Raw genomic sequence first — 55,948 nt, 5'->3', positions numbered from 1 at the left:
GTTGGGCAGTGAACTTCACACCGGCCAGACCCTGCGTGATCAACGCGCGAATATTGCCGTGATCACTGCCCTCAGGCGTGGCCACCACCGAGCGGTAATGCTCACCGAACGCCAACAGCGCTTCTTCGTCACTCAAGCCTTCCAGCAGCGCCAGACCCAGGGTCTTGCACGAGCCTTCGTTCTGCCCGGCGGCGTTTTCCACGCCACCGTTGTTGAACGCCTGAGGCTGGTAGTCATAGCCCGCGGCGATGAAGGCCAGGGTGTCGGCGAAAGCGTGTTCGCCGCTCTTGAGGCTGGCGCGCAGGGTGTTCAGGTCACTCATGGGGTTTTCCTTTGGCGAACGCCGCTTGTTGTTCGGCGCTGGCTTCTTGCTGAAACTGGGCTTTCCACTCGGCGTACGGCATGCCGTAAACCACTTCACGGGCGTCGTCGAGGCTGACCTCGATCTGGCGTTCGTCGGCTTCGGCCTTGTACCACTTGGACAGGCAGTTGCGGCAGAACCCGGCGAGGTTCATCAGATCGATGTTCTGCACGTCCTTGCGGCTGTCCAGGTGCGCGACCAGTCGGCGGAAGGCGGCGGCTTCGAGTTCGAGGCGTTGTTGCTCGGTCATGATGGGCTCTGTGCAGTCAATTCGTGGCGCGGATGATAAAAGTCTGGCGGCCAATGCGCCAGACACACTCAGCGGCTGGCAGCGAGGGTAATCGACACCGATTCGGCAAAACGCAGCGCGTGCGGCTTGTCGACTTCGACTTCGGCGTACAGCACCGATGCGTTGGTCATCACCAGATCGAGCAATTCCTGGGTCAGGCGCTCGAGTAGCGCGAAGCGGTTGCCTTCGACGTGGGCGATGATCGCCTTAGTGATTGTGCGGTAATTCAGCGCGTGATCGATGTCATTGTCACGCACCGCTTCTTGCGCGGCGTACAGGATGGTCAGGTTGATCAATACATCTTGCTTGTTGAGGATTTCGTCCTCGTTGATCCCGATAAAGGTGCGCAAGCGCAGATCCTTGACCCGGATACGCGCCATTCCCGGCTGAAGTTGTGGCATCTACTTGCTCCGTCCAATCAATTGCAGGAACTCCTGACGGGTGTTGCTCGAGTCGCGGAAGGCGCCGAGCATGACCGAGGTGTTCATGGTCGAATTCTGTTTTTCGACACCGCGCATCATCATGCACATGTGTCTGGCCTCAATGACCACCGCAACACCGGCGGCATCCGTGACCTGTTGCACCGCATCGGCAATTTGCCGGGTGAGGTTTTCCTGAATTTGCAGGCGCCTGGCGAACATGTCCACCAGTCGCGCGATCTTCGACAGCCCCAGCACCTTGCCTGTCGGAATATAAGCCACATGGGCCTTGCCGATGAAGGGCAGCAAGTGATGTTCGCATAATGAGTACAGCTCGATGTCGGCGACGATGATCATCTCGTCGCTGTCAGAGGCAAACAACGCGCCATTGACGATCTCGTCAACGCTCTGTTCGTAACCATGACACAGGTACTGCATGGCCTTGGCCGCTCGCACCGGCGTATCGAGCAATCCTTCACGGTCGGGATCTTCACCGAGGCCAATGAGGATTTCACGGTAGTTCTCGGGCAGGGAGCGGGTCATCGAGCATCCTCGCGGGGCAGCGTTATTTGACGTGCCTTCCGCCATTGACGGTCAAGGTCGTACCGGTGACATAAGGGTTGTCGAGCAGATAGCGCAGACTCTGGTAGATCACTTCGCTGCCGGGTTCGATGCCCAGCGCGGATTTGGCCAGGGCCTTGGCGCGGTATGCCGCGTCGTCGTCGGGATTGAACAATAGCAGGGCCGGCGCAATGCCGTTGACCTTGATCGCCGGCGCATAGCGGGCGGCGAACGACAGGGTCAGGCTGTCGAGCCCGGCTTTGCTGGCGCAATAGCCGATGTGCTTGCTGCTGCCTTTGCGGGTGACATCGTCGCTGATGTGGATGATGTCGGCGGGTGTCGATTGCTTGAGCAGGTCGGCGCAGTGCAGGTTGATCAGGTAGGGCGCGAGCATGTGAATATTGACCATGCGGTTGAACGCTTCGGCTTCGCTGCCCGGGGTTTCCGCCAACCAGTCGGAGGCGTTATGCACGATCGCCCGCAGGCTGTCGGTGTGGGTGTTCAGTTCGGCGATGAACGCGAGGATGCCGGCTTCGCTGGAAAAATCCGCGAATATGCCGATGGCGCCCAGATCACGCAGCGTTTGCACACCGGCACGCTCGCTGCGGTAGGTGAAAATGACGTTGTGGCCGTCTTCGAGCAAACGCTGCGCGCAGTGCAGGCCAATGCGTTGGCCGGCGCCGGTGATCAGGATCGGGGCGGAGGTTGTAGTCATGAACGGCTCGTGTCGCGGTGGGTGTAAAAACTATAACAGCGACACCCACCGGACACCTATTGTCAGCCATCCCACAGAGAGATCACCGGTTCTGCGTAGAGGGTGCGGCAGGCAGCGGACGCGCCGGCGTGCTGTTCAACCAGTTCGCCAGCAACCGCGTCGACAACGGGATAAAGAAATAAACCATCAGCGGCGTCAGGCACGCCGTGCTGATCAGTACTTTCGGCAAAAGACTCATGTCAGCGAGCAACGGACCCACGACAAAATTGAACAACAGCGACACCGGAAAGAACGCGAGCCAGATCGCAACGGCCTGTTTCCAGCGCGGCGGACGCTGGCCGACTACGCTTGTGCCGAACCAGCCTTCGATGCCACTGACACGATGCTCTTTGGGGTGTGCAAACAAGTCGCTGCCACGATCCAGCCAAGCGGTGCGCGAGGCTGAATGCTCCCACGCATGCAGAGTCTGTTCATCGACAAAGCGGAAGATAATTTGGAATTCGTTATCACCGGGTGGCGGTGCGAGCACGCCGGAGCCTAGATAACCGGGGAAGTCGGTGGCCAGTTGTTCGCCTTCGCGCAGCCAGGCGATCAGATCCTGATAGCGGCCATCGGCGACGCGACGCGCAACCATCAGCGTGACGGGTGAAGTAGACATTGTGTATCTCCGTATCTCGATTGCGTCACTCCGGGTAGGAGTTTCGCCTGACGCAAGGCCGGGGTGGAGGCCTGCGTTTTTCAACAAGCAAGGATTATTCCTGATTTTCGTGTTTAAACCAGAGACTTTCGTCGCATATCTCTACTTGAACGCAATCGAGGCATCAGGGTTAGAATGGGATCCAATTAACCAGTCCGGAAGTTGAGGCCAAATGCCTGTCATGACCGACGCGCACCCTGTTTCGCAGGCATCTGTTGCGCTCGTGCGCGAGGACCTGTTCCCTATCCGTGAAGTCGCGCGGCTGACAGGCGTTAATCCGGTCACATTGCGCGCTTGGGAGCGCCGTTATGGATTGATCCAGCCGGTGCGCACCGACAGTGGGCATCGGCTGTATTCGATGACCGAAATCGAGCGTGTTCGCAGCATCGTCGACTGGATCGATCGTGGCGTGGCGGTCAGCAAGATCGGCAAGATTCTCGCCAAAACCGAACCGCTGAAAGTTTTGGCGCACATCATTCCCGATGATCTGGTGCAGGCCGACTATCTGCAATGGCAGGTGCAACTCCAGCAGGCGATCAGCTCTTTCGATGACCAGCAACTGGACCGTGTTTACGGTCAGATCTTTTCTTCCTATGCCTTGCCCGTGGTGTTTCAGGACATCCTGATGCCGCTGTGGCTGCAATTGTTGCAGCGCCAGGACGCCTTTGGGCAGACCAGCGAATGGCTGTTCTTCGACGGGTTTCTGCGGGCGCGGGTGTTGCATCGGATCGTCACCCTGCGTGGCTCGCAACCGCGACGGGTGATCGTCAGTGCATTGGCCGGGCAATGCCGTGAGCTCGAACTGCTGGTGGCAGCGCTGTTTCTGAGTGGCAATGACTCGGGGGTTCGGGTGTTGACTACCGGCCAGCCGTTCGACGAGCTGACGCTGGTTTGCGAGAAAACCAAACCTGACGCACTGGTGCTGTTTTCCAACCATGCCCCAAGTGCCGAGTTGCCCCGGCGTCTGAATCGACTTGCCTTGAGCCTTGATTGTCAGTTGATGCTCGCCGGCGATGCGTCTGATCTGGCGCAAGAGAGCCTGGCCGGTTCATCAGTGGCTTGCCTGGGTAATGAAGGGGCGAACATGCGTCAGCGCATGACGCAATTTCTGGCGGGGAAGCTCGATACCTGAAATCAGGTGTGCAGGGCCGGGTGCGTCAAGCGATGTTGCTGCAGGATGAACTGGCGCAGGCGCTCGGTCTCATCGCTGTCGGTCTGACTGAGTTCGTAGGCGAAGAAACCGCTTTCGGTTTCGCGCTCGAAACTGCCGCGCAATGCGATCCGCTCATAACCAGACGGGCTGAACCACAGCGCGAAGTGCTTGGGCGGTTTGGTCCTGTTGCGCACTTCTAGCAGAACGCCTTTGTGGGAAACCTCGTGCACCCACAGCGTGCCCGCTTGGCCTTTGGCATTTTCCAGCGCCACCGGCTCTTCAAGTGTCAGGCGCCATGGGCGAACCATCGGGCCATCTTCGTAGATGCTTGGCACTCCGAGGCGCAGATGCAGCGCATGAAACTCGTCTTCCACCAGATGCAGCGGAAACGTCATTTGCTGATTTTCGAAGTTGGCCTGAATGGTCACTTGCTCGTGAGCGGCCAGACGCGTGAGCAAATCACGGATCTGAGAACCGCCGTTAACCAGCAGACTCGACGTCGCATCCCGCACATTGAGCTGCGGGTTGTGCTGCATGGTCTGGATAAAATCCAGCTCATCCTGGGTCAAGAGTGCGTCGCGTTGCATGGCTAACTCGAAAGGAATAGTTACAAAGTCATTGGTGATTGTAGTTAATGACAACTGGTTCGATGTTTTGTTTTAACCGTTTGTCGCTTTCAAGGCGCAGAGTTCGGCTTCCAGAGCGGCGACCCGGGCTTCCAGCTGCGCAACACGTTGTTGAGCCTTGACCTGAACGGTCACATCTTTTTGCACGCCGACAAAATACGTCTGCCCGTCATCGGCGTTTTTTACCGTTGAAAGCGACAACTCATTCCAGAATGGTGTGCCGTCCTTGCGGTAGTTGCGCAAAATTTCCCGACACGAGCCATTGTTACGCAATACATCGCGAATGAGCTCCAGGTTCTGCTGATCACGGTCACCAGCCTGCAGAAAGCGGCAGTCCTGATAGAGGATTTCTTCGCTGGTGTAACCGGTCAGGCGTTCGAAGGCCGGGTTGACGTAAATCAGGATGTTGTCCTGTTCGCCTTCTTTTTCCGCGACCACAATCCCATCGTTAGATGCGTTGATCACCATTTGCAGCAGACTGGCGTTGATCATCCTTGAATCCTTTCAGAGCTGTCGGTGACGCGCATTCTAAAAGATCGGTGGAGACTGTCCATAGGCTGTCAACGCTCATTGAGAGCCAATCGCAACTTCGCGGCTCAGGCTGTTACTATCGCCGCTCTTTTTTTCAGCTTCAGGATCAGATTGATGAAAGTCGCCATCCTCTCCGGTTCGGTCTACGGCACCGCCGAAGAAGTCGCCCGCCACGCCCAGAACCTGCTGAAAGCCGCTGGCTTTGAAACCTTCTACAACTCACGCGCCAGCCTGGCCGAGGTTCAGGCTTTCGCGCCTGAAGCGTTTCTTGCCGTGACCTCGACCACCGGCATGGGCGAGTTGCCGGACAACTTGCAACCGTTGTATTCGATGATTCGCGATCAATTGCCAGCAGCCTGGCGCGGGTTGCCCGGCGCGGTGATTGCCTTGGGCGACGCCAGTTACGGCGATACCTTCTGCGGTGGCGGTGAGCAAATGCGCGAGCTGTTTTTCAGCGAGCTTGGTTTGCGTGAAGTGCAAGACATGTTGCGCCTGGATGCCAGCGAAAGCGTCACCCCGGAAACCGACGCCGAGCCTTGGTTGGCGGATCTGATCGGTGCGCTCAAGGGCTGATCGCCGCACCCTTATTGGCGTCGTTGCTTTGACGTGGATCCAAGGAGTTTGCATGGCTGACCCGCTCAGTCATCAAGCTGGCTGGCAATGCAACTACGCGATCGCCTGCGCCTGACTAGACTGCTGACACGTGCAAAACAATAAGAACGCAGAGGTGCATACAGTGAGCGTAGCCCCCGTCCAGTCGTCCCTTAGTGTCAAAGAGCAGGTCAGCGCCGCCGAGTGGCAGACCCGAGTCGATCTCGCCGCTTGTTATCGTCTGGTCGCATCGCATGGCTGGGACGATCTGATCTTCACGCACATTTCCGCCAAGGTGCCGGGCACCGAAGATTTTTTGATCAATCCGTTCGGCCTGATGTTCCACGAAATCACCGCGTCGAGCCTGGTGAAAGTCGATCAGGCCGGCAACAAGCTCATGGACAGTCCCTACGAAATTAACCCGGCCGGCTACACCATCCACAGCGCCGTGCACGAAGTGCGGCACGATGTGGTTTGCGTGCTGCATACGCACACCGCTTCGGGCGTGGCGGTTTCGGCGCAAAAGCAAGGCGTGTTGCCGATCAGCCAGCAGTCGCTGTTCGTACTGTCGAGTCTGGCTTATCACGGCTATGAAGGGGTGGCGCTGAACCACGAAGAGAAGGCGCGTTTGCAGGCCGACCTTGGTGAAAGCAATTTCCTCATGCTGCACAACCACGGTCTGCTGACCTGTGGCGGCACCATCGCCGATACCTTCCTGATGATGTTCACCTTCCAGCGCGCCTGCGACATCCAGGTGATGGCCCAGACCGGCGGCGCTGAACTGATCGCCATCGAACCGCAGATTCTGGCAGGCGCCAAGGCGATGATCGCCGGTGTGACCAAAAGTGCTCAAGGCATGGGTGGCGCGCTGGCCTGGCCGGCGCTGCTGCGCAAACTCGATAAACAAGACCCCGGATATAAACTCTAATGCCTCTTGCCGAGATTCCTCTGTGTGTCTGGCGTAAACGCAGCCAGACGTTTGTCTTTCGGGGCCAGTCGATCCGTTACTGGACGGCAGGGCAGGGTGAGCCGCTGCTGCTGATCCATGGCTTCCCGACCGCCAGTTGGGATTGGCATTACCTGTGGCAACCACTGGCCCAACGTTATCGGGTGATCGCTTGCGACATGCTGGGTTTCGGCGATTCGGCCAAACCGATCAATCACAATTACAGCCTGCTGGAGCAGGCCGATCTGCAACAGGCGTTGCTCGCGCATTTGCAGGTCGAACAGCCGCTACACATCCTCGCCCATGACTATGGCGACAGCGTCGCGCAGGAGCTGCTTGCCCGGCACTACGAAGACAAGATCGAGGTCGCGAGTTGCGTGTTCCTCAACGGCGGTCTGTTCCCGGAAACCCACCGTCCGGTACTGATGCAAAAACTGTTGCTCAGCCCCTTGGGCTGGATGATCGGCCGTGCCTTCACCCGCGATGCGCTAGTGAAAAGTTTCCGCCAGATCTTCGGCCCCCAAACCCGGCCGACCGAGAGCGAGCTGGACGATTTCTGGAGCCTGGTCGACAGCAATCGCGGCCCGCGCATCATGCACAAGCTGATCGGCTACATCCCCGAGCGCCGGGTGCAGCGTGACCGTTGGGTGGCGGCGATGCAGCGCGGTGAAGTGCCGTTGCGGGTGATCGACGGCGAAGTCGATCCGATCTCCGGTGCGCACATGGTCGAGCGCTATCGGGAGTTGATTGCGGATGCGGACACCGTGTTGTTATCAAACATCGGCCACTATCCGCAGATCGAGGCGCCAGTACAGGTGCTCAAGCATTACCTGGCGTTTCGTGACCGTTTTGCGCTGCCACCGCGCAAGGTCGCGTGTTCCTGAAGAATCAAAAGATCTTTTGATCTTTTGATTCTGCTGCACATCATCCCCCAGCCTTATCGCGCACCATTCAGCCCCTGCCGTGTTCGTTGTGACCGAAAGCCCCGTGCCTGACACTCGGGCTCACTGTCCCTTGGCCTGCTGGAGTTGCCCCGATGAATGAGTCTGTGCGTTTCGAAGATAAAGTCGTGATCGTCACCGGAGCCGGTGGCGGCCTCGGACGCGCCCATGCTTTGTTGTTCGCCAAACAGGGCGCCAAAGTGCTGGTCAACGACCTCGGCGGCTCGACTCAGGGCGAAGGCGCCAATGCGTCTGCGGCTGATCGTGTGGTCGCGGAAATCCGTGAAGCCGGTGGCATCGCTGAAGCCAACCACGACTCGGTCACCGACGGCGATAAAATTGTGCAAAACGCGCTGGATGTTTTCGGCCGCGTCGACGTCGTGGTCAACAACGCCGGGATTCTGCGCGACAAGAGCTTTCACAAAATGGACGACGCCGATTGGGACCTGGTCTATCGCGTCCATGTCGAAGGCGCCTACAAAGTCACCCGCGCCGCATGGCCGCACCTGCGCGAGCAAAATTATGGCCGGGTGATCTTCACCGCCTCGACCTCGGGCATCTACGGCAACTTCGGCCAGTCCAACTACGGCATGGCCAAGCTTGGTCTATACGGGCTCACCCGCACCTTGGCCATCGAGGGTCGCAAGAACAACATCTTCGTCAACGCCATCGCGCCGACTGGCGGTACGCGCATGACCGAGGGGCTGATTCCGCCGCAAGTCTTCGAGCAACTGAAACCGGAACTGGTCAGCCCGTTAGTGGTGTATTTGGCCAGCGAGCAATGTCAGGAGACTTCCGGGTTGTTTGAAGTCGGCGGTGGTTGGATGGGCAAGGTGCGCTGGGAACGCAGCCTGGGCGCCGGGTTCGATCCGCGAGTGGGCTTCTCGCCCGACGATGTGGCGGCGCATTGGCAGCAGATTTGTGATTTCGAAGGCGCGGCGCATCCGAAGGACAATATCGAGGCGCTGAAGGAAATGATGGCGAATTTGCAGAAGTATTCGCTCTGATCGCGATTGTCATTCGACAGGACATGCTCAAGTCCTTTCCCCTCCCGCAAGACCTCCTCTGCCTGAAAATCATTCGCCCATAAAAAAGGCCGCTGCAAACGCAGCGGCCAAGGTAAGACGTTGGATCAAGGAGCTACAAATCAACGTCAGTGAACACCGGGGCGATAAACCGAATCATCGATTCATCTGAAGTTTGTCAGCCTTGGCCTGAATTGCTCAGTAACCAAAGCTTGGTGCTTTTCGGCGTATCCCGTGAAAGCCCGCTCAGAATACGGTTTCAAACATGTAGGAAAAATAGCGATTCCAGACATGCACTGTTACGGGGCATGCAACAGTCTGTAGAGGCTGATGTGCACCATGCGCGGCACTGATGATCCTCTATCCAGCCGATCCATGGGCGATGCAAAGCCGCGCACTGCAAGGGCATTCATCCTTTCGAGCGACAACGCGAATACCTCCTTGGTGCGCTTATCGACCCGGTCACGCGGCAGTAGGGTGGGGCCTTCTGTCACTCACCGGGGAAGACGCATGACAACAAAAACAATGCGCGCCATCTTCACACCGCAGGCACTAGCAGCCGCGGTGGCTCTGGGTTGCTGCGCCCAGGCGCACGCGGTCGCTTTCAACATCGGGGAAATCGAGGGCACGTTTGACTCGTCGCTCTCGGTCGGTGCGAGTTGGGGCATGCGCGATGCCGACAAGTCGCTGGTCGGTACGGTCAACGGTGGTACCGGGCAATCCTCGACCGGTGATGACGGGCGTTTGAACTTCAAGAAAGGTGAGACCTTCTCGAAAATCGTCAAAGGCATTCACGACCTCGAACTCAAGTACGGCGATACCGGTGTGTTCGTGCGTGGCAAATATTGGTACGACTTTGAACTCAAGGACGAAGACCGCGAGTTCAAGCAGATCAGCGACAACGGTCGCAAGGAAGGCGCCAAGTCATCCGGCGCGCAGATTCTCGATGCGTTCGTCTATCACAACTATTCCATCGCCGATTTACCGGGCACCGTGCGCGCCGGTAAACAAGTCGTCAGTTGGGGCGAAAGTACCTTCATCGGCAACTCGATCAACAGCATCAACCCGATCGACGTGTCGGCATTCCGTCGCCCCGGTGCGGAGATCAAGGAAGGCTTGATTCCCGTGAACATGTTGTTCGGGTCCCAGGGCCTGACCGACCAGTTGACCATCGAAGGCTTCTATCAACTGGAGTGGGACCAGACCGTTGTCGACAACTGCGGCACGTTCTTCGGCGTCGACGTGGTGGCGGACGGCTGCACCAGCGGTTACACCGTCGGCAACCCGGCCATTGCGCCGTTTGTGCCATTGACCACCGCGTTTGGTCAGGGCATTCAGGTCACCCGCGAAGGCGTGGTGATTCCCCGTGGCGGCGACCGCGATGCGCGCGATTCCGGGCAGTGGGGCACGGCATTGCGCTGGCTCGGCGACGATACCGAATACGGCCTCTACTTCATGAACTACCACAGCCGCACGCCGACGGTGGGTACCACTACGGCGGGGCTTTCGACCTTGGCCGCATTGCCGGGCATGGTCGGCATCGCCAATGGTCTGGCCCCCGGCAGCGGTTCGGGCCTGGCGCAAAGCGTGATGCTCGGGCGCGGTCAGTATTATCTCGAATACCCGGAAGACATTCGCCTGTACGGCGCAAGTTTCTCCACCACACTGCCCACCGGCACCGCGTGGACCGGCGAGATCAGCTACCGGCCAAACGCGCCGGTGCAACTGAGCACCAACGACCTGACGCTGTCGTTGCTCAACCCGATTGCCGGCGGCGCTGCTTCGCCAATTGCCACCTCGCCCGGTGCGGATAACACGGGCTACCGGCGCAAGGAAGTGACGCAGATCCAGAGCACCCTGACGCACTTCTTCGACCAGGTGCTGGGCGCCCAACGCCTGACGCTGGTCGGTGAAGCAGCGGTGGTGCGGGTCGGCGGTCTGGAGTCGCGCAACAAGCTGCGTTATGGCCGCGATTCGGTATACGGCCAGTACGGTTTCGGTGGCGACACGGAAGGCTTTGTCACCTCGACTTCGTGGGGCTATCGCGGCCGCGCCATCCTCGATTACGCCAACGTGATTGGCGGGATCAACCTCAAACCCAACCTGTCGTGGTCGCACGACGTCGCCGGTTATGGCCCTAACGGCCTGTTCAACGAAGGCGCCAAAGCGATCAGCGTCGGCGTCGATGCCGACTATCGCAACACCTACACCGCGAGCCTCAGCTACACCGACTTTTTCGGTGGCGACTACAACGTCCTCGAAGACCGTGACTTCGTCGCTCTGAGCTTCGGCGTGAACTTCTGATCTGCCCGAGAAGGATGAAAGCAATGCGCAAAATGATTCTGCAATGCGGTGTGTTGACCTTGAGTCTGCTGGCGGCCAACGTGATGGCGGCGGTGTCGCCGGATGAGGCGGCCAAACTTGGCACCAGCCTGACCCCGCTCGGCGCCGAGAAGGCCGGCAACGCTGACGGCTCGATCCCGGCATGGACTGGCGGCATTCCGAAAAACGCCGGTGCGGTGGACAGCAAAGGCTTTCTCGCCGACCCGTTCGCCAATGAAAAACCGCTGTTTACCATCACCGCCGCCAACGTCGATCAGTACAAAAGCAAACTGTCTGAAGGCCAGGTAGCGATGTTCAAGCGCTACCCGGAAACCTACAAGATCCCGGTCTATCCGACCCATCGTACCGTCGCAGCGCCGCCTGAAATTTACGAGTCGGCCAAACGCAGTGCACTCAACGTAACCACCATCAACGACGGTAACGGCCTGGCCAACTTTACCGGCAATCGCTACTACGCCTTCCCGATTCCGAAGAATGGCGTGGAAGTGTTGTGGAACCACATCACCCGTTATCACGGCGGCAACGTAAAGCGGATCATCACCCAAGTCACGCCGCAGACCAACGGCAGCTACACGCCGATTCGCTTCGAAGAAGAGATCGCCGTGCCGCAACTGATGAAAGATATCGATCCGGAAAAAGCGGCCAACGTGCTGACCTTCTTCAAGCAGTCGGTGACGGCGCCGGCGCGGCTGGCCGGCAACGTGCTGCTGGTGCACGAAACCCTTGATCAGGTGAAGGAACCGCGATTGGCGTGGATCTACAACGCCGGTCAGCGTCGAGTACGTCGCGCGCCGCAAGTGGCCTACGACGGCCCGGGCACCGCAGCCGATGGTCTGCGCACTTCGGACAACTTCGACATGTTCTCTGGCGCACCGGATCGTTACGACTGGAAACTGGTCGGCAAAAAGGAAATGTACATTCCGTACAACAGCTACAAACTCGACTCGCCGAAGCTCAAATACGACGACATCGTTAAGGCCGGGCACATCAATCAGGACCTGACGCGTTATGAATTGCACCGCGTCTGGGAGGTGATCGGCACGGTCAAGGCGAACGAGCGGCACATCTACGCCAAGCGTCACATGTACATCGACGAGGACAGCTGGCAAGTGGCGCTCGCCGATCACTACGACGGTCGCGGACAACTGTGGCGAGTCGCCGAAGGTCACGCTGAGTACTACTACGATCATCAGGCTCCGGCCTACACCCTCGAAGCGCTCTACGACATTATTGCTGGCCGTTACATTGCCCTGGGGATGAAGAACGAAGAGAAGCATGGCTACGAATTCGGCTTCGAAGCCAAGGCTGCCGACTACACGCCATCGGCCCTGCGTGCAGAGGGCGTGCGGTAACGGTTCTGATACATCGGCCATAAAAAAGGCGACCGTGCGGTCGCCTTTTTTATGGCCGCTAATCAGCGCGCTGAATACTTGTCACCAAGCTGCCGGGAGAGGGCTAGGGTGAGCTCACAACTATAAAAAGGCTCATCCGATGACCGCCATGACTGCTTGTCTGGATCGCCCCGGTTTTCTCCCCAGACTGTCCTCCCATCACCAGCCGCGCGCGCGATTGAGCGAGCCATTGCTGGAGTCGGTGGCACGGGTCAGGCTCATTTGCGCGCCTGCCGGCAGCGGCAAGAGTGCGCTGCTAGCCGAGTGCCTGCTTCAGGCGCCGCAACGCTGCGAAGTGTGCTGGCTGCCGCTGGCTGGCGCGGCAATGAGTGGCGACGAATTTTGTCTGCGATTGGCACAGGCGTTGGGACTGGCTGACCCAACGGAGTCCGGCCTGGTCGCTGCGCTGAGTCGCTGGTCGTTGCCGACCTGGCTGTTTATCGATGACTACTGTCGGCTGCCGGATCCAGCGCTGGATGCGTTGCTCGACCGCTTACTGACGGTCAGTAGCCCGGTGTTCACCTGGTGGATCGGCACCCGCCGACGGCCGCAATGCAACTGGCCGCGGCTGTTGCTCGACGACGAACTGTACGAGTGCGAATCCCCGACGCTGGCCCTGACCCCGGGCGAAATCGCCCAAGCGCTGCGACATCTGCCGCCCGAGCAGGCCCACACTGTCGCTGCACGCATCGTCCAGCGTACCGGCGGTTGGTGCGCCGGGGTGCGCATGGCGCTGCTGCAAAAATGTGACTGGTCGCAAAGCAATCAACCGCAACAACGGGTGGATACGCTGCTGGATTATCTGCAACACGAACTCTTCAATAGCCTCACGCCGGAGCAGGCCGAAAACTGGCGCGTGCTCGCGCATCTGCCGCGATTCAACGCTGAGCTGTGTGAGCATTTATTCGGCGCCGGGGAGGGCGCCCAGTGTTTGCGCACCCTGCAAACACTGGGCTGCTTTATCGAGCCGTGGCACGACTCGGCCGATTGGTTGCAGGTCTTTCCACCGTTGTCGCGGGTGATGCGTGACGAACAATGGCCCGCAGGTCGTTCCTGGCATCGGCGGGCGTGTCAGTGGTTTTCCTGGCGGCAGGATTGGCGTTCGGCCTTCGAACAGGCGTTGCTCGCCGAAGAATATGAAATCGCCGTCAGTCTGTTGCAGTACTTCAGCTTCGAGCATTTGTTTGAAGAGCAAACCGTGGTGCTGTTATTGCGACTGCATGAGCATCAGGGTGAAGAGTTGACCCTGAGCACCCCACAACTGGTCGGTCTGATTACAGCGGCGTTACTCTTCGCCGGTCGTTTTGAACAGGCTGCGCAATGTATCGAGCATCTGGGGCGGTTCATGCCGCAGCCTTCGCCAGCGCATGAGCGGCAATTGATTGCGCGTTGGCAAACCTTGAAGGGCTGGTTACTGCATTTGGAAGGGCGGATGGAGGGCGCTCACGAATACTTTTCGCAAGCGTTGGAGGTACTCGATTTCGATAACTGGATCGCCCGGGTGATGTGTTTGTCAGGGTTGACCCAGCAAGCCTTGTTGCGTGGCGAGCTGGACGTCGCCCACGCCCGCAATCGCCAGGCACTGTGTCTGGCACGGGCGCAAGGCTCGCTGGTTTTCGAAGCACTGCTGGAGCTTGATCACGGGCAATTGCTCGAGCAGCGCGGCGCGGCACCCCGGGCTGAAAGTCTTTTGGCGGGCGTGCATGATTTACTCGTCCGGCAACCGAACCGCCTGACTCCGCTGTTGGGACGGATTGCGCTGCGTCGTGGGCGTCTTGCGCTGAGTCAGGGCCTGGATGCCTCGGCAGCGGCGTTTTTTCAGTCCGGGTTGGACGGTTGCGGACGCAACCATGACAAGCGTGTCCTCTACGGCTATCTGGGGCTGGCGCAACTGGCTGCCAATCAGACGGATTATGAGAAAGCGTTTGTGTGGCTGCGCGATGCGGAGCGAATGATGCAGCAACGGCAGGTTCCGGACACGGTTTATCGCGGCGTGGTGCTGCAAGTCAGCAGTCTTTTCTGGCTGCAACAGGGTCGTCATGAACTGGCGTGCGAGGCGATGACACGTCTGTTGCGGCACTATCAAGGCGCGGACGCCTTGCAGGCGCCGCCGGCGACACTCGAGTTGATACCCCGCGTTGAGTACTTGTTGATCCTTGCCCAGGTGGGTTCAGGATCGGCTCGCAATCCGATGGGCCGGCTACAGCGTCTGCTCGAAACAGCGCAACGCTGCAGGATGTTCATTCTGGAAACCGACTTGCATCTGGCCATGGCGGAAGTGGCCTTTTCGCAGGGTGATCAGACTTCGGCGCGCGCCTGCTTGCAGCAGGGTCTGGAGTTGGCCCGTCACTATGGGCTGCATCAGGCGTTGCGTGAGCTGCAACTGCGCCACCCCGGACTGTCGCAAGTATTGGCAAGCGCGGTCTCGGAGCCGGCCACTGTTGAAGTGGCGGGCGGTAGTGGTTTGCTCAGTCAACGTGAACTGGAGGTTTTGCGCTTGATTGCCAAGGGCCATTCCAATCAACAGATTGCAGATGAGTTGTATATTTCTTTGCACACGGTAAAGACTCACGCCAGGCGGATACATGGAAAATTGGGCGTCGAGAGAAGAACTCAAGCGGTAGCAAGTGCCAAGTTGCTGGGGCTTGAGCTGTAGCAAGGGTTATCAAAGAGGCTCTGCAAGAGGAAGCGGCGGGCGACAGCAAAACGGTGTTGCTGTAAGCCTTCACAAAGTCGCTGACCGACGGATCGGGCAAAGCGCCTAGGCGTCAAACCCCATCCGCCAACTCACGGCCCGCGTCGCAGCCAACAATCGCTGCGCCGCCGGGCCGTTTTCGTCAGCGTGGAACAACGAGGTCGGGCCGACGATAGTCAGCACCGCGGCAACCTGTCCGACAGCATTGAACACCGGTGCCGACAAGGCATCCACGCCCGGCATCAGCAACCCGTGCACATGATGCAAACCGCGTTCGCGGATCTGTTGGCACAATGTCGAGTAGGCGTCTGCGTCCTTCAGTGGATGCTCGGCGATGGAGATTTCCCGCTCGCGCAGTTCGTCGGTTTCCCGATGGGGCAGGTAGGCACTGAATACCAGTCCCGTCGATGAACTGAGCAACGGCAACACCGACCCCAATTGTGTGACCACCGTCACCGCACGCACCGCCGGTTCGATGTGCACCACGGTTGCGCCCTGATTGCCCCACACCGCGAGGAAACAGGTTTCGTTGAGTTCGTCGCGCAGTTCCGACAGGGGCAGGGCGGCGACTTTCAACACGTCCATACTGTTGAGTGCGGCCAGGCCCACGCGCAAGGCCTCGCGGCCGAGACCGTAGTGGTTGGTCGCTGAGTTTTGCTCGGCGAACCCGCTGGCAATCAACGCCTGCAAGTAGCGGTGAACCTTGCTCGCCGGCATCTGCACATGTTCGGCCAGGCGCGACAGCGAAGTGGACGGCGACAACTCGGCCAAAGCCTTGAGGATGTCGGTGCCGACTTCGGCGGAGCGGACTTTCTGTTTGCCGTTACTGTCGCTGGTTTTTTCCATGGTGCGGCCGGGTTCCAATACGAATGGGCGTCTTTATAGCTTGACGCTGGATAGCGAGCAAATTACGTTATGCGTAATTGAATTACGATAATAACAACCCCGGCGTGCCGAAACCTCTGAGCCAGAGCGATGGGCCACTGCCGACTCCCTGTTCAGGAGGCTCCATGAACCTCGATTCAACCGCGTCGACGCTGGCTTATCAGTCCGGTTTCGGCAACGAATTCAGCACTGAAGCGTTGCCCGGCGCGCTGCCCGTCGGCCAGAATTCCCCGCAAAAAGCCCCCTACGGCCTCTATACCGAATTGTTCTCCGGCACTGCGTTCACCATGGTCCGCAGTGAAGCGCGGCGCACCTGGATGTACCGGATTCAGCCGTCCGCCAATCACCCGGCGTTCGTCAAGCTGGAACGGCAACTGGCCGGCGGGCCTTTGGGTGAAGTGACCCCCAATCGCCTGCGCTGGAACCCACTGGAGATCCCCGCCGAACCGACCGATTTCATCGATGGACTGGTGAGCATGGCGGCCAATTCCGGCGCCGAGAAACCTTCGGGCATCAGCATCTACAACTACGCTGCCAACCGCTCGATGGAGCGGGTGTTTTTCAACGCCGACGGTGAACTGCTGTTGGTACCGCAACTGGGGCGTCTGCGGATTGCCACTGAGTTGGGCGTGCTGGAAGTCGCCCCGCTGGAAATTGCCGTGCTGCCACGTGGCCTGAAATTCCGTGTCGAGCTGCTCGACCCGCAAGCGCGCGGTTACATCGCCGAGAACCATGGCGCACCGCTGCGCCTGCCGGATCTGGGGCCGATCGGCAGCAACGGTCTGGCCAATCCGCGCGACTTCCTGACCCCGGTCGCCGCCTACGAAAACCTGCAGCAACCGACCACGCTGGTGCAGAAATTCCTTGGCCAGTTGTGGGCAACCGAGCTCAATCATTCGCCGCTGAACGTAGTCGCCTGGCACGGTAATAACGTGCCGTACAAATACGATTTGCGTCGTTTCAATACGATTGGCACGGTGAGCTTCGATCACCCCGATCCGTCGATTTTCACCGTGTTGACTTCACCGACCAGCGTGCACGGTCTGGCCAATCTCGATTTCGTGATCTTCCCGCCGCGCTGGATGGTGGCCGAAAATACCTTCCGGCCGCCGTGGTTCCACCGCAATCTGATGAACGAATTCATGGGCCTGATCCAGGGTGAATACGACGCCAAGGCCGAAGGCTTCGTGCCCGGCGGCGCCTCGCTGCACAGCTGCATGAGCGCCCACGGCCCGGATGGCGAGACCTGCACCAAAGCTATCAATGCCGAGCTGAAGCCGGCAAAGATCGACAACACCATGGCCTTCATGTTCGAGACCAGCCAAGTGCTGCGCCCAAGCCGCTTCGCCCTCGACTGCCCGCAACTGCAATCCAATTACGACGCTTGCTGGGCCACACTGCCCGCCACGTTCGACCCGACCCGGAGATAACCCATGACTCAGAATTCCATCACCCGCAGCTGGGTTGCTTCGGCCAACGGCCACGCTGATTTCCCGTTGCAGAACCTGCCACTGGGTGTGTTCAGCAGCAACGGTTGCGAACCGCGTAGCGGTGTGGCCATTGGTGAGCACATCTTCGATCTGCAAGTTGCCCTTGAAGCCGGTCTGTTCGACGGCGCGGCTCGCAGCGCAGTGGAAGCCACCCGTGGCGGCCAGTTGAATGCCTTCTTCGACCTCGGTCGCGAGGCGCGGGTTGCTCTACGTGAACGCTTGCTGGAACTGTTCAGCGAAACCAGCACCGAGCGCGGCAACATCGAAGCTCAAGGCGCGAAACTGCTGCCATTGGCCGTCGATTGCCAGATGCATCTGCCGGCGCGCATCAGCGACTACACCGACTTCTACGTCGGCATCGAGCACGCGCAAAATGTCGGCAAGCTGTTTCGCCCGGACAACCCGCTGCTGCCGAACTACAAGCACGTGCCGATCGGCTATCACGGTCGTGCGTCCACGGTGCGCCCGTCCGGCACCGACGTCCGTCGTCCTAAAGGCCAGACCCTGCCGGCCGGTGCTACCGAGCCGACGTTTGGCCCCTGCGCGCGTCTGGACTATGAGCTGGAACTGGGCATCTGGATCGGTCAGGGCAACGAGATGGGCGACTCGATTGCCATCGGTGACGCCGCCGAACACATTGCCGGTTTCTGCCTGCTCAACGACTGGTCGGCTCGCGACATCCAGGCCTGGGAATATCAGCCGTTGGGGCCGTTCCTGTCCAAGAGCTTCATCACCAGCGTCTCGCCGTGGGTCGTTACCGCCGAAGCGCTGGAGCCGTTCCGCGCCGCACAACCGGCACGTCCAGAAGGCGATCCGCAACCGCTGCCCTATCTGTTCGACAAACGCGATCAGGCCGGCGGCGCGTTCGACATCGAACTGGAAGTGCTGCTGCTCACCGAAAACATGCGCGAGCAGAATCTGCCGGCTCATCGCCTGACCCTGAGCAACACCCGCTATATGTACTGGACCGTCGCGCAAATGGTCGCGCATCACAGCGTCAACGGTTGCCAGTTGCAGGCCGGTGACCTGTTCGGTTCGGGCACGCTGTCCGGTCCTGAAAACGGTCAGTTCGGCAGCCTGCTGGAAATCACCGAGGGCGGCAAAAAACCGATCGAGCTGGCCTCCGGCGAAGTGCGTAAATTCCTTGAAGACGGCGACGAAATCATCCTGCGTGCGCGTTGCGCCCGCGATGGTTTTGCTTCGATCGGCTTCGGCGAATGCCGTGGCAAAGTGCTGGCGGCGCGCTGACAGGAGGGGCTTATGGATCTCTATACCTATTACCGCTCAACCTCGTCGTATCGGGTGCGGATCGCGCTGGCGCTCAAAGGGCTCGACTATCAGGCGCTGCCGGTCAACCTGATCGCGGCGCCCGGTGGCGAGCATCGGCAGCCGGCGTATCTGGCAATCAATCCACAGGGCCGGGTGCCGGCCTTGCGCACCGATGACGGCGAATTGCTGATCCAGTCACCGGCGATCATCGAGTACCTGGAAGAACGTTATCCACAAGTGCCGCTGCTGCCCGAAGACCTCGCTGCCCGCGCCCATGTACGCGGCGTAGCGGCGGTGATCGGTTGCGATGTGCATCCGCTGCACAACGTCAGCGTGCTCAATCGGCTGCGGCAGTCGGGGCATGACGAGTCGCAAGTCACGCAGTGGATCAGTCACTGGATCAGCCAAGGGCTGGCCACGGTGGAACAGTTGATTGGCGATAGCGGATTCTGTTTCGGTGAGTGGCCGTGCGTGGCGGACGTGTATCTGATTCCGCAGTTGTATGCGGCTGAGCGCTTCAATGTTTCGCTTGAGGCGTATCCACGGATTCGTCGGGTTTCGGCATTGGCGGCCGAACATCCCGCGTTCATCCAGGCTCACCCGTCCAACCAACCGGATACACCGTAATCCTTCACGCAAAAACCTGTGGGAGCGGGCTTGCCCGCGATAGAGATTTCGCAGACACATTCATGTTGGATGTGCTGACGCCATCGCGGGCAAGCCCGCTCCCACAGGGATCAGTGGACGACTGAGTTAGGTGGCAGATGCCCGAGTCGTTCGGTCAGGCGCAGCCGCTGGATCGGGTCGTCGCTGAGCAGCAAGGCATGTTCCAGATCAAACCGCTCGGCGTTCGGGCAATCCAGCCGCTGATACAGGCTGGCCCGGGCCAGATAATCGGCGGCGCCGGCATCGCCCAGTTCGAGCACGCGTTCGGCGTCAATCAGCGCCGCGATGAAGTCATCCTGAGTCAGGTACAGCTGGCGCAAATTGCGCGACAGGCGCTGTAGCATTTGCACCGGCGTGGCGGTCAGCAGATGCTCGGCGTTGAGTTTCATGTTCGGCCCGTATTGGCGTTGCAACAGTTCGCGACAGTCATTGGGATACAAGCGACGACCGCCGCACGGATCGAGCAAGTGATCGGCTCCGGGCACGCGCAACAGAAAGTGCCCGGGGAAGTTGACCCCGACCAGCGGAATCTCCAGACCGCGCGCCAGTTCCAGCGCAATCAGGGCAAGCGCCAGCGGCTGGCCGCGACGGTTTTTCAACACTTTGTGTATTAAAGCGGCCTGCGGACGGAGCGGGGTGAAGTCATCCATGGCAAAGCCCAGATCATTCATGCGCCGCAATAACGGTTGCGCCAACTCGCCGACTGGCAGCATCGGCAAACCGTAGCTGACACGCTGTTGCAGATCCTTGAACTCAACAAGCAGCGCCTCGGGATCGACGTCTTTTTCATGCTCGGCGGCCATCCAAAGCGCGGCTTCGAACAGCGCGGGCGGTGAACGGTGCAGGCACTCGAAAAAGCGTTGGCGGGGGCTCATCGAAATCTCCGTGGAATGCCTCGTTTTAGCCCCGTCCGTGGCATTCGTCCAGTGGCTCGGCGAACAGCTCAGGAGTTATGCCGTAAAGCCGTCGTCTGCACGTCTGCTTATTCCGGTGCGCTCCAGCAATTTTCAGGCGCAAGCCTATACTGGCGTTCTACAAGAAGTGATTCGGGAGCCCAACGATGTTTGCGCTCATGCAAAGCACTCGCCTGGAATCGCTGCACCTTAGCGTTGACTCGGTTTCCGGGTTGAAGGCGGTCATTGCCATACATAACAGCCGTCTGGGGCCAGCCCTGGGCGGGTGTCGATATCTTGCCTATCCCAACGACGAATCCGCTGTCGAGGACGCTATTCGCCTCGCTCAGGGCATGAGCTACAAAGCCGCGCTGGCGGGCTTGCCGCAGGGCGGTGGCGTTGCGGTGATCTTGCGCCCGATACACGTTGAAAATCGTGCAGCGCTGTTCGAAGCCTTCGGTCGGTGCATCGACCAGCTCGACGGTCGCTACATCACCGCCATCGACAGCGGCACCTCGGTGGCGGACATGGATTGCATCGCCCAGCAAACCCAGCACGTCACCAGCACCACGTCGGCCGGCGATCCGGCACCGCACGCGGCGATGGGTGTTTTCGCCGGAATTCGCGCCACGGCGATGGCGCGCCTGGGCAGTGACAACCTCGAGGGCCTGCGCGTGGCGATTCAGGGTTTGGGCAATGTCGGTTATGCATTGGCCGAGCAACTGCACGCCGCCGGCGCCGAGTTGTTGGTCAGCGACATCGACCACGGCAAGGTGCAATTGGCGATGGAACAACTCAACGCTCACCCGATCGCCAACGACGCATTGCTCAGCACGCCGTGTGACATCCTCGCGCCCTGTGGTCTGGGCGGCGTACTCAATAGCCACTCGGTGGCGCAACTGCGCTGCTCGGCGGTGGCCGGTTCGGCGAACAATCAGCTGACCCATCTGGATGTGGCCGATCAACTGGAACGGCGCGGTATTCTTTATGCGCCGGATTATGTGATCAACGCGGGTGGGCTGATTTACGTCTCGCTGAAACATCGCGGTGAAGAATTGACCACCATCACCGCTCACCTGTCGCAAATCAGCTCGCGGCTGACGGAAGTTTTTGGGCATGCGCAGGCTGAAAAGCGTTCGCCGGCACGGGTGGCGGATGAGTTGGCAGAGAAAGTTTTGTATCGCTGAGTTTCAGGCATGAAAAAGGCCCTGAGCCATTCGACTCAGGGCCTATTCAATTCGGGCATCGATTACTTCGCAACTTTCGCCGCTTTTGCCGGTTTGCCCGGCGCTTCGGCAGACTCTTCCACCTCAGCTTTCTCGACCGGCTCGACCGGTGCATTGATCAGCTCCGACAGTGCATCAGGCTGGCTCTTGAATGCCCGGGCGAATACATCACGGTTCTTCGCCATGTAGATCCCGGCCTCTTCCACTTGCTGTTCAGTCAGGGACGGAACGGCTTTTTGCAACACATCGGCCAGATATTCGGCCAGTTCGAGCATTTTGTCATGACGGTCAGCTTCGGCTTTATCCATGAACAAGCGCTCCAGATCTCGGCTGCTGCGGTATACCACTTCGACGGCCATTCACCACCTCACATGCCTTCACATTTAGTTGTCTTTGCGACTACTGTATCTATATACAGCGAAAAGGATAAGCGAATCCCTGCGCTTTGGGTAGTGGCATTTCAATGTAGACCGAATTCAGGGTTTGTCAGCGGAACTGTGCGACAGCCTTCGCGAGCAAGCTCGCTCCCACAAGAGCAGGGCATGTGCGACCAAACGCCACAGCGCGGGTTTTGCGCCGGCTCGCCATGATGCGTGGCCCTGTTTCTGCATGAAATCAGGCGCGTGCAGAAAACCGTCACGTCCAACACGCATCATCCGCTCGAATCGGGCTAAGGAACTTCATCGTGAAAATCAACTGGGCCGAGAAACTGCGGCAAAACGTGCATCAACTGGCCGAGTCCCTGGGCAACCTGTTCGTCGAGACTTTCCACTACCTGGCGCTGTTCGCCATCGGTGCGGTGACCGCGTATGCAGCGGTGATGGAGTTTCTCGGGATGCTCGAAGTCGGGCACATCAAGATCGATGACATTCTGCTGCTGTTCATCTATCTGGAACTGGGGGCGATGGTCGGGATTTATTTCAAGACCAACCACATGCCGGTGCGTTTCCTGATCTATGTGGCCATCACTGCGCTGACGCGACTGCTGATCTCCAACGTCTCGCATCACAATCCGCCGGACATGGGCATCCTCTATCTGTGCGGCGGTATCTTGCTGCTGGCGTTTTCGATTCTGGTGGTGCGTTACGCCTCGTCGCAATTTCCTTCGGTGAAGATCGAATACCCGCAACGCAAGGTCGGTACGGGTTCGAGTGAGCATCCCGAGGTTGAGAAGGGCGAGCTTTAAAGACCGGCCGCTGGCCGTGGCTGGCCTTTGACTTGAGGCGGAGGCGGGGTCAGCCCGTCGCCGCTGGTCATGGCTTCGAGAATTGCCATGGCGCTGTGGCCCTGCTCGATGGCGATACCGAATTGAATGCTCTGCACCAACAGCTTGAGGCGTTTTGGGTCATTGCGCTGTTCGGCGCTGATCATCCGTTTGGCCACGATTCGGCCGCTGTTGGACAGCGTCAGCATGATGCTGCCGTCCAGGCCTTGAATGCTCAGGTTGATCTGATAGTCCGGCGCGAAGGCATCGGTAATGATCTGAAAAGGATTGTCCATGATGCGTCACCGCCTGATTGAACGTGCAGTTGTTGACCGACCGTGATCGGGTTGGTTCGCCCAACCGGACCATCGGCCATTCCGTGGCCAGTTCGCCAAATCGCTTCTGTGTATGAGCGGCCCAAGGCTGCTCCTGCAGAGGTAGCAAGGTGCATGCCGGGAAAAATTTCGAACAATGAATCCGGCAAAAACAAGGCGAGCACTGGGCTCGCCTTGTTCATTTTTGGTCGGTTTGCGGGCGGGTGATCGCAGACAGTGCAGTCAGGCTGATCAGCATTCCACCCAGTTCACCGCCAAGCCGCCGCGTGACGTTTCTTTGTATTTATCGTGCATATCGGCGCCGGTATCACGCATGGTGCGGATCACCCGATCGAGTGAGATGAAGTGGTTGCCGTCGCCGCGCAGGGCCATTTGCGTGGCGTTGATGGCCTTCACCGCCGCGATTGCATTGCGTTCGATGCAAGGCACTTGCACGAGGCCGCCAACCGGGTCGCAGGTCAGGCCAAGGTTGTGTTCCAGACCGATTTCGGCGGCGTTTTCCAGTTGTTCCGGGGTGGCGCCGAGTATTTCGGCCAAGCCGGCGGCGGCCATGGCGCAGGCCGAACCGACCTCGCCCTGACAGCCGACTTCGGCGCCAGAGATCGAGGCATTTTTCTTACACAGAATGCCGACGGCGGCCGCAGACAAGAAGAAAGCGACGACGTCATCGTCAGACGCGTCCGGGTTGAATTTCATGTAGTAGTGCAAAACGGCCGGAATGATCCCCGCTGCGCCGTTGGTCGGTGCGGTGACCATGCGCCCGCCGGCCGCGTTTTCTTCGTTGACGGCGAGGGCGAACAGGTTGACCCACTCCATCGCCGACAGCGTCGAACTGATCACATTCGGTTTACCGATTTCCAACAGGCTGCGATGCAATTTCGCGGCACGGCGCGGCACATTCAGACCGCCGGGCAGAATGCCTTCGTGACGCAGGCCTTGCTCGACGCACTCGCGCATCACCGACCAGATATGCAGCAGGCCCTGACGAATTTCAGCATCGCTGCGCCAGGCACGCTCATTGGCCATCATCAGTTCGGAAACCCGCAGATTGTGCTGCTTGCACAGCGACAACAACTCGGCGGCGCTGGAAAAATCGTAAGGCAACACCACGTCACCAGCCGGCGGCACACCGGACTCGGCTTCCGCCGCTTCGATGATGAAGCCGCCGCCGACCGAGTAGTACGTCTGCGTAAACAGCTCGGCAGATTCGCCAAAGGCTGTCAGCGACATGGCGTTGGGGTGGTAGGGAAGGCTCTCGTCCAGCAGCAGGAGATCGCTTTGCCAGTTAAAGGCAATAGAGCGTTCGCCGGCAAGGAGCAGTTGGCCGTTTTCGCGCAGTTGCTCGATGCGCGGATCAATGGTCGACGGATCGATGCTGTCCGGCCATTCGCCCATCAGGCCCATGATCGTGGCGCGGTCGGTGGCGTGACCCACTCCGGTGGCCGACAGCGAGCCGTACAAACGGATTTCAACGCGGCACACATCATTGAGCAGACGTTGATCGGTCAGCGCTTGAGCAAAGGACGCCGCGGCACGCATCGGGCCGACGGTGTGAGAACTGGACGGGCCGATGCCCACTTTGAATAGATCGAAAACACTGATAGCCATGCTAAACCCTTACAAGCAATGGAGGAGGAATCGCTGCCATTTTTTGTCGGACAAGCGCAATGTCGGCGATACTGCCTCGCTCGGTCGGACGTGACCAACGAAACTTCCTAAGACAGCCTTTAGCAGGACTAAACGATGAGTCGTCAATTGCATGCCCAGACCTACGTCTGGCTGCAGGTATTTTCCTGTGCCGCGCGGCACCTTTCCTTTACCCGGTGTGCTGAAGAGCTGCACATCACACCGGGCGCGGTCAGTCAGCAAATCCGCCAATTGGAAGAGCGCCTCGGCTTTCGTCTGTTTCACCGGCGTGCGCGTGGCGTGGAATTGAGTGCGGAAGGCCAGCGGCTGGCCATCACGGTGAATGAGGCGTACGGCAGCATCGACGCCGAACTGCGGCGACTGGATGCCGGGATGATCAGCGGGATCTTGCGGGTACGTTCAATTCCATCGTTCCTCAGCAAATGGCTGACGCCGCGTTTACCGCGCTTGCAGCAGCGCTACCCGGACATTCAGTTGCGACTGGTGGCCGAGGACAGCAGCGTGCCGTTGCATGAGGGCGATTTTGATCTGGCCATCGACCTGAACGACGGCAGTTACCCGGGATTGTTATCCACAGCCTTGCTCGATGAGCAGATTTTCCCGGTGTGCGCGCCAAGCCTGTTGCGCGGGCGTCCGCCGCTGCACGGGCCAGTGGATCTGGTGCATTTCCCCTTGCTGCACGACATTACCGCTTGGCGCGGCAGCTACGAATATGCGGAATGGGAGTTTTATTTGAATGCGATCGGCTTCGAAGGCGCTGACGTGCGGCGTGGGCATACTTTCAATCGCAATCATCTGACTATTGAGGCGGCGATCGCCGGAATGGGCGTCGCGATTGCAAGGCGCACGTTGCTCAATGATGAGCTGGAGCGGGGCGCGTTGATCGTGCCGTTCGGGCTGTCGGTGCCCAATCACAAACGCTATGTATTGCTGTATGCGCCGGGCGCGTTGAGCCATCCGGGCGTGCGTGCGGTGCATGACTGGCTGGTGGAGGAGGCCGGGATTTTTCGTGGCTTGCACCCGTTGAACGACGGGCAATTGTGAGCAGATTTTGCGGGAAGTCAGGGCGACCCAACTCCTGACCTTACCAGCGACTTGCCCGGTTGTCCGGCTTTTTTTGCGAATGAATATTTTTCTTTTTTCAGGGGTTGAAATGTTCGGCAGTCGGGCCGATTGTTGTAACCAAGAGGTCAAGAAATTATGTTCAAGGCCTCTCGCGAGCTAGCTGAAATAAGGGATGAACTATGCAAATCCAAGTCAACAGCGATAACCATATTCAAAGTAGTCAACGACTGGAGGAGTGGGTACGCACCACCATTGAGAGCACGCTCGAACGTTATGAAGAAGACCTGACCCGTGTCGAAGTCCATCTGAGCGACGAGAACGGTGACAAACCAGGTCCCCATGACTTGCGCTGCCAACTGGAAGCGCGGCCAAAAGGCCATCAACCAATTTCCGTGACCCATAAGGCCGATTCGCTTGAACAGGCGATCGATGGCGCTGCCGAAAAACTCGAGCACGCGCTGGAACACCTCTTCGGCAAACTACGAGGTAAACCGCGCGCCGCTGTGGTGCCATTCAGCAAGGTGAATGACGCTCTGCTGGAAGAAGAATTTCTAGAGAACGAACAGGCAGCGATCAACAGTTGATGCGCTGATTATTTAATCACCCAATGAGAACGGGCCTGCTGATGCAGGCCCGTTTTTGTTTGTGCTGTTGCTGGAGGTTGTGTACGGCTCAGGCTCCGTACCCTCACCCCAGCCCTCTCCCGGAGGGAGAGGGAGCCGACCGTGGTGTCTGGCGTTTTCCATCGACCTGAAATACCGAGTCGATTATGGATTCGGTGAAACACTTTCAAGACGGCGTATTTGCGCTCGATTATGGATTCGGTGAAGCAGGATCAGGTCGGCGTATATCTGCAGCATCCCCCAATCAGTCCCCTCTACCTCCGGGAGAGGGCTAGGGTGAGGGGCTCTTCAAAAATTCAGAACGCCACAGAAGTCTGGACGTAAACCGTACGCGGCTCACCCACATATTTCCCCTTGTTGTTGTCATCGAACGACCGCGTGAAGTACTGCGTGTTGAAGATGTTCTTCACGCCCACCGCCACATTCAAATCCGATAACTGCGGCCCGAAGTCGTAACCCGCGCGGCTGCTAAACAACATGTAGCCGGGGATCTTGCCGGTGCTGCCGTCAGCGCTTTCTTTTGAGGTGTTGGCGTTGTCGGCGAACTGGTTGCTCTGGAAGCTGCTGTCCAGATTCAACTTCCACGCGCCTTCGGTGTAACCGACGCCAAGCGTGCCTTTGTGTTTCGAAGAGAACGGCACACGATTGCCCTTGTTCGACCCGTCTTCGCGAATGGTCGCATCAACATAGGCGTAGGAGGCATAGACATCGAAGCCAGCCAGCGCCGGGCTCAAGTCATCGAGCGCGTAATTGACGCTGGTCTCGATACCCTGATGACGGGTTTCGCCGCGGGCGATCACCGAGTCGTTGGTCTGGTTGCTTTCGTACTGGTTGTCGAAGTTGATCAGGAACGCCCCGATTTCCGCGCGCAGTGCGCCGTTGTCATAGCGGGTGCCGAGTTCCCAGGTGCGGGCCTTTTCCGGTTTGACTTCACCACTGGTCACGCGGTTGGGCATCTGGCTGTATTGCACGCTGCCAAACGAGCCTTCGGTGTTGGCATACAGATTCCAGCTGTCAGTCAGGTGATAAAGCACGTTCAGCGCCGGCAACGCGGTGTTGTAGTCGCCCTTGTATTTGACGTTGGTCAGGTTGTTGGTCTGCTGCGATTCGATCATCTCGTAGCGCACGCCCGGGGTGATCGTCCATTTGCCGATGTCGATGCGGTCGTCGACGAAGAACGCATTGGCTTCGGTGCCGCCACGGGTGTCGCGATCGTTGCGGCTGTTGGTGGTTGGATACTCGTTACTGGCGATCGGCGTGCGATAGCGCAACTCGTGGCCAGCCTCGTTGATGTAGCGGTAGCCGACGCCGACTTCATGGCTGGTCGGGCCTAGGTCGAAGCCTTGGGCGAAGCGGGTTTCGAAGCCGCGTACCCAATACTCGCGTGGCGACAAAGACAGGAAGGTGCCCTGATCCAGATAACCGCTGCGCAGGGTCTTGGTGAAGAACGTGTTGGCGGTGAATTCGCGGCGATCTTCCTGATAGCGATAACCGAAATTGAACATTGTGCGACGGCCCCAGAACTGGTCTTTCGGGCGCGTCGATTGGTACGGATCGGCATCGTAATCGGCGACGTTCAAGCCGCCGGGCATGTCAGCCTTGCCTTCGTAATACTGAGCCATGGCGTTGAAGCTGTTGGCGTCGTCGAGCTGGTATTTGCCCTTGAGGATCAGGTCGTCGATCTCGGTGTCGCTGTGTTCGCGCCAGTCGCCGCCGCGAGTGCCGGAGTACAGCAGCGCGCCGCCCAGACCGTTGGCGTTGGTGCCGCCGGCCAGCAGATTGGCGCTGGTCTTGAAACCGTCGTGGCTCGACGAAGGACTAGTCTCGGTCTGAAAGCCCCCCTTGACCGTTGGCTCGTCAGGAATTGCGCGGGTGACGAAGTTGACGACGCCGCCGACGTTCTGCGGGCCGTAACGTACTGCACCGCCGCCGCGCACCACGTCCACGGCGTCCATGTTGCCCATGCTGATCGGCGCGAACGACAACTGCGGCTGACCGTAAGGCGCGAACGGCACCGGGATGCCGTCCATCAATACGGTCGAGCGCGCGGCCAGACGCGGGTTCAAACCACGGATGCCGAAATTCAGCGGCATGTCATGGCTGCCGGTGCCGTTGTTTTCCGGGGCGTTGACGCCGGGAATGCGGTTGAGCACATCGCGCGCCTGAGTCGCACCTTGGCGTTCGAACTCTTCGCGGCGGATCACGTCGCGGGCGCCGGGATGTTCGAAGACATTGATCTGCGCCGCGTCGCCGAGCCAGTCGCCGACGACTTTCGAGGTGTCCAGCTCCAGCGCTGCATCACTGACCGGTTGCAGGCTGAAAGCGTTGTTGCCCTCGGCGCGGGCTTGCAAACCGGTACCTTCGAGCAACGCATCCAGACCTTGCTCGGTGGTGTAGCTGCCTTCCAGGCCACGGCTTTGCACGCCACTGGTGACTTGTGAACCGAAAGAAATCAGCACCCCGGCTTCACGGCCAAACTGATTAAGGGCGTTTTCCAGCGACGACGGTGCGATGTGATACGCCTTGGCATCGCTAGCCATTGCAGCGGGCAGGGCGCTGAAGCTCAGGCTGGCGCCGAGGATGAGATTGCGCAGGCAGCGGGCCAGTGGCGTGAGGCGTGTGGGGTGCATGGTGGATGATCCTGAGAAGGTTGAATCAAGGGGGCTTTCCTTCTCTGTCACGCCAGATCTGAAAAACGGCTCATTTATTTTCATGATCAAAAGATCGTTGTTAAACCCGTGCCTCAACGCTGACCCAATAACGGGTAAAACGCTTCACCTTCACCGGCAAGCTGATTTCCAGCAGATCGAGAATCCGCTCGCTGTCGTCCAGTGGATACGTCCCGGAAATCAGCAGATCGGCGACCTTTTTGTCGCAATTGAGTTGCCCGCGACGGTAGCGGCCAAGTTCTTCGAGGAAGTCGCCGAGGCGCAAATGCGCGGCCACCAACATGCCCTCGGCCCAAGCGCCGCTGTTGGCGTCCAGCGGTTTGGCGTCGCCGGTGGCAGTCGCGGTGAAACTCATTTGCCGAGCGACGGGCAGCAACATCGGCGCGCGTCCGTTGGCCGTCAGTTCGACTCGACCTTCAAACAGCGCAACCTGTGTGCGATCGGCAAATTGCCGCACATTGAGGCGTGCGCCCTGAGTTTTCAGAACGCCCTGCGCGGTGTGTATTTCGAACGATTGCGCGGCTGTCAGGAGAATTTCGCCTTCGAGCAAACGGATCAAACGTTGATCAACGCGTACGTCAGCCGAACTCGCTGTGTTGAGTTGCAACTGATCGCCCGCGCCCAGCCAGACCTTGCGGCGCTGGCCAATCGGGCTGCGGTAATCGGCGAGCAGAGACGGCAGCGGATTGTGCTCGCGCAGGCCCCAGGTAACGGCAGAACCGGCGCCGAGAATCAGCAGCAGTTTCAGCGCCTGACGTCGACTGCCGGACTTCGGCCCGTTCAATGCCGCATGCGCCAGCGGGGAAGACACACCGCGCAAACGCTGGTTGACCCGTTGAATATGTTCCCACGCACGGCGGTGCTCGCTGTGTGCATCCAGCCACTGTTGCAACGCCTGTTGCTGGCGCGCGGTAAACGCGCCTTGCTGCATTTCCATCAGCCAGTGCACAGCCTGTTCAGCCACTTGCGAGGAAAAATCCGGCGGGCGATTCATAGGGCGAAATAGCAGCGCATCGCCGCTTTGTTCAGATGACGTTTGACTGTGGCCACGGAAATATCCAGTTCAGCGGCGATCTGCGGGTAGGTGAGGCCGTCGACTTGCGCCAGCAAAAAGGCGCGTTTGACCTGACGCGGCAAACCGTCGAGCAACTGATCCAGCTCGATCAAAGTTTGCAGGATGATCGCTTTGTCTTCTTCCGACGGCGCCAGCACTTCTGGCATCTGCGCCAACGTTTCGAGGTAGGCACGCTCCAGGTTCTGGCGGCGGTAGTGATTGAACAAAACACGCTTGGCGAGCGTGGTGAGAAAGGCGCGAGGCTCGATGATCACCGGCGGCTCGCGCGCGGTGAGCACTTTGATAAAGGTGTCCTGCGCCAGATCCGCCGCGCTGTCCGGGCAGCCGAGCTTGCGCCGCAGCCAGCCGGTGAGCCAGGTGTGGTGGGCCTGATAAAGCGATTCGACGGGATGGGCGGACGGCAACGGTAGTGCTCCGGGCGCTTTCGTTATGCGGCAGAAAGCATGCGTTAGAGAACAAGAATAGTTCGCATTGTAGGGGTGAGAAGGCTGCCCGGCAATCAGATGCTTTTGCATATGAGAATATTTATCATTAATATTGCTCGCCTGTTGGTTCGGCTTGTCGGCCGGACGTTTTTCGTTTCAGGGTCGAAACATGAAAGCCAAACTCGCCGCACTTCCCATGTCCTATCGTCTGGCCGTTACCTCGCGGGTGCTGGCGGCGGTGTTTGGCGGCTATCTGGTTGCCGCGCTGGCCAGTGTCACCCTGACGATGTGGCTGCCATTGAGCCGCGCCGAAGCGGTAGTGACGGGCATGACCGTTTCGTTTCTGGTCTATCTGGTTGCGGTGCTCTGGTGTTTTGCCTGCCGCACGGCGTGGTCGGCATGGGTCGGTTTGCTGGTGCCGAGTGTGATTCTGGCGACCATTTCCGGCGCGGCGCGCGGATTGGGCTTCGCATGAAAGAGGGTTTACGCCAAGCCATGGCCTGGCTGCACACCTGGACCGGGCTGGTGTTCGGCTGGCTGCTGTTTGCGATTTTCCTCACCGGAACCCTGGCTTACTTCAAGGACGAAACCAGTCACTGGATGCAGCCGGAAATCCCTGCACGGCCAATCAACGCCGAGGCGAGCCTGACGCTGGCCCAGGATTACCTGCAACAACACGCGGCTGGCGCCACGCGTTGGCTGATCGACTTGCCCGATGCCCGCGACCCCGGCCTGACCGTGCGTTGGCAACAGGCGCCGGCCAAACCCGGTGAGCGTGGCCGGTTCGAATCGAAAACCCTCGACGCGCAAACCGGTGCCCAAGTGAAGGGCCGCGAAAGCATGGGCGGCGAGTTCTTCTACCGCTTCCATTTCCAGCTGCAGATGCCTTATCCATGGGGCCGCTGGCTGGCGACAATTGCCGCCATGGTGATGTTCGTCGCACTGATCACCGGGATCATCACCCACAAGAAAATCTTCAAAGACTTCTTCACATTCCGCCCGCGCAAAGGCCAGCGTTCCTGGCTCGATGGGCATAACGCTGTGGGTGTGCTGGTGCTGCCGTTTCACTTGATGATCACCTATAGCAGCCTGGTGATTTTCATGTCGATGGTCATGCCGGCGAGCATCATGGCGTCTTATGGCAGCGACGCGCGCAAGTTTTACGATGAGGTTTTTCCAGCCTCGAAAGCCCCGGAACGGGCCAACGTTCCTGCTGCACTGGCACCGATGGCGCCACTGCTGGTCAAGGCCCGCGAGCAATGGTCGGGTGGCACCACCGCACGACTGTCGGTGAACAATCCGGGCGATGGGAATGCCACGGTGGTATTGGCCCGTGCGGGCGACCGTGTGGTTCACGATTTCGGCAGCGCAGTGACCTTCAGTGGCGTCACTGGGCAGATGCTCGGCAGCACACCCAATCAGCCTGTGGCGATGGCCGTGGGTGGTGCGTTCTACGGTTTGCACATGGGCAATTTCGCCGGACCGCTGCTGCGCTGGCTGTATTTCATCTGCGGTCTGGCCGGTACGGCGATGATCGGCACCGGGCTGGTGATCTGGCTTGGCAAGCGTCAGCTCAAACACGCCAAGAGCGGCGTCATGCCGTTCGAATTGCGGCTGGTGGAAGTGCTGAACATCGCCAGCATGGCCGGGTTGGTGACGGCGGTGGCGGCGTTCTTCCTGGCCAATCGGCTGTTGCCGGTGAGTCTGGCCGGGCGTGCCGATTGGGAAGTGAATGCATTCTTTATCGCCTGGGGTTTGAGCGTCGTGCATGCGCTGTTTCGCCCGGGACGCAAAGCCTGGGTTGAACAGCTAGCGTTGGGCGCCTTGCTGTTTATCGCGGTGCCGTTGATCAATGCACTGACCACGCCGTGGAACCTCGGCGTAACGCTTGCGCAGGGCGATTGGGTGCTCGCCGGTTTTGACCTGACGTGCCTTGGGACAGGTGTTTTTCTGGCGTGGGCCGTGTGGAAAATGCAGCGCGCCGGCAGCACCATCAGCGTAAAAAACACTCGCCGCGAAATGCCTCGCCCCGTCACGCTCAGGCAAGGGACAAACTGATGCTGCTGGCGCTATTGCTGTGCTACGCCGGGTTCACGGCGTTGTGTCTGTCGATGCCTCGGCACCACGCTGAGTTGCTCGGCCATAAACCGGCGACGCGACGGAGTCAGGGCCTGAAGCTGGCGGGGTGGCTGCTGCTGGGTTTGTCGCTTTGGGCGGCCGTCACCGCCAACGGCTGGAGTTTGGGTTTGGTCGACTGGTTCGCGGTGCTGATGCTCAGCGCCCTGGCGTTGGTGCTGTTGCTGCCGTATCGCCCGCGACTGGCATTGGCGCTGGCCGGTTTGAGCCTGTTGGCCAGCCCGGTCGCAGCCTGGGCGCAGTGCTGAGGTGCTGATCGGTCATCCCCCGGAATCGCGCGACGACGAGCCGCACGGCGCGCGTGCGCATTTTCTTCAGGTGTTCCTGTCCCAGCGTTCGCAGATGGAAGCGCTGGTGAACCGCCGCGTCGGCTGCCGGGCGACGGCGGCGGATCTGGTGCAAGATCTGTTTTTGCGTTTCTGGCGGCGGCCGCTGGTACAGGTCGAGGAACTCAGCACTTACCTGTTGCGCTGCGCCGGCAACATCGCCATCGACCATCTGCGCAGCGAAGGCACTCGGGTGCGCGTCAACGAAGGCTGGCAACCCGACGAGCCGGACAGCCACGGCAGCGAACCGCAAGCCGCACTCGAAGCCGGCAACGATCTGCGCCATGTCGAAGCGGCGTTGCGTGCCTTGCCCGAACGCACTCGGCAGATCTTTTTACTCAATCGCATTCATGGCCGCAAGTACGCGGACATCGCCAAAGCCATGGGTCTGTCCCAAAGCGCCGTGGAAAAACATATGATGCGCGCCCTCGAGGCCTGCAAGGCCAGCCTGCGCGAACCCGCGCCACGCACGCCAGGGAAAGCACCGTGAAGCACACCGACCGCGTCACTCCGACGCCCGCCCACGAGCAGGCCGCGTTTGCCTGGCTGGGCCTGTTGCACGATCAGCCGAGCGCTGGCGATCAACTCACGTTCAGCCAATGGCTGCACGCCGACCCCGCCCATGCCGAGGCGTATGCGCAGGCGCAAGTGGTTTGGGAGTTGAGTGAAGGCCCGGCGAAAACCCTGGCCGATGAAGAGGCTTTTGCGCTGCAAGGCTATCTCAACGCCATGGATCGCCCGCGTCGCCCTCAGTTTCTGCGCTGGTCCGGTGCGCTGGCGATGGCCGCGTGTCTGTTGCTGATGATCAGTCTCGGAACTGGCTGGCAACCGCAGCGCTGGCTCGATGATCTAAATGCCGATTATGTTTCTGCGCCTGGCGAGATTCGCACCGTGACCCTGGCCGATCAATCGCAAGTGACGCTTGATGCGGACAGTGCCATCGCCGTGGATTTCAGCCATGGCGAGCGCCATGTGCAGTTGCGTCGCGGCGCCGGTTTTTTCAGCGTCACGCACACCGGCGATCCGTTTGTGGTCGAGGCTGAGAAGGGCCAGGCACGGGTGCTCGGGACGCAATTCGAAGTACGGCTGCAATCCCACGGCGCACAAGTCACGGTGTTGTCCGGGCGCGTCGGCGTGACGGCGGTTCAAGGGGGCGAGCAGCAGATTCTCACCGCCGGTCAGCAAGTGGCTTACGATGAAGGCGCGGCGGGAAAACTGCATGCCGTGGACAGCGAAGCGCAACTGGCCTGGCGCCAAGGCTGGCTGACTTACTACAAATCGACGCTGGCGGACGTGGTGCAGGATCTTCGCCGGTACTACCCAGGGCGGATTGTGTTGCTCAACGATGAGCTGGCGGCGCGCAAGGTCAGCGGCAGTTTTCCGAGCAAGGATCCGCAGGCTGTTCTCAATTCCCTGCAAGGGGTATTGGGGTTTGAGCAGTATCGGGTTTTGGGGCAAATGATAATTCTGCGCTGACGTTTCCGGCCTCTTCGCGAGCAGGCTCGCTCCCACATTTTGAAAAGCGATCCTCTGTGGGAGCGAGCTTGCTCGCGAAGGCGTCAGACCAGACAACACACCTCTCGAAAAAATATTTTCAAAATTGTAGTGAGGTAAACCCAAGCCCCATCCGTGTAGTGACTGAAACTGCGAGTCATTCGCATCCGTTGCGGTTCTACACAGGTCATTGAGCAATGAAGTCCAGGGCAAAATCGGGTTCGGTCAAACAATGGTTGGGCGTTTCGGCGTTAAGTTTTTCGGCATTGGCATTGTTGCCGATGAGCGTCGCGCTGGCCGCTGAAACCGTCAGCAACCAGGCGCAGAAGCAGTTCAATTTCACATTGGCTGCCAAACCGTTGCCGCAAGCCCTGAGCGACTTCAGCCGCGTCACCGGGCAAAGCGTGGTCTACACCGATGAAGCGCCGTACGGCCTCACGGCTCCGGCAGTTAATGGTCAGATGAGCGCCGAGCAAGCGCTGCAACGTCTGCTTGCCGGTTCCGGTCTGAACTTCCGCCGCACCGACAGCCACACCCTGGCACTTGAACCGCAACCCACCGAAGGCGCGTTGAATCTGGGCGCCACCACCATCACCTCGATGCGCGACGAGTCGACGAGTTATCAGCCGCCGCCAACCAGTTCGGTGATGCGTTCCTCAGCCTCGCTTCAGGAAATCCCGCAGACCGTCAACGTCATCCCGGCGCAAGTCATCCGCGATCAGGCGCCGCGCAATCTCGACGACGCGCTGGCCAACGTCAGCGGCATCACCCAAGGCAACACGCTGGGCAGCACCCAGGATTCGGTGATGACCCGTGGCTTCGGTGACAATCGCAACGGCTCGATCATGCGCGACGGCATGCCGATCGTGCAGGGCCGTGGCATGAACGCCACGGTCGATCGCGTCGAAGTGCTCAAAGGGCCGGCCTCGTTGTTGTACGGCATTCAGGACCCGGGCGGCGTGGTCAATCTGGTTAGCAAGAAACCTGAGCTTGAGCAATACAACGCGTTGACCTACACCGGTTCGACCTACGGCGACGGCAAGAACGGCAGCGGCGGCACCTTCGATAGCACCGGTCCACTGGGCGATTCCGGGCTGACCTATCGCATGGTGGTGGATCACGTCGACGAAGATTACTGGCGCAATTTCGGCACGCATCGGGAAACCTTGATCGCCCCTTCGCTGGCCTGGTACGGCGAACGTACGCAACTTTTGTTCGCCTACGAACATCGCGAGTTTCTCACCCCGTTCGACCGGGGCACGCTGATCGATCCGCGCACCAATCACCCGCTGGACATCTCGCGCAAGCAGCGACTCGACGAGAAATTCAACGACATGGAAGGGCGCTCGGACCTGTACCACTTCGAAGCCGATCACGAACTCAACGACGACTGGAAAGCCCACTTCGGCTACAGCTGGAACCGCGAAACCTACGACGCCAGCCAAGTCCGCGTAACCGCCATCGACACCAACAAAGGCACGCTGACCCGCAGCATGGACGGCACCCACGGCGCGATCAGCACCGACCGTTTCACCACCGCCAGCCTCGAAGGCAAGGTCAACGTGCTGGGCATGCAGCATGACCTGGTGTTCGGCGTCGACGACGAGTACCGCAAGATCTACCGCGCCGACCTGATCCGCCAGAAAAGCCTGAGCACCTTCAGCTACACCAACCCGGTGTACGGCCGTGAAGTCGAGGGCTCCACCGTTAGCGCCGCCGACAGCGCACAGACCGATGAACTGCGCAGCGACTCGATTTTCATGCAGGATTCCATCCACCTCAACGACCAGTGGATTCTGGTCGCCGGCGGACGTTTTCAGGAGTACGACCAGTACGCCGGCAAAGGCGTGCCGTTCAAGGCCAACACCGACAGCAACGGGCAGAAATGGGTGCCCCGCGCCGGTCTGGTGTATCGCTACACCGATGAGTTGTCGTTCTACGGCAGTTACACCGAATCGTTCAAACCCAACTCGACCATCGCCCCGCTGAGCGGCAGCAGCACCGTGCTCGACGGCAGCATCGCGCCGGAAGAAGCGAAGTCGTGGGAGCTGGGTGCGCGGCTGGATATGCCGGGGCGCGTCACCGGCAACATCGCGCTGTTCGACATCAAGAAACGCAACGTGCTGGTGGCCAACTCCGAAGGCCCGACGACGATTTACAGCGCGGCGGGTGAAGTGCGTTCGCGCGGTCTGGAAGTGGACCTGACCGGTCAGTTGAGCGACCGCTGGAGCATGATCGGCAGCTACGCCTACACCGATGCCGAGGTCACCGAAGACCCGGAATACAAAGGCAAGCGTTTGCAAAACGTGGCGAAGAACAGCGGCTCATTGTCGGCGGTGTATGACTTCGGCAGCGTGATCGGCGGCGATCAGTTGCGCGTTGGCGCCGGGGCGCGCTACGTCGGCGAGCGGGCGGGTAACGCGGTGAATGATTTCGATCTGCCGAGCTACACCGTGGCCGACGTCTTCGCCACTTACGACACCAGAATCGAAGGGCAAAAGGTCAAGTTTCAGCTCAACGTGAAGAACCTGTTCGACCGCACTTATTACACCTCCTCGGCGAGCCGGTTCTTTGTGTCGATGGGGGATTCGCGGCAGGTTTCGCTTTCCAGCACGTTGGAGTTTTAAGGCAAGATCAAAAGCCCCTCACCCTAACCCTCTCCCAGAGGGAGAGGGGGCCGACCGAGGTGTCTGACGTCTTTCATCGACCTGAAAAACCCAGTCGATTATGGATTCGGTGAATTCAGATCAGGTCGGCATATCCCTGAAGCATCCCCCAATCAGTCCCCTCTCCCTCCGGGAGAGGGCTAGGGTGAGGGGAAATAGCCTCACCGCAAAAACGCCTGCCGATACTCGCCGGGCGTCCCGCCCAGTACCTGCTTGAAGCGATTGGTGAAATGGCTCGCACTGGCAAACCCGCACGCCAGCGCAATTTCCCCCAACGGCAACGCCGTTGCCCGCAACAACTCTCGCGCTCGGCTCAAGCGTCGTGCCAGCACATATTGATGCGGAGGCAGCCCGAAGCTCACGCGAAACATTCGTGCAAAATGATATTCCGACAACGCGCACAACCCCGCTAACTGCCCGAGGCTGATCGGCTCGGCCAACTGACTGTCGACGAAATCCACCAGTTGCCGACGCTGGTGCGGCGCCAGTCCGCCCTTGAGGCGCAGACCCTGACGCGCACCGACCTGACTGAGCAAGGTATGGCTGATCAATTCATGGGCAATGCTGCTGGTCAGCAAACGTTCGGCCGGCTCGTCCCAGTTCAGGTTCAGCAACTGCCGAAAGCGCTGCGCTTGCTGCGGGTCTTCGAGAAAGGTCTGCTCGCGCAGGTGCATCTCGCGCGGCTCGCGATCGAGCAACGTCACACAACCGAGGGCAAATTGCTCGGCGCTGAAATACAGGTGCGCCAGGCGGATATCGCCATTGATCACCCAGCCTGATTCGTGATCCGCCGGCAGGATGCACAGCTTGTCCGGCCCGCCCTTGTGGCCCGGCTGACCGCGACGAAACGTGCCAGTGCCACCGGCGATATAGCACGAGAGGGTGTGATGGCTCGGCGCTTCGTATTCCTGGGCGTCGTGGTGATTGGTCCACAGAGCCGCAGACAAGCCGTCACCGAGCTCGGCGCTGTGCACAAGGCGCGAGTTCGGCGAGCGGTTAAGTGCCTGGAAGACTTGCAGGTTATCGATGGCGGCCATGATCGGTTCTCTTCAACGATTTTCATCCTACTCCGTCGCTTTCGCGCTGCCAGCCAGTCGGCCGACAAAAGCGCAAGTTTATGCAAGCGTGATTTCCAGGCCGCAGCGGACACTGAAATCCAATTGAGGAGTGTCCACCATGAATCTGTCGTTATATCTGTTGACCGTGCTGATCTGGGGCACCACCTGGATTGCCTTGAAATGGCAATTGGGCGTGGTGGAGATTCCGGTGTCGATCGTCTACCGCTTCGGCCTCGCCGCGCTGGTGCTGTTTGCGCTGTTGCTGCTCAGCCGCCGGTTGCAACCGATGAACCGGCGCGGGCACCTGATCTGCGTGGCGCAGGGTGTGTGTCTGTTCTGCATCAACTTCATGTGCTTTCTGACCGCCAGCCAATGGATTCCCAGCGGGCTGGTGGCGGTGGTGTTTTCTACCGCAACCCTTTGGAACGCACTCAATGCGCGGGTGTTCTTCGGCCAACGCATTGCCCGCAATGTGCTGATGGGTGGGGGGCTGGGGTTGTTCGGTCTGGGCATGTTGTTCTGGCCGGAACTGGCCGGGCATCAAGCCAGCCCGCAAACCTTGCTCGGTCTGGGCTTGGCACTGTGCGGTACGCTGTGTTTCTCGGCAGGCAACATGCTTTCGAGTCTGCAACAGAAAGCCGGGCTCAAACCGCTGACCACCAACGCCTGGGGCATGGCTTACGGCGCCGCAATGCTGTCGGTGTGGTGTCTGGTCAAAGGCATCCCGTTCGAAATGGACTGGAGCCCGCGTTATGTCGGCGCGTTGTTGTACCTGGTGATTCCCGGATCAGTGATCGGCTTCACCGCCTACCTGACGTTGGTTGGGCGTATGGGGCCTGAACGCGCAGCGTATTGCACCGTGCTGTTTCCGGTAGTGGCGTTGAACGTCTCGGCATTTGCCGAAGGTTATCAATGGACGGCGCCGGCGCTGGCGGGCTTGGTACTGGTGATGCTGGGCAATGTGCTGGTGTTTCGCAAACCACGGGTATCCGTAGTGCCGAGTCAAGGCAAACTGGCCTGAAATGCTTGAGCGTTGCGCGTTCAGCGCTCAACTTTCATGACGATGTAAATCAATACCGGAAGTATAAAGTCGACAATATGCCGGGCCCAGTCCTTGGCATTCCATGACTGTGACGTGTCCATGTCGAACCATTCAACGCCGACGGTTTGCAGACCCACTTAATATATGAATATGGCGATCATTAAACCGATAACCGAGAATTTTTTGGCGTCGTGGAAGGCTTCGGCTGATTCGTCCAGGTTTTGATAAAGGTGATAAGTGCCTAGCAGACAGCACGAGGTGTAAATCACTTCCAAGGTAATGATGAGCCAGTAAATGCGGTGGTGCAGCATGGGGGATATGATTGCTCTATAGCGAATGTTTTCGTTGATTTTAGTGGTGTCCATGCTAAGAATATGCCCGACATACTCATAGTTTGACGGGTAGTCAGTGAAGTTGCCGTATATCACCAGAATGCCAAAAAAGCTGATGTAAGCCATGAGCATTACTTTGCTATAGCGGACAAGTTGGTCGGTGCTCAGGTTTCTCAAGTTTGATACTCTCCAGAGAGGTTTTTGTCTGGCGAGTTTATAGCTGCAGTGTTTTTTTCGTTGTTCGGTTAAGTTGCAAGTTATGTGTTTCGGGTTCAATGAACGGGCAAGTGCGGTAGAGCACTTGCCCTGTTTTTTTATCCGCGCCAGACTTGCGGGTTGACCAGATCCTGCGGGCGTTCGCCGAGCAGCGCGCTGCGCAGGTTGGCGAGGGCGCGATTGGCCATGGCTTCGCGGGTTTCATGGGTGGCCGAGCCGATGTGCGGCAAGGTCACGGCGTTTTTCAGCTGGAAGAGTGGCGACTCGGCCAGCGGTTCTTTTTCGTAGACGTCCAGACCAGCGCCACGGATGCGGCTGTTTTGCAGCGCCTCGATCAGCGCCGGTTCATCGACCACCGGGCCACGGGAGATGTTGACCAGAATTGCGCTCGGCTTCATCAGGGCCAGTTCACGATGGCTGATCAGGTGGCGGGTTTTATCGCTGAGAGGCACCACCAGGCAGACGAAGTCGGCTTCGGTCAGCAATTGGTCGAGGCTGCGAAATTGTGCGCCGAGTTCTTGTTCCAGTTCGGTCTTGCGGCTGTTGCCGCTGTAGATGATCGGCATGTTGAAACCGAACCGGCCACGGCGGGCGACGGCGGCGCCGATGTTGCCCATGCCGACGATGCCGAGGGTTTTGCCGTGGACGTCACAGCCGAACAGCGGGGCGCCGATGCTGGCTTGCCATTGGCCGGCCTTGGTCCAGGCGTCGAGTTCGGCGACGCGGCGGGCGCTGCTCATGATCAGGGTGAAGGCGAGGTCGGCGGTGCTTTCGGTGAGCACGTCCGGGGTATTGGTGAGCATGATCCCGCGTTCGTTGAAGTAGTCGAGGTCGTAGTTGTCGTAGCCAACGGAGACGCTTGAGACCACTTCGAGTTTGGCGGCGGTTTCGAGTTGGGCTTTGCCGAGTTTGCGGCCGACGCCGATGAGGCCGTGGGCGTGGGGCAGGGCTTCGTTGAATTGGGCGTTGATGTCGCCGGCTTTTGGGTTGGGAACGATGACGTCGAACTCTTGTTGCAGGTGTTCGATCATTGGGGGGGTGATGCGGCTGAAGGCCAGGACTGTTTTTTTCATTGGGATTGGGCTCGGCTTTGGCTTTGTTTCTGAGATTGCCAAGCACGCTAACATTTCTGTTTTGGGTTGTCTTGGCGGCCTTTGGGCCGACCATGTTGTGGGTTGGTTGGTGTGTATATCCGTTTTTTTGGTTGAGGCCGCTGACGGTTTCGCCCTTACGGCGACTCACTTTTTTGACAAACGCCTCAAAAAAGTAAGCAAAAAAAGGCTTGCTCCTACGTGCGGCCCGCTCGCTGGGGCTCGGGGTTCCTTCGCTCCGGGATCGATCCGCTCAGCCTTCCGATGTCGCCCGTGGATCAAGATCAAGAGCAGCAGCCGAGCTAACGCTCATCCTGTTGAGTGGTGGAAGAGCATGCGGTCAACTTTTGGTTTTTTGTTGGATTTGCCCCTCATCGGAACGCCGCCCGCCCAGCCCTCTCCCGGGGGAGAGGGAGCTGATTTTTGGGCTTTTCGGGATTTTGATTCGACTCGGTATTTCACGTCGGCGTATCTCTCCCAAACATCTCGGTCAGTTCCCTCTGCCAGTGGAGAGGGAGCCGATTTTTGGTCTTTTCAAACTCGGGTTCGACTCGTTATCCCACGTCGGCGTAGCTCATCCAGACACCTCGGTCAGTCCCCTCTCCCTTTGGGAGAGGGTTAGGGTGAGGGCAATTCCAGAGGCTGTTTGAGTTTCAGCAGCACCCCCCGGGCTGTCCCATCAAACTTCAGCTGTGTGGCGCGGGTTGGGGGATGTCGACATTATCCAGCACCCGATTCACTGCCAGTTCCGCCAGCATGATGATCTGCTGAATCGCCAGAATCGTGCGGCGCTGCGGGAGGTCGACGTAGGCGGCGATGTCGCTGCTCATGAGGTTGGCTTGCGCCAATGATTCGCAGGCGTGGACCAGCAGGCTTTCGTTGTCTTGATTCGGCGCGACCTGGAACATGGTGCTGGGTTTGTGGAAGCGCAGGGTTAAAGCGTTGGGTTTGAGGTAGTGATCGAGCGCGCGCTCGGCGGCTTCGTGGAATTTTTTTGAACCGGGGAATTCGTAGGGTGTGGTGTTTTCCGCTTCGGGCGGATTGGGGGTGTGTTTGATCATGGGAAACATACTCGTGGCAAGTTGAGTTGGAGCTGCCACCTTTCGTTTTCCAGACGATAGGGTGGCAGCCGTGCGCGGACTGGAAAAACCGATCAACTCACCAAAACCGGCAGGCCCAAGGGCCTCCCGCGCACAGCCGCCATAACATCGCGAGCAGAAAAGCGCCGCAGTATGCCATGAGCTTTGGTAGTTGAAATCGGGTTTTCCAGACCCGGTCGCTGATTCGTCAGCGACACCCAAAGCCTATCCACCGCACTTCCGACGGACAACCTTCAAAACCTGTCGGAAACTTCCGCGAAAACCCCGAAATGTAGGAGCTGCCGTAGGCTGCGATCTTTTGATTTTTAAACATCTACATCAAAAGATCGCAGTCTTCGGCAGCCCCTACTGGTTTCACGGTGTGTTGAAAATCAGTTGGCGACGCGCGCTCCGGCGAGGCTGCCGCTGAGTTCATAAGCGGACAATTCCGCTTGATGCGCCGCGAGAATTTCCGGCAGCGAGCCGCGCAGGTATTCGACCCACGTTTTGATCTTCGCATCCAGGTATTGGCGCGACGGGTAGATCGCGTACAGGTTCAGTTCCTGCGAGCGGTAGTTCGGCATCACCCGCACCAGCGTGCCGTTGCGCAGGCCTTCGATGGCGGCGTACACGGGCAGGACGCCGACGCCCATGCCGCTGGTGATTGCGGTTTTCATCGCGTCGGCGGAGTTCACCAAAAACGGTGAGCTGTTGATGGTGACCATTTCCTGGCCTTCCGGGCCGTCGAACGCCCATTTCTCCAGCGGGATCACCGGACTGACCAGGCGCAGGCAAGCGTGGTTGAGCAGGTCGCTGGGCTTCTGCGCGCAACCGTTGGCTTTCACGTAGGCGGGGGAGGCGCAAACGATGCTGTAGGTGATGCCCAGGCGTTGCGAGACGAAACCCGAGTCCGGCAGTTCGCGAGCCAGCACGATGGAGACGTCGTAGCCTTCGTCGAGCAGGTCCGGCACGCGGTTGGCCATGGTCAGGTCGAAGGTCACGTCGGGGTGGGTCTTGCGATAGCGGGCGATGGCGTCGATGACGAAGTGCTGGCCGATACCGGTCATGGTGTGCACTTTCAGTTGCCCGGCTGGCCGGGCGTGGGCCTGGCTGGCTTCGGCCTCGGCTTCTTCGACGTAAGCGAGGATCTGTTCGCAGCGCAGCAGGTAGCGTTTGCCGGCCTCGGTCAGGGCGATGCGCCGGGTCGTGCGGTTGAGCAGGCGGGTTTGCAGGTGGGCTTCTAGGTTGGAGACTGCGCGCGAAACGTTGGCGGTGGTGGTGTCGAGTTGCACGGCGGCGGCGGTGAAGCTGCCGGCTTCTGCCACGCAACTGAAGGCGCGCATGTTTTGCAAAGTGTCCATGGGGTGCTCTCAAGGCAGATGGCAAATTGTGACACGAAGTTTCGAGGTCGAAACCCCCGACCAAGGGATTATCTCGTTAACGGTAACAAAGATTCACAGGATTCCCAGCTTATCGCCGCAAGGGCGCCCACCTAGAATTGCGCCGTTCCCTAAACAAACCCTCGTTTTATCCCCCTCTCAGGAATTCGCAGCTGTGCCGCGTCGCATCAACAGAGCGCTTTTGCCGCTCAGTGTTCTGGCTTTCGCCCTGGGTCTCGGCGGCTGCATCTCAACGCAAGGAATTGCCCCGCAGGGCAAGGCATTGGAGGCCAATTCGCTGGCCACCGACGACGCCATTACCCACGCCGCCCGTGACGCCAATTGGCCCACCGCGCAATGGTGGCAAGCCTACGGCGACCCGCAATTGAACCGCTGGATCGACCTCGCCGTACAAGGCAGCCCAAGCATGGCCATGGCCGCCGCGCGAGTGCGTCAGGCCAGAGCCATGGAGGGTGTTGCTGAAGCGGCCGAGTCGTTGCAGATCAATGGCGAGTCGACCCTCAAGCGCCACAACTGGCCGACCGATCAGTTCTACGGCCCGGGCGAACTGGCCAACACCACCACCTGGGACAACAACGCCGCGCTGGGTTTCAGCTACGCCCTCGACCTCTGGGGCCGCGAAAGCAATGCCAGCGAACGGGCGGTGGATCTGGCGCACATGAGCGTTGCCGAGGCGCGGTTGGCGCAGCTCGAATTGCAGAACAACATCGTCCGCGCCTATATCGCACTGTCGCTGCACTACGCCCAGCGCGACATCGTCGCGGCGACGCTTGCGCAGCAACAGCAGATTCTCGACTTGGCGCAAAAGCGTCTGGACGGCGGGATCGGTACGCACTTTGAGGTCAGTCAGGCGCAAACGCCTTTGCCGGAAACCCATCGGCAACTTGATGCACTGGACGAAGAGATCGCCCTCAGTCGCAATCAGCTTGCCGCACTGGCAGGAAAAGGGCCGGGAGCGGGCGCGCAGTTGCAGCGACCGACGCTGTCCCTTGGTGCTGCGCTGAAACTGCCGTCGGCACTGCCCGCCGAACTGCTCGGCCAGCGTCCAGACGTGGTTGCCAGTCGCTGGCAAGTGGCGGCGCAGGCGCGTGGCATTGATGTGGTGCACGGCGGTTTTTATCCCAACGTCGATCTGGTCGGCAGCCTCGGTTACATGGCCACCGGCGGTGGCGCGCTGGAGTTTTTGACCGGCAAGAAACTCAATTACAACGTGGGCCCGGCAATCTCGTTACCAATCTTCGATGGCGGGCGACTGCGTGCCGAGTTGGGCGAAGCGTCGGCCGGTTTTGACATCGCCGTGGCGCATTACAACCAGACTCTGGTCAACGCGCTGAAGAACATCTCCGACCAGTTGATCCGCCGCGAGTCGATGGACAAGCAGCAAGGGTTCGCCGCCGAATCCGTGGCCACGGCGCAGAAGACCTACGACATCGCGATGATCGCTTATCAACGCGGCCTCACCGATTACCTCAACGTGCTCAACGCGCAGACGTTGCTGTTCAAACAGCAGCAAGTGCAACAGCAGGTGCAGGCCGCGCGGTTGAGTGCGCATGCCGAGTTGGTGACGGCACTGGGTGGTGGGCTGGGTGCTGGCAATGACGTGCCGAGCGCCGAGAAAACCCAAGCCCCGAAAACCCCGGCCCTTTTGCGGTGAACCCAAACCTGAAGCAAATGATTACCTGTGGCGAGGGGATTTATCCCCGTTCGGCGGCGCAGCCGTCGCAAAGCCGGCGCATGCGGTGTGACTGTGAGAATTGGGTCGCTGGTTTTGGGGCCGCTTCGCAGCCCAACGGGGATAAATCCCCTCGCCACAGGGTTTTCCATGTACCTAAGTAAAACTTCCTGCCGACAACCATGAGCAAGATTAAATGATTCCCTTGCCCGCCCCCCTGCGCTGGCTCTACTCCCTGGAATGGCGCCGTGGTTTTTTTGACTGGGCGCGCAGCGATGGCGTGACCTGGGTCTACATCTTCAAGGTGTTGCTCGCCGCGTTCCTCACCCTGTGGCTGGCCATGCGTCTGGAATTGCCACAACCGCGCACGGCGATGATCACGGTGTTCATCGTCATGCAGCCGCAAAGCGGTCAGGTGTTCGCCAAGAGTTTCTATCGCTTCCTCGGCACGCTGGCAGGCTCGGCGATGATGGTCACGTTGATCGCGCTGTTCGCGCAGAACACCGAGCTGTTCTTGGGCTCGCTGGCGATCTGGGTCGGCATCTGCTCGGCGGGTGCCGCGCGTTGCCGTAACTTCCGCGCCTATGGATTCGTGCTGGCGGGTTATACCGCCGCAATGGTCGGGTTACCGGCATTGGCCCACCCGGACGGCGCATTTATGGCCGCTGTGTGGCGGGTTTTGGAGATCTCGTTGGGGATTCTCTGCGCCACCGTGGTCAGCGCCGCGATCCTGCCGCAAACCGCCAGCGCGGCGATGCGCAACGCTCTGTATCAGCGTTTCGGCGTGTTCGCGCTGTTCGTCACCGATGGTTTGCGCGGGCGTAGCAAAACCGAATCCTTTGAGGCGACCAACGTGCGCTTCATCGCCGAAGCGGTGGGCCTGGAAGGGCTGCGCAGTGTGACCGTATTCGAAGACCCGCACATGCGCCGGCGCAATGGCCGCCTCAGCCGTTTGAACAGCGAGTTCATGGGCATTACCACGCGCTTCAACGCCCTGCATCAGTTGCTTGAACGCCTGCGCGGCAACGACGAAGAACACGTCGTGGCGGCAATCAGGCCGGGTTTGCAAGACCTGGCCGAAGTGCTCGACAGCTTCAGCGCTCGTTCCCTGACCAGTCCTGATGCCGCACGTTTGGCGACGGCGCTTGCGACCTACAAGGAAGGCCTGCCGGCGCGGGTACGCAGCCTGCGCACGATCTTTCAGGAGAGCGAGCCGAGCGAGGCCGAGCAACTGGATTTCCACACCGCTTATGAATTGCTCTATCGCTTCGTCGATGACCTGCACAGTTATGCACAGACTCACGCGTCTCTGGCCGATCACCGCCACGAACGCGAGCGTTGGGACGAGCCGTTCACCCCGCAAACCAACTGGTGGGCCACGGCGGCATCGGGGATTCGCGCCTCGTTCATCCTGATCGTGCTGGGCAGTTATTGGGTGGCGACCGCGTGGCCGAGCGGCGCGACGATGACCCTGATTGCTGCCGCCACCGTGGGCCTGTCCGCCGCCACGCCAAACCCGAAACGCATGGCATTCCAGATGGCGTGCGGCACGTTCCTCGGCGCGTTGATCGGCTTCTTCGAGATGTTTTTCATCTTTCCGTGGATCGACGGTTTTCCATTGCTGTGCGTGATGCTCGCGCCGGTGATCGTACTTGGCTCGTTCCTTACGTCGCGGCCGCAATACGCCGGTGTCGGCCTCGGTTTGCTGATCTTCTTCAGCACAGGCTCTGTGCCGGACAACCTGACGGTCTACAACCCGTACACCTTCATCAATGACTACATCGCCATGGTCATCGGCATGCTGGTCTGCGCGGCTGCCGGAGCGATTATCCTGCCGCCGAACAGCCGCTGGTTATGGAGGCGGCTGGAGCAGGATCTGCGTGGGCAAGTGGTCTACGCAATCAGCGGCAAACTCAAAGGCCTGGCGTCGAGTTTCGAGAGCCGCACCCGCGATCTGCTGCATCAGGCCTACGGTCTGGCGGCCGGTGAGCCGAAGGTACAAAAGAGCCTGCTGCGCTGGATGTTCGTGGTGCTCGAAGTCGGCCACGCGATCATCGAGTTGCGCAAGGAGCAGGCGATTTTGCCGGTGCATCCGGCGTATGCCGAATCGCAGCCGTGGCGTCAGGCAATCCGTGTTATGGGCCGTGCGCTGGTGCGCCTGTTTCTGCACCCCAATGCCAGCAATCTTGAGCGCGCACTGGTTGCGGTCGATCACGCGATCAGTCGTGTGGCGGCGACCGATGAGCCGTTTGCGCCGCACTTCGATACCTCTGCGTTGCGTCGGGTGAAGAGCTACCTGCACTTTATCCGCACGTCCTTGCTCGATCCGCAATCACCGCTTGCCGCGTTCGCCCCAGCCAAGCCCGAAGGACTTGCCCATGCCTCGTGAAATCGCCTTCCACGGCGTGTACATGCCGACCATGACCCTGATGTTTTTCATTGCTGCGGCGCTGGCCTGGGCGGTGGACCGGTTCTTGTCGGGCTTCGATCTGTACCGTTTCTTCTGGCACCCGGCGCTGCTGCGTCTGAGTCTGTTTACCTGTCTGTTCGGCGCGATGGCGCTGATCGTCTACCGTTGAGAACGATCTGATGAAAAAGTTTTTCAGCCTGCTCGCGACCCTGCTGGTGCTGGCCCTTGCGCTGTGGATCGGCCGGACCTTGTGGGTGCATTACATGGACACGCCGTGGACCCGCGACGGCCGGGTGCGCGCGGACATCATCAACGTTGCTGCCGACGTCACCGGTGAAGTGGTCAACGTACCGGTGCGCGATAATCAATTGGTGAAGAAGGGCGATTTGCTCATGCAGATCGACCCGGAGCATTACCGCATCGCGGTGAAACAGGCACAGTCGCTGGTCGCTTCACGCAAGTCGACGTGGGAGATGCGCAAGGTCAACGCCCATCGTCGCGCCGACATGGATGCGCTGGTGATTTCCAAGGAAAACCGTGACGACGCCAGCAACATCGCCGACGCCGCGCTGGCCGATTACCAACACGCGCAGGCGCAACTGGAAGCCGCCGAACTCAACCTCAAGCGCACCGAAGTGCGCGCGGCGGTGGACGGCTACGTGACCAACCTCAACGTGCATCGCGGCGACTATGCGCGTATCGGAGAGGCGAAAATGGCCGTGGTCGACATGAATTCGTTCTGGGTCTACGGCTTCTTCGAAGAAACAAAACTGCCGCACGTGCGCGTGGGTGATAAGGCCGACATGCAACTGATGAGCGGCGAAGTGTTGAAGGGCCATGTGGAAAGCATTTCTCGCGGCATCTACGACCGCGACAACCCGGAAAGCCGCGAGCTGATTGCCGACGTCAACCCGACGTTCAACTGGGTGCGCCTGGCGCAGCGTGTGCCGGTGCGCATTCATATTGATGAAGTGCCGGAGGGGGTGCTGTTGGCGTCGGGGATTACTTGCACGGTGGTGGTGAAGCAGGACGTTGTGGATAACTAAGGCAGACCGAGTCGCGACCATCGCGGGCGAGCCCGCTCCCACAGGATTTGTTGTGTACAAGATATTTGAGTGCGCCGCAAAACCTGTGGGAGCGAGCTTGCCCGCGATGCAGACGCCTCGCTCCTGCAAGAAAATGCCGAACGTCTAAACGCCGCAAAATGTCTCGTGCAAATGCAGCCAGATCGCCCGCCCGGATTCTAGTTTTTCAAACACCACCGTCGCGCGCCGATCCGAGTGGAACCCGCTCGCATCCGTCTGCTGTTCTCGATAGCTCACTGTCGCGCCACGTTCATGCAACGCGATCCCGCGCAGCTCACTGAGCTCAATCCTGAACTCGTTCTTCTTGCCTCCGGCCATTTGAAACAACGCTCGCAAGGCTTCGAAATCAAGCACGCGACCCAGCGGCGAAACCATCGAAAAGCGTGGAGAAAAGCGCGTCAGTAATCGCTCCAGAGCGGTCTCGTCCTCTGCCACGGCAAACCATCGTTCGATGGCCTCGTGAGCCTCGATCACTTCGGCAAAATAGTCGGTGTAGTCAGTCATGTGGATTTTTCCTGAAGGGCAGGTGGGTTCAGCAAAGCGAGCACTTTGCTAGCATCGAAACGCAGCACGGCGGCCATCGGCAACAGCGTGAGCAGCGCGGCGGCGAGAAAACAATATTTGAAACCGTTGGCGCCCAATGCGCCCAGCAGCGAACTGAGCAGCGCCGCGCCGAGGCAGAAACCAAGCTGGCGATTGATGTTCCAGAGAGCACTGGAGTGGGCCATTTTTTCTGCTGTGATGCCGACAAACGCCAGGGTCTGCGCGGTGACGCTGCACAGACTGCCGCCCAACCCCATCAGGGCATAGGCGATGATCAACGGGCCGGCTGCGGGTTGTTCGATCTGCATCAGCACGACAATGCCGAGGCTTTGCAAAAGCATGCCCGCGATCAGCAATGGCTTGGGACCGAGCCGGTTGAAACTGCGTTTGCCGAGCATGATCGCCAGTCCCGAAGCCGCCGCCCAGGACAGCATCAGTGCACCGGTTTGCGCCGCGCCGAAACCAAGGTCGTGCAGATACAGCACGGCAATCATGTTGGTACCGGTGAAGACACCTGGCACAAACAGGTAGATCAGCATTGCCAGGCGCAGTGACGGGTTCTTGATCAGTTGCAGGTCAAGCACTGCACCGGGTTTGTGCCAGCCATCGCGCAGGTACTCGCACAAGGTTATGGCGCTCAGCAGCAGGGCGCCGCCTGCCAGATTCCGAGTTTCGGGTGCGCTCGCAAGGCTTACGGCAATCAACAGCAGGCTCAGGGCCGACACGGCCAGCAGCAGGCCGCGTGCGTCCAGTGTCGGTCGTGCGCGGGTGGGTGGGTCGGGCTTCAACCAGAGCAGGCCGAGCCCGAAAGCCAGCAGCGCCATCGGCATGTTCATGTAGAAAATCCAGCGCCACGACAACCCCTGAACGATCAGCCCACCGGCCGCCGGCGACAGGGCCGGCACCATCAGTGCCACCAGCAGCACCACACCGGTGAAGTGCGCGCGCTGTGTCGCAGGAAACTCTCGATAGGCCAAGGCCTGACCGACCGGCAGCAACAGCCCGCCACCCAGACCTTGCAGCAACCGCCAGCCGATCAGGCTTTCAATCGACCCGGCCTGCGCCACCAGACCGGACGCGATGGCGAACAACAGCAACGAACCGAGGATCAGCCGTCGCTCGCCCATTCGCGCCGCCAGCCACACGCTCATCGGAATGATCAGCGTCAGTCCGAGCATGTAGGCATTGGTGATCCATGCCAGTTGCGTCACCGAGGCTTGCAACTGCCGGGCAATGTCGGGGTAGGCAATGCTGGCGGCGAACATGTTGAGCAGGTCGAGGGCGAAACCCAGCAAATACACCAGCGCAACTTTTGAGCGATAGGCCATGGCAACTTCCCTGTGATGAGGCATGCAGGGTAGGGCGCTTCTGGCGATAGGAAAACGCTGGTTTGGCTGCTAGTTTGTCAAAATAATTTTGACAAGGAGCGCCGTGAACATGGTCAGCCTGGACCGTTTTGACACCTTCAAAGCCGTGGTCGAGGCCGGGTCGTTGACCGCGGCCGCCGATACGCTGGGGCAGACTCGTGCGGTGGTGAGCTTCAACCTCAAACGGCTGGAAGAGGAATTGGGCGTCACTTTGCTCACCCGCAACACTCGGCAATTGGCGCTGACCGATGCCGGTGAGCGTTTCTATCGGCGCTGTTTGCGCACACTGGATGAAGCGCGACTGGCAATCGAGGAGGCCCGTTCCGAGCACTCACAGCTAAAGGGCACGCTGCGTATCACCACCACCGTGGAGTTTGCGCTGGCGCAGGTGGTGCCGGCGCTGGAAGTGTTTCGTCAGCAGCAGCCGCAATTGAATATTCACCTGTCGACGTCCTCGACCCATGCGGATCTGATCTCTGAACGTTTTGATATGGCGATTCGACTTGGCCGCATGCATGACTCCAATCTGCGCGCGGTGCAGTTGTCGACGTTCGAGGTGTTTGCAGTGGCAGCGCCTGCGTTGGTCGAGCGTTTTGCGCCGGTCGACACGCTGGCGGTGCTGGAGTCGATGCCGACACTGGGGCATGGACGCGTACCGGAAATGACGGTCACCGACCCGGCCGGTAGCGAGCATTTTTATCAGCCGAAACCGGGGACGATCGCCATCGTTGCGGATAACTCGGCGACGCTGCGGGCATTTGCATTGACCGGGCAAGGCGTGGCGATTCTGCCGCAATGGTTGATCCAGGAAGATCTCGACGCCGGACGCTTGCAGCGCTTGTTGGCGGACTACCGTTTTGCTCAGCAAGGGGTGTACGCGCTGTATCCGGACACCCGGCATTTGCCGCTGAAAGTGCGGGCATTCATTGATTTCATGAAGGGCTGGGGTGAGGCATTGCGGTGATTGCGCCGGCCCCTTCGCGAGCAAGCTCGCTCACACAGGTTTTGTAGTGTTCTGGGTATTTGAGTACACCGAAAAATCTCTGGGAGCGGGTTTGCCCGCGATTGGGTCAACCCGGCATCAGAGTTGCCCGCGCAACCCGAACCGCTTCATCAACGTCGACTCCAGCAACCCTTTGGGCAACAGGGTTGCCAACAACGGCAACGCCCGGCTGCCATTACCGATCCGGATCATCCGTGGCGGTTTGCTCTGTTGCACAGCTTTAAGCAGTACAGCAGCAAAATCTCGGGCCGGCGTCGGTTTGTCCTGCGATGCCTTGGCCCGCGCCCGAATGCCTTCACGTAGCGGAAACCATGGCGATTGCTCGTTGATCAACTGCTCGGCCTCATGCCCGGCATTCTTGGCGAAGCTCGACTGAATCGCCCCAGGCTGGACCTCCATCACGCGGATGCCGAACGGCGCCAGCTCCATACGCAGTGCATCGCTCAAGGCATGTACGGCGGCTTTTGACGCGCAATAAGCCCCCGCGAATGGCGTGACCAGAACACCGGACACACTGCCGATATTCACCACCAGCCCCTTGCCCCTGCGCAGCACCGGAAACAGTGCGCGGGTCACGCCGACAATCGAGAACACGTTGGTCTCGAACTGACGCTGCATGGCCGCAACGCCGCCATCAAGCAGCGGCCCCATGGCGCCGTAACCGGCGTTGTTGATCAGCACATCGAGGCCGCCATGTTGCCGGTTGATTCGTTCGCCAAGTTGTTCAAGCGCCGCGCCGTCGTTGACGTCGAGCTGCACCGCAATGAACCCCGTCGCCGCGAGTACAGCAACATCTTCAGCCTTGCGCGCGGTGGCCCAGACTTCGAAACCGGCGCTTTTGAAAACATCGGCCAAGGCGCGGCCGATGCCGCTGGAACAACCGGTGATCAACGCAACTGGCATGGCGCTTTCCTTGTGTAAAACGGTGGGGAAGGGGGTTAGTCGGAGAAACTACCCTGCAATCGCTCGGCGCGAAACTCCAGGGTTTGTGGGCGATAACCGGGGCGCAGCGGCGGCATCGGCAGGCAATCTTCCCAACTGCCGCCAGCCTGCAATTCACCGGGACCGCGATAGCGTGGCGCGGTGTATTGGTTATCGGCCAGATTGACGGTATCGCCCGGCGCATAAGCGCCAATGCGCCAGCGCAGTTCGGTCAGCGGGACGTCGTTGCCGTTGTTCATCTTCAGTTGCAGCGGGCGGTCTGCCGGGCATTGTTCGGGCGCATAGCTGATGCGCAGTTCAAGGCGTGCCAGTTGCTTGACTTCGCGATTGTCCAGCCACACCACCCAGACTGCCACCAGACCGAGGCCAATAGCGGCCGCCACCGAAACCGGCAAGGCTTTGGCCGGATAACGCAGAAGGAGAATCAGCCAGGTGATGACCAGCAGGACGCCGATGAACATGTCGCACAACCTCGCAGGAGTAGAGGGTCATCCTACCTAAGCGCAGGTGAGGTGGCGATGGGCATCTGGATTTGCGGTGCCTGACATGGCCTCTTCGCGAGCAAGCTCGCTCCCACAAGGGAGCGCATTTCAAATGTGGGAGCGAGCTTGCTCACGAAGGGGCCAGTTCATGTGACACAGAACCCGGACAAAAAAAGCCCCCGCCAAACCCGCTGCGGATAGGGAACGCAGCGGGCTGGGCGAGGGCTTCTTGTTTTGCTGATCGTTTACTGCGCGATGGTTTTCACCGACACGCCGCGCTCGAGTGGGGTCGAGCGACCGTAGATATCTTCAAAACGTTCGATATCGTCTTCGCCCAGGTACGAACCCGATTGCACTTCGATGATTTCCAGCGGGATCTTGCCCGGGTTGCGCAGGCGATGCACCGAGGCGATCGGGATGTAGGTCGACTGGTTTTCGCAGAGCAGGAACACGTTGTCATCGCAGGTCACTTCGGCGGTGCCGCTGACCACGATCCAGTGTTCGGCGCGGTGGTGGTGCATCTGCAGCGACAGGCACGCGCCCGGTTTGACCGAGATGTGCTTGACCTGGAAACGCCCACCCATGTCCACCGAGTCGTACGAACCCCACGGACGATAGACTTCGCAGTGATTCTGGGTTTCGCTGCGGCCCTGCTCGTTGAGGGTGTTGACCATCTGTTTGACGCCCTGGACCTTGTCCTTGTGGGCAATCATCATCGCGTCTTTGGTTTCGACCACAACGATGTTTTCCAGACCGATCACCGACACCAGTTTACCGTTGCCGTGGATCATGCAGTTCTTGCTGTCCTGAATCACCACATCACCTTTGGTGACGTTGCCGTTGGCGTCTTTCTCGTTGACTTCCCACAGCGACGACCAGCAGCCGACATCGCTCCAGCCAGCGCTCAGCGGCACGACGCAGGCGCGCTGGGTTTTTTCCATGACGGAGTAGTCGATGGAGTTGTCCGGGCAGCAGGCGAAAGTGGCTTCGTCGAGCGTGATGGTGTCGGCGTCCTGTTCGCTGCGCTCAAGGGTCAGCAGGCAGGTGTCGTAGATGTCCGGATCGTGTTTTTTCAGCTCTTCGAGGAAGCGGCTGGCGCGGAACAGGAACATGCCGCTGTTCCAGAAATAACCGCCGGATTGCACGTATTCGGTGGCGCGTTTGACGTCAGGTTTTTCGACGAAGTGCGAGACACGGCTGACGCCTTCTGGCAGCAACGAATCAGCGGTGGATTTGATGTAACCGTAGCCGGTTTCCGGCTTGGTGGCCGGCACGCCGAACAGCACCATTTCGCCGTTTTCGGCAGCAACAGTGGCCAAGGCGAGGGCGCGTTGCAGGGCTTTCTGGTCTTCCAGCACGTGGTCGGCCGGCAGCACCAGCATCAGTTCGTCGCGGCCTTCATTGACCAGCATCATCGCGGTCAGGGCCACGGCTGGTGCGGTGTTGCGGCCGAACGGTTCCATCAGAATGCGCTGGGTTTCCAGTTTGCGGTTGGCCAACTGCTCGTTGACGATGAAGCGATGGTCCTTGTTGCAGACCACGATCGGGGTGTCCATGCCTTCAAACACCAGGCGTTCCAGGGTTTGCTGGAACAGCGTGTGTTCGCCGGTCAGGGCAAGGAATTGCTTAGGGAACTGCTTACGCGAAAGCGGCCAAAGACGTGAGCCGCTACCACCTGACAAGATCACCGGAATCATATTGTTTACTCCATAAAATCGATTGGGTTAGAGCCACGAACGCTGTGTCGTTTCACTCTTGTTTTTGTTTCGTACCTGAGCTGACAACCCGATTCATTGTGGGAGCGAGCTTGCTCGCGAAGGCGGCGTATCAGTAGACACATCTGTTGAATGTCAGACCGCTTTCGCGAGCAAGCTCGCTCCCACAGGGGGTATGCGTCAGTCAGGAAAAATATTTAGCGGGTCGACACCGGGCGTTTCACCCAGACTGGCGACAGGCTGCTACCGGAACCGGTGACGTACAGCACCGCTGCTTCACCGCGTTCCAGGGCAACCGGCTTCACGTCGCCGACTTTCTTGTCACCTTCGTACAGCGCCAGGCTGACTTTCACCGGGTTGATTTCACGTTCGCCACGACCCTTGGCCGCCACGGTCTTGACCACTTCAGTCTTGCCGTCGGCAGTCTTCAGGGTCAGCGGCTTGTCGGTGAGGTTCTGCACGCGCACCAGGGATTTCTGCTTGTTCTTGAACGGCGGCTCTTCGATCAGTTGCGGCGCGCCGGAAGCGTTGTTGACCAGGGTGTAGTAGTGATCACCGGCGAGTTTTACCGGCAGGGTCTGGCTACCGACCTTGGCGCTGTAGTCGCCGCCCGGCATGAAGCTGAAGTCGCTGCTGGCCAATGGCGCAACATCGCTGAGGTTGGTGCTGCCAACGGTGGCGCTGACTTCAGCGTTGCTGGCGTTATAGATGCGCACGAAGCTCGAGCCCTTTGGTGCGGTCGGGCCGTACAGCGCGGCGTCGCCACCGGCGAAGGCCGGTACGGAAAGTACGCTGAGGCCAGCAACCAGTGCGAAGCTTTTAGCGAGACGGCGAGGAGTTGTAGTGAAAGTCATGGTGTACCTCTCTTTCAGTTTTGCGCCCGGTCGGGCGTCTCGGATTTAGTGTTTGCAGCTACGTTTTGTTGGCGTGCGCCGGCTTGTTTAAGCTCTGCGACCCACTGCGGGTCGGCGTCACCGATTTCGTTGTTCACAGGCAGATAACGTTCAGGAAACTCCCAGATCAGCACCTGTGGCGGGCTGTTCTTGAAGTCATCGCTTTTCAGTTAGCTTATCATCGTATGAATCGTGGTTTTTACGTCTTATTCGTTTTTGAATATGTTTTTGTGTATCTTT

General features: G+C 59.6%; 52 protein-coding genes and 3 pseudogenes (1 of these 55 running past the window's edge). 27 read left to right on the top strand and 28 right to left on the bottom strand.

Going from position 1 to position 55,948, the window contains the following annotated elements:
- The 6 genes from ACIQVE_RS11780 to ACIQVE_RS11755 form a co-directional block, all read right to left on the bottom strand.
- Nucleotides 1-322: the 5' portion of a HopJ type III effector protein gene (locus tag ACIQVE_RS11780; RefSeq protein WP_402808133.1), read on the bottom strand. The gene continues 17 nt to the left of window position 1, outside the view; 322 of the gene's 339 nt are visible here — the first part of the coding sequence; its start codon is at nt 320-322; the stop codon falls past the left edge of the window.
- Nucleotides 315-611, bottom strand: a complete 297-nt coding sequence (locus ACIQVE_RS11775) for a DUF1244 domain-containing protein (RefSeq protein ID WP_402808132.1) — start codon at nt 609-611, stop codon at nt 315-317. Before ACIQVE_RS11775 ends, ACIQVE_RS11780 begins: the two co-directional genes overlap by 8 nt.
- Before the next feature lie 68 nt (nt 612-679).
- Nucleotides 680-1,051: a dihydroneopterin triphosphate 2'-epimerase gene (gene folX, locus ACIQVE_RS11770; RefSeq protein WP_016771653.1), complete on the bottom strand. Its 372-nt coding sequence runs from the start codon at nt 1,049-1,051 to the stop codon at nt 680-682.
- Entirely contained in the window at nt 1,052-1,612 is a 561-nt protein-coding gene (folE, locus tag ACIQVE_RS11765) for a GTP cyclohydrolase I FolE (protein ID WP_025109431.1), read from the bottom strand.
- Nucleotides 1,613-1,634: 22 nt separating this feature from the next.
- Nucleotides 1,635-2,345, bottom strand: a complete 711-nt coding sequence (gene folM, locus ACIQVE_RS11760) for a dihydromonapterin reductase (RefSeq protein WP_402808128.1) — start codon at nt 2,343-2,345, stop codon at nt 1,635-1,637.
- An 82-nt stretch (nt 2,346-2,427) separates the two neighbouring features.
- Nucleotides 2,428-3,003: an antibiotic biosynthesis monooxygenase gene (locus ACIQVE_RS11755; RefSeq protein ID WP_402808126.1), complete on the bottom strand. Its 576-nt coding sequence runs from the start codon at nt 3,001-3,003 to the stop codon at nt 2,428-2,430.
- A gap of 211 nt (nt 3,004-3,214) precedes the next feature.
- On the opposite strand from ACIQVE_RS11755, the gene ACIQVE_RS11750 reads away from it, so the two are divergent.
- The gene (locus ACIQVE_RS11750) at nt 3,215-4,174 is read left to right on the top strand and encodes a MerR family transcriptional regulator (RefSeq protein ID WP_402808125.1); all 960 of its coding nucleotides are present in this window, start codon (nt 3,215-3,217) and stop codon (nt 4,172-4,174) included.
- A 2-nt stretch (nt 4,175-4,176) separates the two neighbouring features.
- Here the strand turns inward: ACIQVE_RS11750 and ACIQVE_RS11745 are convergent, their stop codons facing one another.
- Nucleotides 4,177-4,782 carry a hypothetical protein gene (locus ACIQVE_RS11745; protein ID WP_402808123.1) on the bottom strand — a complete coding sequence of 202 codons (606 nt, stop codon included), beginning with the start codon at nt 4,780-4,782 and terminating at the stop codon, nt 4,177-4,179.
- Between the two features lie 72 nt (nt 4,783-4,854).
- Nucleotides 4,855-5,313 carry a PAS domain-containing protein gene (locus ACIQVE_RS11740; RefSeq protein ID WP_402808121.1) on the bottom strand — a complete coding sequence of 153 codons (459 nt, stop codon included), beginning with the start codon at nt 5,311-5,313 and terminating at the stop codon, nt 4,855-4,857.
- 153 nt (nt 5,314-5,466) lie between these two features.
- On the opposite strand from ACIQVE_RS11740, the gene ACIQVE_RS11735 reads away from it, so the two are divergent.
- From ACIQVE_RS11735 to ACIQVE_RS11705, 7 genes are all read left to right on the top strand, one after another.
- Nucleotides 5,467-5,925, top strand: coding sequence for a flavodoxin (locus ACIQVE_RS11735; RefSeq protein WP_402808119.1), 459 nt, complete (start codon nt 5,467-5,469; stop codon nt 5,923-5,925).
- A gap of 163 nt (nt 5,926-6,088) precedes the next feature.
- A complete protein-coding gene (locus ACIQVE_RS11730) occupies nt 6,089-6,871 on the top strand; it encodes a class II aldolase/adducin family protein (protein ID WP_402808116.1) in 783 nt (260 codons plus the stop codon).
- Nucleotides 6,871-7,773: an alpha/beta fold hydrolase gene (locus tag ACIQVE_RS11725; protein WP_402808113.1), complete on the top strand. Its 903-nt coding sequence runs from the start codon at nt 6,871-6,873 to the stop codon at nt 7,771-7,773. Before ACIQVE_RS11730 ends, ACIQVE_RS11725 begins: the two co-directional genes overlap by 1 nt.
- A gap of 152 nt (nt 7,774-7,925) precedes the next feature.
- A complete protein-coding gene (locus ACIQVE_RS11720; RefSeq protein ID WP_402808110.1) occupies nt 7,926-8,837 on the top strand; it encodes an SDR family oxidoreductase in 912 nt (303 codons plus the stop codon).
- Nucleotides 8,838-9,365: 528 nt separating this feature from the next.
- Nucleotides 9,366-11,159 carry a DUF1302 domain-containing protein gene (locus ACIQVE_RS11715; RefSeq protein ID WP_402808107.1) on the top strand — a complete coding sequence of 598 codons (1,794 nt, stop codon included), beginning with the start codon at nt 9,366-9,368 and terminating at the stop codon, nt 11,157-11,159.
- Between the two features lie 23 nt (nt 11,160-11,182).
- Complete coding sequence (locus tag ACIQVE_RS11710) at nt 11,183-12,550, top strand: DUF1329 domain-containing protein (RefSeq protein WP_402808104.1); 1,368 nt, start codon at nt 11,183-11,185, stop codon at nt 12,548-12,550.
- Between the two features lie 139 nt (nt 12,551-12,689).
- Nucleotides 12,690-15,245 carry a LuxR C-terminal-related transcriptional regulator gene (locus ACIQVE_RS11705; protein WP_402808101.1) on the top strand — a complete coding sequence of 852 codons (2,556 nt, stop codon included), beginning with the start codon at nt 12,690-12,692 and terminating at the stop codon, nt 15,243-15,245.
- 105 nt (nt 15,246-15,350) lie between these two features.
- On the opposite strand, the gene ACIQVE_RS11700 is transcribed toward ACIQVE_RS11705, so the two are convergent.
- The gene (locus ACIQVE_RS11700) at nt 15,351-16,130 is read right to left on the bottom strand and encodes an IclR family transcriptional regulator (RefSeq protein ID WP_402808099.1); all 780 of its coding nucleotides are present in this window, start codon (nt 16,128-16,130) and stop codon (nt 15,351-15,353) included.
- Between the two features lie 164 nt (nt 16,131-16,294).
- On the opposite strand from ACIQVE_RS11700, the gene hmgA reads away from it, so the two are divergent.
- The 3 genes from hmgA to maiA are packed head-to-tail and all read left to right on the top strand — an operon-like array spanning nt 16,295 to nt 19,555.
- Nucleotides 16,295-17,599, top strand: a complete 1,305-nt coding sequence (gene hmgA, locus ACIQVE_RS11695; RefSeq protein ID WP_402808097.1) for a homogentisate 1,2-dioxygenase — start codon at nt 16,295-16,297, stop codon at nt 17,597-17,599.
- A gap of 3 nt (nt 17,600-17,602) precedes the next feature.
- On the top strand, nt 17,603-18,907 hold the full coding sequence (fahA, locus tag ACIQVE_RS11690; RefSeq protein WP_402808094.1) for a fumarylacetoacetase: 1,305 nt from the start codon (nt 17,603-17,605) through the stop codon (nt 18,905-18,907).
- 12 nt (nt 18,908-18,919) lie between these two features.
- On the top strand, nt 18,920-19,555 hold the full coding sequence (gene maiA / locus ACIQVE_RS11685; protein ID WP_402808092.1) for a maleylacetoacetate isomerase: 636 nt from the start codon (nt 18,920-18,922) through the stop codon (nt 19,553-19,555).
- 110 nt (nt 19,556-19,665) lie between these two features.
- On the opposite strand, the gene ACIQVE_RS11680 is transcribed toward maiA, so the two are convergent.
- Nucleotides 19,666-20,469 (bottom strand): SirB1 family protein, encoded by an 804-nt coding sequence (locus ACIQVE_RS11680; RefSeq protein ID WP_402808091.1) that lies wholly within the window; start codon nt 20,467-20,469, stop codon nt 19,666-19,668.
- 185 nt (nt 20,470-20,654) lie between these two features.
- Between ACIQVE_RS11680 and ACIQVE_RS11675 the strand changes: the two genes are divergently transcribed.
- Nucleotides 20,655-21,674, top strand: a complete 1,020-nt coding sequence (locus ACIQVE_RS11675; RefSeq protein WP_402808090.1) for a Leu/Phe/Val dehydrogenase — start codon at nt 20,655-20,657, stop codon at nt 21,672-21,674.
- 158 nt (nt 21,675-21,832) lie between these two features.
- Here the strand turns inward: ACIQVE_RS11675 and ACIQVE_RS11670 are convergent.
- Nucleotides 21,833-22,072, bottom strand: a pseudogene (locus ACIQVE_RS11670) (YebG family protein); the annotation flags it as partial.
- A 326-nt stretch (nt 22,073-22,398) separates the two neighbouring features.
- Between ACIQVE_RS11670 and ACIQVE_RS11665 the strand changes: the two are divergent.
- On the top strand, nt 22,399-22,899 hold the full coding sequence (locus ACIQVE_RS11665) for a phosphate-starvation-inducible protein PsiE (protein WP_402808088.1): 501 nt from the start codon (nt 22,399-22,401) through the stop codon (nt 22,897-22,899).
- Here ACIQVE_RS11665 and ACIQVE_RS11660 read toward each other — a convergent pair.
- Both ACIQVE_RS11660 and ACIQVE_RS11655 read right to left on the bottom strand, forming a co-directional pair.
- Nucleotides 22,896-23,213: a DUF3509 domain-containing protein gene (locus ACIQVE_RS11660; protein ID WP_402808085.1), complete on the bottom strand. Its 318-nt coding sequence runs from the start codon at nt 23,211-23,213 to the stop codon at nt 22,896-22,898. The genes ACIQVE_RS11665 and ACIQVE_RS11660 overlap by 4 nt on opposite strands.
- Before the next feature lie 270 nt (nt 23,214-23,483).
- Entirely contained in the window at nt 23,484-24,860 is a 1,377-nt protein-coding gene (locus ACIQVE_RS11655; RefSeq protein WP_402808083.1) for an L-serine ammonia-lyase, read from the bottom strand.
- Between the two features lie 135 nt (nt 24,861-24,995).
- On the opposite strand from ACIQVE_RS11655, the gene ACIQVE_RS11650 reads away from it, so the two are divergent.
- Nucleotides 24,996-25,943: a LysR substrate-binding domain-containing protein gene (locus ACIQVE_RS11650; protein WP_042557721.1), complete on the top strand. Its 948-nt coding sequence runs from the start codon at nt 24,996-24,998 to the stop codon at nt 25,941-25,943.
- A gap of 200 nt (nt 25,944-26,143) precedes the next feature.
- Nucleotides 26,144-26,548, top strand: coding sequence for an HPF/RaiA family ribosome-associated protein (locus tag ACIQVE_RS11645; protein WP_402808081.1), 405 nt, complete (start codon nt 26,144-26,146; stop codon nt 26,546-26,548).
- A gap of 335 nt (nt 26,549-26,883) precedes the next feature.
- Here ACIQVE_RS11645 and fecA read toward each other — a convergent pair whose 3' ends face one another.
- The 3 genes from fecA to ACIQVE_RS11630 form a co-directional block, all read right to left on the bottom strand.
- Complete coding sequence (gene fecA, locus ACIQVE_RS11640; protein ID WP_402808080.1) at nt 26,884-29,217, bottom strand: TonB-dependent Fe(3+) dicitrate receptor FecA; 2,334 nt, start codon at nt 29,215-29,217, stop codon at nt 26,884-26,886.
- Nucleotides 29,218-29,317: 100 nt separating this feature from the next.
- The gene (locus tag ACIQVE_RS11635) at nt 29,318-30,250 is read right to left on the bottom strand and encodes a DUF4880 domain-containing protein (RefSeq protein WP_402808079.1); all 933 of its coding nucleotides are present in this window, start codon (nt 30,248-30,250) and stop codon (nt 29,318-29,320) included.
- Nucleotides 30,247-30,735 (bottom strand): sigma-70 family RNA polymerase sigma factor, encoded by a 489-nt coding sequence (locus ACIQVE_RS11630; protein WP_402808076.1) that lies wholly within the window; start codon nt 30,733-30,735, stop codon nt 30,247-30,249. The genes ACIQVE_RS11635 and ACIQVE_RS11630 overlap by 4 nt, the downstream gene beginning before the upstream one ends.
- Before the next feature lie 190 nt (nt 30,736-30,925).
- Between ACIQVE_RS11630 and ACIQVE_RS11625 the strand changes: the two genes are divergently transcribed.
- From ACIQVE_RS11625 to ACIQVE_RS11600, 6 genes are all read left to right on the top strand, one after another.
- Nucleotides 30,926-31,231 carry a DUF3649 domain-containing protein gene (locus ACIQVE_RS11625; RefSeq protein WP_008087787.1) on the top strand — a complete coding sequence of 102 codons (306 nt, stop codon included), beginning with the start codon at nt 30,926-30,928 and terminating at the stop codon, nt 31,229-31,231.
- On the top strand, nt 31,228-32,814 hold the full coding sequence (locus ACIQVE_RS11620) for a PepSY-associated TM helix domain-containing protein (RefSeq protein WP_402808073.1): 1,587 nt from the start codon (nt 31,228-31,230) through the stop codon (nt 32,812-32,814). The genes ACIQVE_RS11625 and ACIQVE_RS11620 overlap by 4 nt, the downstream gene beginning before the upstream one ends.
- A complete protein-coding gene (locus ACIQVE_RS11615; protein WP_402808070.1) occupies nt 32,814-33,140 on the top strand; it encodes a DUF3325 domain-containing protein in 327 nt (108 codons plus the stop codon). The genes ACIQVE_RS11620 and ACIQVE_RS11615 overlap by 1 nt, the downstream gene beginning before the upstream one ends.
- Nucleotide 33,141: 1 nt before the next feature.
- Nucleotides 33,142-33,708 carry an RNA polymerase sigma factor gene (locus ACIQVE_RS11610; protein WP_402808067.1) on the top strand — a complete coding sequence of 189 codons (567 nt, stop codon included), beginning with the start codon at nt 33,142-33,144 and terminating at the stop codon, nt 33,706-33,708.
- Nucleotides 33,705-34,694 carry a FecR family protein gene (locus tag ACIQVE_RS11605; RefSeq protein WP_402808064.1) on the top strand — a complete coding sequence of 330 codons (990 nt, stop codon included), beginning with the start codon at nt 33,705-33,707 and terminating at the stop codon, nt 34,692-34,694. The genes ACIQVE_RS11610 and ACIQVE_RS11605 overlap by 4 nt, the downstream gene beginning before the upstream one ends.
- 215 nt (nt 34,695-34,909) lie before the next feature.
- A complete protein-coding gene (locus ACIQVE_RS11600) occupies nt 34,910-37,339 on the top strand; it encodes a TonB-dependent siderophore receptor (protein ID WP_402808063.1) in 2,430 nt (809 codons plus the stop codon).
- A 200-nt stretch (nt 37,340-37,539) separates the two neighbouring features.
- Here the strand turns inward: ACIQVE_RS11600 and ACIQVE_RS11595 are convergent, their stop codons facing one another.
- Entirely contained in the window at nt 37,540-38,415 is an 876-nt protein-coding gene (locus ACIQVE_RS11595; protein ID WP_402808060.1) for a helix-turn-helix domain-containing protein, read from the bottom strand.
- 139 nt (nt 38,416-38,554) lie between these two features.
- On the opposite strand from ACIQVE_RS11595, the gene ACIQVE_RS11590 reads away from it, so the two are divergent.
- Entirely contained in the window at nt 38,555-39,457 is a 903-nt protein-coding gene (locus ACIQVE_RS11590; RefSeq protein ID WP_402808058.1) for a DMT family transporter, read from the top strand.
- Nucleotides 39,458-39,477: 20 nt separating this feature from the next.
- Here ACIQVE_RS11590 and ACIQVE_RS11585 read toward each other — a convergent pair.
- From ACIQVE_RS11585 to ACIQVE_RS11570, 4 genes and pseudogenes are all read right to left on the bottom strand, one after another.
- Nucleotides 39,478-39,987, bottom strand: a pseudogene (locus tag ACIQVE_RS11585) (DUF2165 family protein).
- A gap of 137 nt (nt 39,988-40,124) precedes the next feature.
- Nucleotides 40,125-41,099, bottom strand: a complete 975-nt coding sequence (locus tag ACIQVE_RS11580; protein WP_402808057.1) for a 2-hydroxyacid dehydrogenase — start codon at nt 41,097-41,099, stop codon at nt 40,125-40,127.
- A gap of 704 nt (nt 41,100-41,803) precedes the next feature.
- Nucleotides 41,804-42,178, bottom strand: coding sequence for a DUF6124 family protein (locus ACIQVE_RS11575; RefSeq protein ID WP_402808054.1), 375 nt, complete (start codon nt 42,176-42,178; stop codon nt 41,804-41,806).
- 410 nt (nt 42,179-42,588) lie between these two features.
- Nucleotides 42,589-43,557 carry a LysR family transcriptional regulator gene (locus ACIQVE_RS11570; RefSeq protein WP_402808051.1) on the bottom strand — a complete coding sequence of 323 codons (969 nt, stop codon included), beginning with the start codon at nt 43,555-43,557 and terminating at the stop codon, nt 42,589-42,591.
- Nucleotides 43,558-43,750: 193 nt separating this feature from the next.
- Here ACIQVE_RS11570 and ACIQVE_RS11565 point away from each other — a divergent pair, with 193 nt between their 5' ends.
- The 4 genes from ACIQVE_RS11565 (at nt 43,751) to ACIQVE_RS11550 (ending at nt 48,724) form a co-directional block, all read left to right on the top strand.
- Nucleotides 43,751-45,250, top strand: a complete 1,500-nt coding sequence (locus tag ACIQVE_RS11565; protein ID WP_402808049.1) for an efflux transporter outer membrane subunit — start codon at nt 43,751-43,753, stop codon at nt 45,248-45,250.
- Between the two features lie 214 nt (nt 45,251-45,464).
- Entirely contained in the window at nt 45,465-47,657 is a 2,193-nt protein-coding gene (locus tag ACIQVE_RS11560) for an FUSC family protein (RefSeq protein ID WP_402808047.1), read from the top strand.
- The gene (locus ACIQVE_RS11555; protein WP_402808045.1) at nt 47,647-47,847 is read left to right on the top strand and encodes a DUF1656 domain-containing protein; all 201 of its coding nucleotides are present in this window, start codon (nt 47,647-47,649) and stop codon (nt 47,845-47,847) included. The genes ACIQVE_RS11560 and ACIQVE_RS11555 overlap by 11 nt, the downstream gene beginning before the upstream one ends.
- 10 nt (nt 47,848-47,857) lie before the next feature.
- Nucleotides 47,858-48,724, top strand: a complete 867-nt coding sequence (locus ACIQVE_RS11550; RefSeq protein WP_402808043.1) for an efflux RND transporter periplasmic adaptor subunit — start codon at nt 47,858-47,860, stop codon at nt 48,722-48,724.
- Between the two features lie 144 nt (nt 48,725-48,868).
- Here the strand turns inward: ACIQVE_RS11550 and ACIQVE_RS11545 are convergent, their stop codons facing one another.
- Nucleotides 48,869-49,267: a DUF4440 domain-containing protein gene (locus ACIQVE_RS11545; RefSeq protein ID WP_402808041.1), complete on the bottom strand. Its 399-nt coding sequence runs from the start codon at nt 49,265-49,267 to the stop codon at nt 48,869-48,871.
- Complete coding sequence (locus ACIQVE_RS11540) at nt 49,264-50,634, bottom strand: MFS transporter (RefSeq protein ID WP_402808039.1); 1,371 nt, start codon at nt 50,632-50,634, stop codon at nt 49,264-49,266. The genes ACIQVE_RS11545 and ACIQVE_RS11540 overlap by 4 nt, the downstream gene beginning before the upstream one ends.
- 109 nt (nt 50,635-50,743) lie before the next feature.
- Between ACIQVE_RS11540 and ACIQVE_RS11535 the strand changes: the two genes are divergently transcribed.
- Nucleotides 50,744-51,637, top strand: a complete 894-nt coding sequence (locus tag ACIQVE_RS11535; RefSeq protein WP_402808208.1) for a LysR substrate-binding domain-containing protein — start codon at nt 50,744-50,746, stop codon at nt 51,635-51,637.
- Between the two features lie 117 nt (nt 51,638-51,754).
- Here the strand turns inward: ACIQVE_RS11535 and ACIQVE_RS11530 are convergent, their stop codons facing one another.
- The 5 genes and pseudogenes from ACIQVE_RS11530 to ACIQVE_RS11510 all read right to left on the bottom strand — a co-directional run.
- Nucleotides 51,755-52,579: an SDR family oxidoreductase gene (locus ACIQVE_RS11530; protein ID WP_402808036.1), complete on the bottom strand. Its 825-nt coding sequence runs from the start codon at nt 52,577-52,579 to the stop codon at nt 51,755-51,757.
- Between the two features lie 35 nt (nt 52,580-52,614).
- Nucleotides 52,615-53,079, bottom strand: coding sequence for a multidrug transporter (locus ACIQVE_RS11525; protein WP_402808033.1), 465 nt, complete (start codon nt 53,077-53,079; stop codon nt 52,615-52,617).
- 266 nt (nt 53,080-53,345) lie between these two features.
- Nucleotides 53,346-54,797 carry a mannose-1-phosphate guanylyltransferase/mannose-6-phosphate isomerase gene (locus tag ACIQVE_RS11520; RefSeq protein ID WP_402808030.1) on the bottom strand — a complete coding sequence of 484 codons (1,452 nt, stop codon included), beginning with the start codon at nt 54,795-54,797 and terminating at the stop codon, nt 53,346-53,348.
- A 215-nt stretch (nt 54,798-55,012) separates the two neighbouring features.
- Nucleotides 55,013-55,669 (bottom strand): alginate O-acetyltransferase AlgF, encoded by a 657-nt coding sequence (locus ACIQVE_RS11515; RefSeq protein WP_402808027.1) that lies wholly within the window; start codon nt 55,667-55,669, stop codon nt 55,013-55,015.
- 14 nt (nt 55,670-55,683) lie between these two features.
- Nucleotides 55,684-55,878 (bottom strand): annotated as a pseudogene (locus ACIQVE_RS11510) (alginate O-acetyltransferase); the annotation flags it as partial.
- Between the last annotated feature and the right edge of the window lie 70 nt (nt 55,879-55,948).

This window comes from Pseudomonas sp. NPDC098747 (genome assembly GCF_044760045.1).
In the GTDB taxonomy this organism is placed as follows: Bacteria; Pseudomonadota; Gammaproteobacteria; order Pseudomonadales; family Pseudomonadaceae; genus Aquipseudomonas.
This window is presented reverse-complemented; position numbering and strand designations above follow the sequence as displayed.

What these genes read in the sequence shown, in the direction of transcription:
- ACIQVE_RS11575 (WP_402808054.1), bottom strand. Translation starts at nt 42,178, where the DNA reads ATGATCAAACACACCCCCAATCCGCCCGAAGCGGAAAACACCACACCC.
- ACIQVE_RS11745 (WP_402808123.1), bottom strand. Translation starts at nt 4,782, where the DNA reads ATGCAACGCGACGCACTCTTGACCCAGGATGAGCTGGATTTTATCCAG.
- ACIQVE_RS11530 (WP_402808036.1), bottom strand. Translation starts at nt 52,579, where the DNA reads ATGCCAGTTGCGTTGATCACCGGTTGTTCCAGCGGCATCGGCCGCGCC.
- fahA (WP_402808094.1), top strand. Translation starts at nt 17,603, where the DNA reads ATGACTCAGAATTCCATCACCCGCAGCTGGGTTGCTTCGGCCAACGGC.
- ACIQVE_RS11655 (WP_402808083.1), bottom strand. Translation starts at nt 24,860, where the DNA reads ATGGCTATCAGTGTTTTCGATCTATTCAAAGTGGGCATCGGCCCGTCC.
- ACIQVE_RS11675 (WP_402808090.1), top strand. Translation starts at nt 20,655, where the DNA reads ATGTTTGCGCTCATGCAAAGCACTCGCCTGGAATCGCTGCACCTTAGC.
- ACIQVE_RS11775 (WP_402808132.1), bottom strand. Translation starts at nt 611, where the DNA reads ATGACCGAGCAACAACGCCTCGAACTCGAAGCCGCCGCCTTCCGCCGA.
- ACIQVE_RS11600 (WP_402808063.1), top strand. Translation starts at nt 34,910, where the DNA reads ATGAAGTCCAGGGCAAAATCGGGTTCGGTCAAACAATGGTTGGGCGTT.
- ACIQVE_RS11550 (WP_402808043.1), top strand. Translation starts at nt 47,858, where the DNA reads ATGAAAAAGTTTTTCAGCCTGCTCGCGACCCTGCTGGTGCTGGCCCTT.
- ACIQVE_RS11525 (WP_402808033.1), bottom strand. Translation starts at nt 53,079, where the DNA reads ATGTTCATCGGCGTCCTGCTGGTCATCACCTGGCTGATTCTCCTTCTG.
- ACIQVE_RS11540 (WP_402808039.1), bottom strand. Translation starts at nt 50,634, where the DNA reads ATGGCCTATCGCTCAAAAGTTGCGCTGGTGTATTTGCTGGGTTTCGCC.
- ACIQVE_RS11645 (WP_402808081.1), top strand. Translation starts at nt 26,144, where the DNA reads ATGCAAATCCAAGTCAACAGCGATAACCATATTCAAAGTAGTCAACGA.
- ACIQVE_RS11725 (WP_402808113.1), top strand. Translation starts at nt 6,871, where the DNA reads ATGCCTCTTGCCGAGATTCCTCTGTGTGTCTGGCGTAAACGCAGCCAG.
- ACIQVE_RS11755 (WP_402808126.1), bottom strand. Translation starts at nt 3,003, where the DNA reads ATGTCTACTTCACCCGTCACGCTGATGGTTGCGCGTCGCGTCGCCGAT.
- maiA (WP_402808092.1), top strand. Translation starts at nt 18,920, where the DNA reads ATGGATCTCTATACCTATTACCGCTCAACCTCGTCGTATCGGGTGCGG.
- ACIQVE_RS11740 (WP_402808121.1), bottom strand. Translation starts at nt 5,313, where the DNA reads ATGATCAACGCCAGTCTGCTGCAAATGGTGATCAACGCATCTAACGAT.
- ACIQVE_RS11515 (WP_402808027.1), bottom strand. Translation starts at nt 55,669, where the DNA reads ATGACTTTCACTACAACTCCTCGCCGTCTCGCTAAAAGCTTCGCACTG.
- ACIQVE_RS11650 (WP_042557721.1), top strand. Translation starts at nt 24,996, where the DNA reads ATGAGTCGTCAATTGCATGCCCAGACCTACGTCTGGCTGCAGGTATTT.
- ACIQVE_RS11555 (WP_402808045.1), top strand. Translation starts at nt 47,647, where the DNA reads ATGCCTCGTGAAATCGCCTTCCACGGCGTGTACATGCCGACCATGACC.
- folE (WP_025109431.1), bottom strand. Translation starts at nt 1,612, where the DNA reads ATGACCCGCTCCCTGCCCGAGAACTACCGTGAAATCCTCATTGGCCTC.
- ACIQVE_RS11680 (WP_402808091.1), bottom strand. Translation starts at nt 20,469, where the DNA reads ATGAGCCCCCGCCAACGCTTTTTCGAGTGCCTGCACCGTTCACCGCCC.
- fecA (WP_402808080.1), bottom strand. Translation starts at nt 29,217, where the DNA reads ATGCACCCCACACGCCTCACGCCACTGGCCCGCTGCCTGCGCAATCTC.
- ACIQVE_RS11660 (WP_402808085.1), bottom strand. Translation starts at nt 23,213, where the DNA reads ATGGACAATCCTTTTCAGATCATTACCGATGCCTTCGCGCCGGACTAT.
- folM (WP_402808128.1), bottom strand. Translation starts at nt 2,345, where the DNA reads ATGACTACAACCTCCGCCCCGATCCTGATCACCGGCGCCGGCCAACGC.
- ACIQVE_RS11705 (WP_402808101.1), top strand. Translation starts at nt 12,690, where the DNA reads ATGACCGCCATGACTGCTTGTCTGGATCGCCCCGGTTTTCTCCCCAGA.
- ACIQVE_RS11700 (WP_402808099.1), bottom strand. Translation starts at nt 16,130, where the DNA reads ATGGAAAAAACCAGCGACAGTAACGGCAAACAGAAAGTCCGCTCCGCC.
- ACIQVE_RS11715 (WP_402808107.1), top strand. Translation starts at nt 9,366, where the DNA reads ATGACAACAAAAACAATGCGCGCCATCTTCACACCGCAGGCACTAGCA.
- ACIQVE_RS11620 (WP_402808073.1), top strand. Translation starts at nt 31,228, where the DNA reads ATGAAAGAGGGTTTACGCCAAGCCATGGCCTGGCTGCACACCTGGACC.
- ACIQVE_RS11720 (WP_402808110.1), top strand. Translation starts at nt 7,926, where the DNA reads ATGAATGAGTCTGTGCGTTTCGAAGATAAAGTCGTGATCGTCACCGGA.
- ACIQVE_RS11580 (WP_402808057.1), bottom strand. Translation starts at nt 41,099, where the DNA reads ATGAAAAAAACAGTCCTGGCCTTCAGCCGCATCACCCCCCCAATGATC.
- ACIQVE_RS11560 (WP_402808047.1), top strand. Translation starts at nt 45,465, where the DNA reads ATGATTCCCTTGCCCGCCCCCCTGCGCTGGCTCTACTCCCTGGAATGG.
- ACIQVE_RS11520 (WP_402808030.1), bottom strand. Translation starts at nt 54,797, where the DNA reads ATGATTCCGGTGATCTTGTCAGGTGGTAGCGGCTCACGTCTTTGGCCG.
- ACIQVE_RS11615 (WP_402808070.1), top strand. Translation starts at nt 32,814, where the DNA reads ATGCTGCTGGCGCTATTGCTGTGCTACGCCGGGTTCACGGCGTTGTGT.
- hmgA (WP_402808097.1), top strand. Translation starts at nt 16,295, where the DNA reads ATGAACCTCGATTCAACCGCGTCGACGCTGGCTTATCAGTCCGGTTTC.
- ACIQVE_RS11590 (WP_402808058.1), top strand. Translation starts at nt 38,555, where the DNA reads ATGAATCTGTCGTTATATCTGTTGACCGTGCTGATCTGGGGCACCACC.
- ACIQVE_RS11735 (WP_402808119.1), top strand. Translation starts at nt 5,467, where the DNA reads ATGAAAGTCGCCATCCTCTCCGGTTCGGTCTACGGCACCGCCGAAGAA.
- ACIQVE_RS11595 (WP_402808060.1), bottom strand. Translation starts at nt 38,415, where the DNA reads ATGGCCGCCATCGATAACCTGCAAGTCTTCCAGGCACTTAACCGCTCG.
- ACIQVE_RS11635 (WP_402808079.1), bottom strand. Translation starts at nt 30,250, where the DNA reads ATGAATCGCCCGCCGGATTTTTCCTCGCAAGTGGCTGAACAGGCTGTG.
- ACIQVE_RS11570 (WP_402808051.1), bottom strand. Translation starts at nt 43,557, where the DNA reads ATGGACACTTTGCAAAACATGCGCGCCTTCAGTTGCGTGGCAGAAGCC.
- ACIQVE_RS11625 (WP_008087787.1), top strand. Translation starts at nt 30,926, where the DNA reads ATGAAAGCCAAACTCGCCGCACTTCCCATGTCCTATCGTCTGGCCGTT.
- ACIQVE_RS11750 (WP_402808125.1), top strand. Translation starts at nt 3,215, where the DNA reads ATGCCTGTCATGACCGACGCGCACCCTGTTTCGCAGGCATCTGTTGCG.
- ACIQVE_RS11545 (WP_402808041.1), bottom strand. Translation starts at nt 49,267, where the DNA reads ATGACTGACTACACCGACTATTTTGCCGAAGTGATCGAGGCTCACGAG.
- ACIQVE_RS11535 (WP_402808208.1), top strand. Translation starts at nt 50,744, where the DNA reads ATGGTCAGCCTGGACCGTTTTGACACCTTCAAAGCCGTGGTCGAGGCC.
- folX (WP_016771653.1), bottom strand. Translation starts at nt 1,051, where the DNA reads ATGCCACAACTTCAGCCGGGAATGGCGCGTATCCGGGTCAAGGATCTG.
- ACIQVE_RS11710 (WP_402808104.1), top strand. Translation starts at nt 11,183, where the DNA reads ATGCGCAAAATGATTCTGCAATGCGGTGTGTTGACCTTGAGTCTGCTG.